The organism is Bradyrhizobium sp. Kon56 (assembly GCF_055807635.1).
The window spans coordinates 1-56561 of record NZ_JBVVOU010000020.1; the positions used below are offsets into that span (position 1 = coordinate 1).

The 56561-nt window shown below is 64.3% G+C and carries 55 protein-coding genes and 3 tRNA genes (1 of these 58 running past the window's edge); 22 read left to right on the plus strand and 36 right to left on the minus strand.

All coding sequences use genetic code 11. From position 1 onward, the window contains the following. From AC0L3B_RS26605 to AC0L3B_RS26670, 14 genes are all read right to left on the minus strand, one after another. Positions 1–588, minus strand: a 588-nt coding sequence (locus AC0L3B_RS26605) for an NADH-quinone oxidoreductase subunit J (protein WP_473381377.1), incomplete at its 3' end; no start/stop codon positions are given. 9 nt (positions 589–597) lie between these two features. Next, positions 598–1086: an NADH-quinone oxidoreductase subunit NuoI gene (gene nuoI, locus AC0L3B_RS26610; protein WP_026232873.1), complete on the minus strand. Its 489-nt coding sequence runs from the start codon at positions 1084–1086 to the stop codon at positions 598–600. A gap of 14 nt (positions 1087–1100) precedes the next feature. After that, the gene (gene nuoH, locus AC0L3B_RS26615; protein ID WP_018455085.1) at positions 1101–2168 is read right to left on the minus strand and encodes an NADH-quinone oxidoreductase subunit NuoH; all 1068 of its coding nucleotides are present in this window, start codon (positions 2166–2168) and stop codon (positions 1101–1103) included. Positions 2169–2172: 4 nt separating this feature from the next. Next, positions 2173–4248, minus strand: coding sequence for an NADH-quinone oxidoreductase subunit NuoG (gene nuoG, locus AC0L3B_RS26620; protein ID WP_473381378.1), 2076 nt, complete (start codon positions 4246–4248; stop codon positions 2173–2175). Positions 4249–4253: 5 nt separating this feature from the next. Then, positions 4254–5579 carry an NADH-quinone oxidoreductase subunit NuoF gene (gene nuoF / locus AC0L3B_RS26625; protein WP_247370261.1) on the minus strand — a complete coding sequence of 442 codons (1326 nt, stop codon included), beginning with the start codon at positions 5577–5579 and terminating at the stop codon, positions 4254–4256. A 15-nt stretch (positions 5580–5594) separates the two neighbouring features. Next, positions 5595–5798 (minus strand): hypothetical protein, encoded by a 204-nt coding sequence (locus AC0L3B_RS26630; protein WP_026232874.1) that lies wholly within the window; start codon positions 5796–5798, stop codon positions 5595–5597. Continuing rightward, positions 5798–6409 carry an NADH-quinone oxidoreductase subunit NuoE gene (gene nuoE / locus AC0L3B_RS26635; RefSeq protein WP_247370258.1) on the minus strand — a complete coding sequence of 204 codons (612 nt, stop codon included), beginning with the start codon at positions 6407–6409 and terminating at the stop codon, positions 5798–5800. The genes AC0L3B_RS26630 and nuoE overlap by 1 nt, the downstream gene beginning before the upstream one ends. 12 nt (positions 6410–6421) lie before the next feature. Then, on the minus strand, positions 6422–7384 hold the full coding sequence (locus AC0L3B_RS26640) for an FkbM family methyltransferase (RefSeq protein ID WP_162496315.1): 963 nt from the start codon (positions 7382–7384) through the stop codon (positions 6422–6424). Continuing rightward, positions 7384–8580: an NADH-quinone oxidoreductase subunit D gene (locus AC0L3B_RS26645; protein ID WP_007603549.1), complete on the minus strand. Its 1197-nt coding sequence runs from the start codon at positions 8578–8580 to the stop codon at positions 7384–7386. Before AC0L3B_RS26645 ends, AC0L3B_RS26640 begins: the two co-directional genes overlap by 1 nt. 2 nt (positions 8581–8582) lie before the next feature. After that, positions 8583–9197: an NADH-quinone oxidoreductase subunit C gene (locus AC0L3B_RS26650; protein WP_085384778.1), complete on the minus strand. Its 615-nt coding sequence runs from the start codon at positions 9195–9197 to the stop codon at positions 8583–8585. Positions 9198–9208: 11 nt separating this feature from the next. Next, entirely contained in the window at positions 9209–9790 is a 582-nt protein-coding gene (locus tag AC0L3B_RS26655; protein ID WP_026232875.1) for a NuoB/complex I 20 kDa subunit family protein, read from the minus strand. Beyond that, entirely contained in the window at positions 9787–10152 is a 366-nt protein-coding gene (locus tag AC0L3B_RS26660; protein WP_008136158.1) for an NADH-quinone oxidoreductase subunit A, read from the minus strand. The genes AC0L3B_RS26655 and AC0L3B_RS26660 overlap by 4 nt, the downstream gene beginning before the upstream one ends. A 572-nt stretch (positions 10153–10724) precedes the next feature. Further along, positions 10725–12974, minus strand: a complete 2250-nt coding sequence (locus tag AC0L3B_RS26665; protein WP_473381405.1) for a TonB-dependent siderophore receptor — start codon at positions 12972–12974, stop codon at positions 10725–10727. A gap of 187 nt (positions 12975–13161) precedes the next feature. Next, positions 13162–13677, minus strand: a complete 516-nt coding sequence (locus AC0L3B_RS26670; protein ID WP_018455095.1) for a MarR family winged helix-turn-helix transcriptional regulator — start codon at positions 13675–13677, stop codon at positions 13162–13164. Between the two features lie 179 nt (positions 13678–13856). Between AC0L3B_RS26670 and AC0L3B_RS26675 the strand changes: the two genes are divergently transcribed. The 6 genes from AC0L3B_RS26675 (at position 13857) to pepT (ending at position 18845) form a co-directional block, all read left to right on the plus strand. Beyond that, positions 13857–15047 (plus strand): aromatic ring-hydroxylating dioxygenase subunit alpha, encoded by a 1191-nt coding sequence (locus tag AC0L3B_RS26675; protein WP_247375171.1) that lies wholly within the window; start codon positions 13857–13859, stop codon positions 15045–15047. A gap of 60 nt (positions 15048–15107) precedes the next feature. After that, positions 15108–16403 (plus strand): spinster family MFS transporter, encoded by a 1296-nt coding sequence (locus AC0L3B_RS26680; RefSeq protein ID WP_473381379.1) that lies wholly within the window; start codon positions 15108–15110, stop codon positions 16401–16403. A 141-nt stretch (positions 16404–16544) separates the two neighbouring features. Continuing rightward, positions 16545–16748: a hypothetical protein gene (locus AC0L3B_RS26685; RefSeq protein ID WP_085384802.1), complete on the plus strand. Its 204-nt coding sequence runs from the start codon at positions 16545–16547 to the stop codon at positions 16746–16748. Between the two features lie 160 nt (positions 16749–16908). Further along, positions 16909–16985: transfer RNA gene (locus AC0L3B_RS26690), tRNA-Asp, on the plus strand. Positions 16986–17178: 193 nt separating this feature from the next. After that, entirely contained in the window at positions 17179–17493 is a 315-nt protein-coding gene (locus AC0L3B_RS26695; RefSeq protein ID WP_018455099.1) for an HU family DNA-binding protein, read from the plus strand. Positions 17494–17594: 101 nt separating this feature from the next. Continuing rightward, positions 17595–18845 (plus strand): peptidase T, encoded by a 1251-nt coding sequence (pepT, locus tag AC0L3B_RS26700; protein ID WP_473381380.1) that lies wholly within the window; start codon positions 17595–17597, stop codon positions 18843–18845. Between the two features lie 55 nt (positions 18846–18900). On the opposite strand, the gene AC0L3B_RS26705 is transcribed toward pepT, so the two are convergent. Beyond that, positions 18901–19794, minus strand: coding sequence for a hypothetical protein (locus tag AC0L3B_RS26705; RefSeq protein ID WP_473381381.1), 894 nt, complete (start codon positions 19792–19794; stop codon positions 18901–18903). 353 nt (positions 19795–20147) lie between these two features. On the opposite strand from AC0L3B_RS26705, the gene AC0L3B_RS26710 reads away from it, so the two are divergent. From AC0L3B_RS26710 to AC0L3B_RS26735, 6 genes are all read left to right on the plus strand, one after another. Continuing rightward, entirely contained in the window at positions 20148–20372 is a 225-nt protein-coding gene (locus tag AC0L3B_RS26710; RefSeq protein WP_018455102.1) for a protein-tyrosine phosphatase family protein, read from the plus strand. Between the two features lie 120 nt (positions 20373–20492). Further along, entirely contained in the window at positions 20493–20855 is a 363-nt protein-coding gene (locus AC0L3B_RS26715; protein WP_085353356.1) for a hypothetical protein, read from the plus strand. Between the two features lie 56 nt (positions 20856–20911). After that, complete coding sequence (gene ihpA / locus AC0L3B_RS26720; protein ID WP_473381382.1) at positions 20912–22186, plus strand: divalent metal ion exporter subunit IhpA; 1275 nt, start codon at positions 20912–20914, stop codon at positions 22184–22186. Further along, on the plus strand, positions 22183–23172 hold the full coding sequence (gene ihpB / locus AC0L3B_RS26725; protein WP_473381383.1) for a divalent metal ion exporter adaptor subunit IhpB: 990 nt from the start codon (positions 22183–22185) through the stop codon (positions 23170–23172). Before ihpA ends, ihpB begins: the two co-directional genes overlap by 4 nt. Further along, on the plus strand, positions 23165–26383 hold the full coding sequence (locus AC0L3B_RS26730) for an efflux RND transporter permease subunit (RefSeq protein WP_473381384.1): 3219 nt from the start codon (positions 23165–23167) through the stop codon (positions 26381–26383). The genes ihpB and AC0L3B_RS26730 overlap by 8 nt, the downstream gene beginning before the upstream one ends. 2 nt (positions 26384–26385) lie before the next feature. Beyond that, positions 26386–27348: a cation diffusion facilitator family transporter gene (locus AC0L3B_RS26735; RefSeq protein ID WP_162496492.1), complete on the plus strand. Its 963-nt coding sequence runs from the start codon at positions 26386–26388 to the stop codon at positions 27346–27348. Between the two features lie 127 nt (positions 27349–27475). On the opposite strand, the gene AC0L3B_RS26740 is transcribed toward AC0L3B_RS26735, so the two are convergent. The 8 genes from AC0L3B_RS26740 to AC0L3B_RS26775 all read right to left on the minus strand — a co-directional run bounded on the left by AC0L3B_RS26740 (position 27476) and on the right by AC0L3B_RS26775 (position 36142). Then, entirely contained in the window at positions 27476–28336 is an 861-nt protein-coding gene (locus tag AC0L3B_RS26740) for a class I SAM-dependent methyltransferase (RefSeq protein ID WP_473381385.1), read from the minus strand. A gap of 128 nt (positions 28337–28464) precedes the next feature. Continuing rightward, a tRNA-Val gene (locus AC0L3B_RS26745) sits at positions 28465–28541 on the minus strand. A 63-nt stretch (positions 28542–28604) separates the two neighbouring features. Continuing rightward, positions 28605–29009 carry a GFA family protein gene (locus tag AC0L3B_RS26750; protein ID WP_018455108.1) on the minus strand — a complete coding sequence of 135 codons (405 nt, stop codon included), beginning with the start codon at positions 29007–29009 and terminating at the stop codon, positions 28605–28607. A gap of 87 nt (positions 29010–29096) precedes the next feature. Beyond that, entirely contained in the window at positions 29097–31520 is a 2424-nt protein-coding gene (gene lon / locus AC0L3B_RS26755; RefSeq protein ID WP_018455109.1) for an endopeptidase La, read from the minus strand. A 322-nt stretch (positions 31521–31842) separates the two neighbouring features. After that, positions 31843–33114 (minus strand): ATP-dependent Clp protease ATP-binding subunit ClpX, encoded by a 1272-nt coding sequence (gene clpX / locus AC0L3B_RS26760; protein WP_007603503.1) that lies wholly within the window; start codon positions 33112–33114, stop codon positions 31843–31845. A gap of 441 nt (positions 33115–33555) precedes the next feature. Next, positions 33556–34191 carry an ATP-dependent Clp protease proteolytic subunit gene (locus AC0L3B_RS26765; protein ID WP_007611005.1) on the minus strand — a complete coding sequence of 212 codons (636 nt, stop codon included), beginning with the start codon at positions 34189–34191 and terminating at the stop codon, positions 33556–33558. A gap of 331 nt (positions 34192–34522) precedes the next feature. Further along, positions 34523–35884 carry a trigger factor gene (tig, locus tag AC0L3B_RS26770; protein WP_085362115.1) on the minus strand — a complete coding sequence of 454 codons (1362 nt, stop codon included), beginning with the start codon at positions 35882–35884 and terminating at the stop codon, positions 34523–34525. A 173-nt stretch (positions 35885–36057) separates the two neighbouring features. Continuing rightward, positions 36058–36142: transfer RNA gene (locus AC0L3B_RS26775), tRNA-Leu, on the minus strand. A 153-nt stretch (positions 36143–36295) separates the two neighbouring features. Between AC0L3B_RS26775 and AC0L3B_RS26780 the strand changes: the two genes are divergently transcribed. Continuing rightward, complete coding sequence (locus tag AC0L3B_RS26780) at positions 36296–37600, plus strand: multicopper oxidase family protein (RefSeq protein WP_247385792.1); 1305 nt, start codon at positions 36296–36298, stop codon at positions 37598–37600. Between the two features lies 1 nt (position 37601). On the opposite strand, the gene AC0L3B_RS26785 is transcribed toward AC0L3B_RS26780, so the two are convergent. Next, positions 37602–38042, minus strand: coding sequence for a GNAT family N-acetyltransferase (locus AC0L3B_RS26785; RefSeq protein ID WP_204511359.1), 441 nt, complete (start codon positions 38040–38042; stop codon positions 37602–37604). After that, complete coding sequence (locus tag AC0L3B_RS26790; protein WP_377830191.1) at positions 38042–39541, minus strand: NAD(P)H-hydrate dehydratase; 1500 nt, start codon at positions 39539–39541, stop codon at positions 38042–38044. Before AC0L3B_RS26790 ends, AC0L3B_RS26785 begins: the two co-directional genes overlap by 1 nt. Positions 39542–39921: 380 nt before the next feature. On the opposite strand from AC0L3B_RS26790, the gene AC0L3B_RS26795 reads away from it, so the two are divergent. Continuing rightward, a complete protein-coding gene (locus AC0L3B_RS26795) occupies positions 39922–40260 on the plus strand; it encodes a P-II family nitrogen regulator (RefSeq protein WP_007603495.1) in 339 nt (112 codons plus the stop codon). A gap of 149 nt (positions 40261–40409) precedes the next feature. Continuing rightward, the gene (glnA, locus tag AC0L3B_RS26800) at positions 40410–41819 is read left to right on the plus strand and encodes a type I glutamate--ammonia ligase (RefSeq protein ID WP_007603494.1); all 1410 of its coding nucleotides are present in this window, start codon (positions 40410–40412) and stop codon (positions 41817–41819) included. 318 nt (positions 41820–42137) lie between these two features. Here the strand turns inward: glnA and AC0L3B_RS26805 are convergent, their stop codons facing one another. Further along, a complete protein-coding gene (locus tag AC0L3B_RS26805) occupies positions 42138–42911 on the minus strand; it encodes a gamma-glutamyl-gamma-aminobutyrate hydrolase family protein (protein WP_018455114.1) in 774 nt (257 codons plus the stop codon). A gap of 90 nt (positions 42912–43001) precedes the next feature. Next, positions 43002–43706 carry a hypothetical protein gene (locus tag AC0L3B_RS26810; protein WP_085362111.1) on the minus strand — a complete coding sequence of 235 codons (705 nt, stop codon included), beginning with the start codon at positions 43704–43706 and terminating at the stop codon, positions 43002–43004. Positions 43707–43842: 136 nt separating this feature from the next. Here AC0L3B_RS26810 and AC0L3B_RS26815 point away from each other — a divergent pair, with 136 nt between their 5' ends. Then, entirely contained in the window at positions 43843–44979 is a 1137-nt protein-coding gene (locus AC0L3B_RS26815) for an AI-2E family transporter (RefSeq protein WP_039799329.1), read from the plus strand. A gap of 6 nt (positions 44980–44985) precedes the next feature. On the opposite strand, the gene AC0L3B_RS26820 is transcribed toward AC0L3B_RS26815, so the two are convergent. The 6 genes from AC0L3B_RS26820 to AC0L3B_RS26845 form a co-directional block, all read right to left on the minus strand. After that, a complete protein-coding gene (locus AC0L3B_RS26820) occupies positions 44986–45282 on the minus strand; it encodes an antibiotic biosynthesis monooxygenase family protein (RefSeq protein WP_473381386.1) in 297 nt (98 codons plus the stop codon). A 101-nt stretch (positions 45283–45383) separates the two neighbouring features. Continuing rightward, positions 45384–45620 carry a hypothetical protein gene (locus AC0L3B_RS26825; protein ID WP_446481791.1) on the minus strand — a complete coding sequence of 79 codons (237 nt, stop codon included), beginning with the start codon at positions 45618–45620 and terminating at the stop codon, positions 45384–45386. Positions 45621–45677: 57 nt separating this feature from the next. Next, a complete protein-coding gene (locus tag AC0L3B_RS26830; protein ID WP_247369868.1) occupies positions 45678–46910 on the minus strand; it encodes a GGDEF domain-containing protein in 1233 nt (410 codons plus the stop codon). 229 nt (positions 46911–47139) lie between these two features. Then, a complete protein-coding gene (gene rpsI / locus AC0L3B_RS26835; protein WP_007603485.1) occupies positions 47140–47619 on the minus strand; it encodes a 30S ribosomal protein S9 in 480 nt (159 codons plus the stop codon). A gap of 1 nt (position 47620) precedes the next feature. Next, positions 47621–48085, minus strand: coding sequence for a 50S ribosomal protein L13 (gene rplM, locus AC0L3B_RS26840; protein ID WP_018455120.1), 465 nt, complete (start codon positions 48083–48085; stop codon positions 47621–47623). 157 nt (positions 48086–48242) lie between these two features. Continuing rightward, on the minus strand, positions 48243–48671 hold the full coding sequence (locus AC0L3B_RS26845; protein ID WP_007603483.1) for a PaaI family thioesterase: 429 nt from the start codon (positions 48669–48671) through the stop codon (positions 48243–48245). Between the two features lie 86 nt (positions 48672–48757). Here AC0L3B_RS26845 and AC0L3B_RS26850 point away from each other — a divergent pair, with 86 nt between their 5' ends. The 4 genes from AC0L3B_RS26850 (at position 48758) to AC0L3B_RS26865 (ending at position 52169) form a co-directional block, all read left to right on the plus strand. Then, positions 48758–49582: an enoyl-CoA hydratase gene (locus tag AC0L3B_RS26850; RefSeq protein ID WP_204511362.1), complete on the plus strand. Its 825-nt coding sequence runs from the start codon at positions 48758–48760 to the stop codon at positions 49580–49582. A 117-nt stretch (positions 49583–49699) separates the two neighbouring features. Further along, positions 49700–50284 carry a CoA-binding protein gene (locus tag AC0L3B_RS26855; RefSeq protein ID WP_085384765.1) on the plus strand — a complete coding sequence of 195 codons (585 nt, stop codon included), beginning with the start codon at positions 49700–49702 and terminating at the stop codon, positions 50282–50284. 138 nt (positions 50285–50422) lie between these two features. Further along, positions 50423–51703 (plus strand): O-acetylhomoserine aminocarboxypropyltransferase, encoded by a 1281-nt coding sequence (locus AC0L3B_RS26860; protein WP_085353375.1) that lies wholly within the window; start codon positions 50423–50425, stop codon positions 51701–51703. Between the two features lie 121 nt (positions 51704–51824). Continuing rightward, positions 51825–52169 carry a hypothetical protein gene (locus AC0L3B_RS26865; protein ID WP_085353377.1) on the plus strand — a complete coding sequence of 115 codons (345 nt, stop codon included), beginning with the start codon at positions 51825–51827 and terminating at the stop codon, positions 52167–52169. 13 nt (positions 52170–52182) lie between these two features. Here the strand turns inward: AC0L3B_RS26865 and AC0L3B_RS26870 are convergent, their stop codons facing one another. Then, positions 52183–53265: a COX15/CtaA family protein gene (locus tag AC0L3B_RS26870; RefSeq protein ID WP_085353379.1), complete on the minus strand. Its 1083-nt coding sequence runs from the start codon at positions 53263–53265 to the stop codon at positions 52183–52185. A gap of 93 nt (positions 53266–53358) precedes the next feature. Here AC0L3B_RS26870 and AC0L3B_RS26875 point away from each other — a divergent pair, with 93 nt between their 5' ends. Further along, positions 53359–53580, plus strand: a complete 222-nt coding sequence (locus AC0L3B_RS26875; protein ID WP_007603477.1) for a DUF2842 domain-containing protein — start codon at positions 53359–53361, stop codon at positions 53578–53580. Between the two features lie 21 nt (positions 53581–53601). Here AC0L3B_RS26875 and AC0L3B_RS26880 read toward each other — a convergent pair whose 3' ends face one another. Continuing rightward, positions 53602–54645, minus strand: a complete 1044-nt coding sequence (locus tag AC0L3B_RS26880) for a polysaccharide deacetylase family protein (RefSeq protein ID WP_094183354.1) — start codon at positions 54643–54645, stop codon at positions 53602–53604. Positions 54646–54769: 124 nt separating this feature from the next. Between AC0L3B_RS26880 and AC0L3B_RS26885 the strand changes: the two genes are divergently transcribed. After that, positions 54770–55951 carry a GNAT family N-acetyltransferase gene (locus AC0L3B_RS26885; protein ID WP_473381387.1) on the plus strand — a complete coding sequence of 394 codons (1182 nt, stop codon included), beginning with the start codon at positions 54770–54772 and terminating at the stop codon, positions 55949–55951. A 183-nt stretch (positions 55952–56134) separates the two neighbouring features. Here the strand turns inward: AC0L3B_RS26885 and AC0L3B_RS26890 are convergent, their stop codons facing one another. Beyond that, positions 56135–56561 carry the final stretch of a GumC family protein gene (locus AC0L3B_RS26890; protein ID WP_247336899.1) on the minus strand. It continues 1850 nt past the right edge of the window, so the window shows 427 of its 2277 coding nt (coding positions 1851–2277); the start codon falls outside the window, past its right edge; its stop codon occupies positions 56135–56137.

Consider the following 56561-nt stretch of genomic DNA (forward strand, 5'->3'; position numbering starts at 1 on the left):
CACCTTGCGTATCGCCATCGCTATTTCGGGCGTGCGCGCGTTCTGAATGTTGATGTCCTGCCGCTTGACGCTCGCCTTGTGCCGCAGCGTCAGCACGATGGCGCCGATCATCGCGACCAGCAGCACCATGCCCGAGAGCTGGAAGTAGTGGATGTACTTGGTATAGAGCACCAGGCCGAGCGCCTCGGTATTGGAGACGTTGGTCGGGATCGCCGCCGTGATCGTCTTGGCGACGCCGGGGTTGATGACCCAGAAGCCGACCGTGAGCAGCAGCTCGAACAGGAAGATGCCGCCGATCACGAGGCCGACCGGCAGGTATTCGATGAAGCCCTCGCGCAGCTCGAGGAAGTCGACGTCGAGCATCATGATCACGAACAGGAACAGGACCGCGACCGCACCGACATAGACGACGATCAGGATCATCGCGAGGAATTCGGCGCCCATCAACACGAACAGACCGGAGGCGTTGACGAAGGCCAGGATCAGGTACAGCACCGAGTGCACGGGATTGCGCGAGACAATCACCATCACCGCCGAGGCGACACAGACGCCGGCGAACAGATAGAAGAACAGCGCGGGAAGGATCATGCTCTCATCTCACCGGTACGGCGCGTCGAGTTCGATCGCTTTCGCGATCTCGCGTTCCCAGCGGTCGCCATTGGCGAGCAGCTTGGCCTTGTCATAGAACAGTTCCTCGCGGGTCTCGGTCGCGAACTCGAAGTTCGGACCTTCGACGATGGCGTCGACCGGACAGGCTTCCTGGCAGAGGCCGCAATAGATGCACTTCACCATGTCGATGTCGTAGCGCACGGTGCGGCGGGTGCCGTCGTTGCGGCGCGGACCGGCCTCGATGGTGATGGCCTGGGCCGGGCAAACCGCTTCGCACAGCTTGCAGGCGATGCAGCGCTCTTCTCCGTTCGGATAGCGGCGCAGCGCATGCTCGCCGCGGAAGCGCGGGGAGATCGGGCCCTTCTCGAAGGGATAGTTCAGCGTCGGCTTCGGCTGGAAGAAATAGCGCATGGCGAGGAAGAACGCCGAGACGAATTCCGACAGCAGAAGCGAGCGTGCAGTGGCGTTGATGTTGATACCCATGACGGCCCTCACTTCGGCGCGATGTCGGCGAAGTGCAGCACACCGGCCACCACGATCACCATCGCCAGCGACAACGGCAGGAACACTTTCCAGCCGAGGCGCATCAGTTGATCGTAGCGGTAGCGCGGCACGATCGCCTTGGCCATCGCGAACAGGAAGAACATGAAGAACAGTTTCAGCGAGAACCAGATGATCCCCGGCACCCAGTTGAAGGGCGGCAGGTCCACCGGCGGCAGCCAGCCTCCGAGAAACAAGATCGTCGCCATCGCGCACATCGTGGCAATCGCGACATACTCGCCGAGCATGAACAGAAGATACGGCGTCGAGCCGTACTCGACCATGAAGCCGGCGACGAGCTCGGATTCTGCTTCGACGAGGTCGAACGGCGGGCGGTTGGTTTCAGCCAGCGCCGAGACGTAGAAGATCACGAACATCGGGAACAGCGGCCAGACGTACCAGTTCAGGATGGTGAGCTGCGGCAGCCCGATCAGGCTGGCGAGGCCGCGGACATGCTGCGCCTCGACCACGGCCGAGAGGTTCAGCGTGCCGGCGCAGAGCAGCACCGTGATGATGACGAAGCCGATCGAGACCTCGTAGGACACCATCTGCGCCGCCGAGCGCAGCGCCGCGAGGAACGGATATTTCGAGTTCGACGACCAGCCGGCCATGATGATGCCGTAGATCGACAGCGACGAGATCGCGAAGATGAAGAGAACGCCGACGTTGATGTCGGAGATCACCCAGCCGAGATTGGTAGGGATCACCGCCCAGGCCGCGAGCGCGAGCACGCACGAGACCAAGGGAGCAAGAAGAAACACGCCCTTGTTGGCGCCGGACGGGATGATCGGCTCCTTCAGCACGAACTTCAGGAGGTCGGCGAAGGATTGCAGCAGGCCCCAGGGACCAACCACGTTCGGGCCGCGGCGGATCTGCACCGCCGCCCAGATCTTGCGGTCGGCGAGCAGGATGTAGGCGATCGCCACCAGCAGAACGACCAGCACCAGGACGCTCTGCGCGATCATGATGATCAGCGGCCAGAGGAACCCGGTCCAGAATGCGCTTTCGAAGAATTCCATCGGCTCACTCCGCTGCGGTCAGCATCTGCCCGGAGGCAAGCCGCGAACATTCCGCCATCACGGCGGACGCACGCGCGATTGGGTTGGTCAAATAGAAGTCCTCGACAAGCGGCTTGAACGGGGCCTTCTCCGTCGTGCCGCCCTTCCCCGCGAGCTTCCTGATCTGGTCGGCCGAGCCGGGCTCGGTCTGGTCGAGACGGATCAGATGCGGCACCGCCTTGAAGATCGCCTGGCGCAGGGCCGAAAGCGAGTCATAGCCGAGCTTCTTGCCGAGCGCCTCCGACAGCGCGCGGATAATCGCCCAGTCCTCGCGGGCCTCGCCCGGCGGGAATGCGGCCCGTCCGGTCATTTGCACGCGGCCTTCGGTGTTGACGTAGATCGCGGACTTCTCGGTATAGGCGGCGGCCGGCAGGATCACGTCGGCGCGATGGGCGCCGCGGTCGCCGTGGGTGCCGATATAGACGACGAAGGTGCCGTCCGACGGCTTGATCTCGTCGGCGCCGAGCAGGAACAGCAGATCGAGCGTCCCGAACGTCGTCATCTGCGCCGCGTTCAGTCCGCCCTGACCGGCGACAAAGCCGATGTCGAGCGCCCCGACGCGCGAGGCGCTCTCATGCAGCACGCCAAAGCCGTTCCAGCCGTCCTTGAGCGCGCCGACATCGAGCGCGAGCTTAGCAGCGGCGGCGAGAATGGCGGCGCCGTCGTGGCGCGAGGCGGCGCCCGCACCGACCAGGATGATCGGGTTCTTGGCGTTCTTCAGCACATCCATGAAGGAGTGCTTGCCGGCCGCGAGCTCGCCCAGCGTGTCGGTGCCTGCGCCGAGATGGTCATAATCGTAGGTGAGGTCGGCCTTGGCGCCGATCACGCCGACCTTGAAGCCGCCGGCGCGCCAGCGCTTGCGGATGCGGGCGTTGAACACGGCCGCTTCTTTCCGCGGATTGGCGCCGATGATGAGCAGCGCATCGGCCTGCTCCACGCCGGCGAGCGTCGGATTGAAGATGTAGGAGCCGCGGCCGAGCGCGGGATCGAAGGCGTCGCCGCCCTGCACCGCCAGATTGGCCGAGCCGTATTTGGCCAGCAGATCCTTCAGCGCGAACATCTCTTCGACGCCGGCGAGGTCGCCCGCGATCGCGCCGATGCGCTTGCCGTCGGTGCGGGCCGCTTTCGCGGCGATCGCGGCAAAGGCCTCGGGCCAGTTCGCCGCGCGCAGCTTGCCGGCTTCGCGGATATAGGGCCGGTCGAGACGCTGGGTGCGCAGGCCGTCGACGACGTGACGGGTCTTGTCGGAGATCCACTCCTCGTTCACGGCCTCGTTGATGCGCGGCAGGATACGCATCACTTCGCGGCCGCGGGTGTCGACGCGGATCGCGGATCCCACGCCGTCCATCACGTCGATCGACTGGGTCTTGCGGAGCTCCCACGGGCGCGCGGCGAAAGCATAGGGCTTCGAGGTCAGCGCGCCGACCGGGCAGATGTCGACGAGATTGCCTTGCAATTCCGAGGTCAGCGCGTGCTCGAGATAGGTCGTGATCTCCATGTCCTCGCCGCGGCCGGTCGCACCCATTTCGGGGGCGCCGGCCACTTCCGCCGAGAAGCGGACGCAGCGGGTGCACTGGATGCAGCGGTTCATCGAGGTCTTGACCAGCGCGCCGAGATATTTGTCCTCGACCGCGCGCTTGTTCTCGGCGAAGCGGCTGGTGTCGACACCGTAGCCCATCGCCTGGTCCTGGAGGTCGCACTCGCCGCCCTGATCGCAGATCGGGCAATCCAGCGGATGGTTGATCAGAAGGAATTCCATCACGCCTTCGCGCGCCTTCTTCACCATCGGCGAACGGGTGGAGATCTCCGGCGGCTCGCCCTTGGGACCCGGACGGCAATCGCGCACGCCCCAGGCGCAGCTCGCGACCGGCTTCGGGCCGCCCTTCACCTCGACGAGGCACATCCGGCAATTGCCGGCGATCGACAGCCGCTCGTGATAGCAGAAGCGCGGAATCTCGGCGCCGGCCGCTTCGCACGCCTGGAGCAGCGTGTATTCGGCGGGGACATCGATCTCTTTACCGTCGATGATGAGCTTGGTCATTCTCTCTACTCCGCCGCGACCATGTTCATGGGATCGCGGACGCCGATATCGTCGATGTCGGACTTGTGCGAATATTGGTCGATGCGCGCTTCGATCTCATGACGGAAATGCGCGATCAGGCCCTGGATCGGCCACGCCGCCGCATCGCCGAGCGCGCAGATGGTGTGACCTTCGACCTGCTTGGTGACTTCCAGCAGCATGTCGATCTCGCGCTTGTGGGCGCGGCCTTCGGCCATGCGGGTCAAGACGCGCCACATCCAGCCGGTGCCTTCGCGGCACGGCGTGCACTGGCCGCAGCTCTCATGCTTGTAGAAATAGGAGATGCGGGCGATGGCGCGGATCAAATCGGTCGACTTGTCCATCACGATCACGGCCGCGGTGCCGAGACCCGAGCGCAGCTTGCTCAAGCTGTCGAAATCCATCGGCGTGTCGATGATCTGCTCGGCCGGCACCATGCGCACGGAGGAGCCGCCGGGGATCACGGCCTTGAGGTTGTCCCAACCACCGCGGATGCCGCCGCAATGCTTCTCGATCAGCTCACGGAACGGAATGCCCATGGCCTCTTCGACGTTGCAGGGCCGCTCGACATGGCCGGAGATGCAGAACAGCTTGGTGCCGACATTGTTCGGACGACCGATGCCGGCGAACCATGCCGCGCCACGGCGCAGGATGTCGGGCGCAACCGCGATCGACTCGACATTGTTGACGGTGGTCGGGCAGCCGTACAGGCCGACATTGGCCGGGAACGGCGGCTTCAGGCGCGGCTGGCCCTTCTTGCCTTCGAGGCTCTCGAGCAGCGCGGTTTCCTCGCCGCAGATATAGGCGCCGGCGCCGTGGGCGACGTAGATGTCGAAGGGCCAGCCGTTGACGTTGTCCTTGCCGACCAGCTTGGCCTCATAGGCCTGGTCGATCGCCGCCTGGAGATGCTCGCGCTCGCGGATGAACTCGCCGCGGACATAGATGTAGCAGGCATGCGCGTTCATCGCGCAGCTCGCGATCAGGCAGCCCTCGATCAGGAGATGCGGATCGTGCCGCATGATCTCGCGATCCTTGCAGGTGCCGGGCTCGGATTCGTCGGCATTGACGACGAGATAGCTCGGCCTTCCGTCGGTCGACTCCTTCGGCATAAACGACCATTTCAGGCCGGTCGGGAAGCCGGCGCCACCGCGGCCGCGCAGCCCCGACGCCTTCATCTCGTTGATGATCCAGTCACGGCCCTTGTCGATGATGTTCTTCGTACCATCCCAGGCGCCGCGGCGCCGCGCGCCCTCGAGGCCCCAATCGTGGAGGCCGTAGAGGTTCTTGAAGATGCGGTCCTTGTCCTCGAGCATGTCAGTGCTTTCCGATCAACGGTTGGCTTGCTTGTAGGCAAGCCCGGCGGCGCAGACGGCGAAGGTCAGCGCCCAGAGCAGACTGGATTCCAGCGACGCGTTCAGTGCGAAGCGCTGAAGCAGGAAAATGAATGTGGCCGCCACGGCGGAATGCATTGCGACGAAGCCCCACTTCTTCACAACACTGCTCCCTTCAACTGGCGGTGAGAGATCACGCATCAGGTGATTTCCTTCAGCGTGGTCGGCCCACCGGTCGGCGCCGAGAACTGGCGGCCGTTCTGCGGACCGGGCTTGGGCGGATTGCCCGAGGCAAAGCCATCGAGCACCTTGCCGAAGCTTTCCTTCGTCAGATCCTCATATGTGTCCTTGCCGATCAGCACCATCGGCGCATTCACGCAGGCACCGAGGCACTCCACCTCTTCCCAGCTGAAATTGCCGTCCTTGGAGAGATGGAAGGGCTCGTGATGAATGCGGTGCTCGCAGACGTGGATCAGATCCTCAGCGCCGCGCAGGCGACACGGCGTGGTGCCGCAGACCTGGACGTGGGCCTTCTTGCCGACCGGGGCGAGCTGGAACATCGTGTAGAAGGTCGCGACCTCGAGCACGCGGATATAGGGCATGTCGAGCATGTCGGCGATGACGCGGATCGCGGCTTCCGAGACCCAGCCGTCGTGCTGCTCCTGCGCCCGCCAGAGGATGGCGATGACGGCCGAAGCCTGGCGTCCGGCCGGATATTTCGCGATCTGCTGCTTGGCGAACGCGAGGTTCTCCTCCGTGAACGCAAAGCTCGCGGGCTGGACTTCCTTCGATGCTAATCGGCGAACGGACATCTCTTCAATCTCTCACTGCACGCGGCGCGCTGTTTTCGCATTCAGGGCATTGATCCTGTCCTGCCAGAATGCGCTTGCGGTGCCGAAAACATTGTAGCCGACGTGGGTGGAGACCTTGATGCGGTCGAGGATCGACAGCTCGGTCACCGTTTCCATACGTCGGGTGCTGGGATCGTAGACGATCAGCTTCAGCGGGGTGTGTTCGAGGATGTAGCGCGAAACCGCGTGCGAACGGTCGCTGCCGTGCTCCTCGCACATGACGACGCTGTCGGCCTGGAGCAGCCGGGCGCCGCCCTTGATCGCCTCGATCTCGACGCCCTCGACGTCGAGCTTGATCAGGTACTTGCCGGTGCCTGCGATCTTGCCGTCGTCGATCAGATTGTCGAGCGCAATGACCGGCACGTCCTCGCCGCCCGCCGACGCATCGCCGGCGATGCTGAAGGCCTCGTGCTTGGTGCCTGACAGACGCGCGGTGCCACGGGCCGCGCCGATCGCGCATTTCATGGTCTCGAAGCGGCTGGCGTTAATGCGGGCGTTGTTGTCAAGCTTCGGATAGTTCTGCCCCGACGGCTCGATCGCGATCGCCTTGTGCGAGCCGAACGGCTTGCTCGACACCAGCACCGACCAATAGCCGTAATTCGCGCCGCAATCGAGCAGCGTGTAGTCGACGTCGATGGAATCGGCGAACAACAGCTCCAGCTCGTCCTCGTAATTGTAGGAGCGGTTGAGCAGCTTGCTCCAATAGCCGTCGCCGTAGGGAAATTCGAACACGGCGTCGGGGTTGAGCTTGATCGCGATGTTGCGCTCGGGCAGCGTCTTGCGCAGCAGATTGGCGCAGGCGATGTAGCCCATATGCGAGAAGTGCGACGAGATCTTCGATCCCGTCACCAGCGCCAAGGCAGCCGTCCGCTCCCACAGGTTGGCCCCTTCAAGGGCCCCCGAGGCACGGTCAAACTGGATCGGCGCCTGCGCCATCACCGATCGACCTCTCCGAACACGATGTCGAGCGAGCCGAGGATCGCCGAGACGTCGGCGAGCAGATGACCGCGGCAGATGTGGTCCATCGCCTGCAGATGCGCAAAGCCGGGCGCGCGGATCTTGCACTTGTAGGGCTTGTTGGTGCCGTCCGAGATCAGAAAGACGCCGAACTCGCCCTTCGGCGCCTCGACCGCGGCGTAGACCTCGCCGGCGGGCACGTGGACGCCTTCGGTGTAGAGCTTGAAGTGGTGGATCAGCGCTTCCATCGAGCGCTTCATCTCGCCACGGCGCGGCGGCGCGACCTTGTTGTCCTCGACGACGACGGGACCCTTCCCGTCGGCCGCGTTCAGCTTCTGGATGCACTGCTTCATGATGCGCACGGACTGGCGCATCTCTTCCATGCGGATCAGATAGCGGTCATAGCAGTCGCCGTTCTTGCCGATCGGGATATCGAAATCCATCTCGGCGTAGCATTCATAGGGCTGCGACTTGCGCAGATCCCACGCCGCGCCCGAGCCGCGCACCATCACGCCCGAGAAGCCCCACTCCCAAGCTTCCTTCAGCGACACGACGCCGATGTCGACGTTGCGCTGCTTGAAGATGCGGTTGGCGGTGAGCAGCCGGTCGAGATCTTCGACCACTTTCAGGAACGGATCGCACCAGGCGTCGATGTCGTCGACCAGCTTCTGCGGCAGGTCCTGATGCACGCCGCCGACGCGGAAATAGGCTGCGTGCATGCGACTGCCGGAGGCGCGCTCGTAGAACACCATCAGCTTTTCGCGCTCTTCAAAGCCCCACAGCGGCGGGGTCAGCGCGCCGACGTCCATCGCCTGCGTGGTGACGTTGAGCAAATGCGACAGGATGCGGCCGATCTCGCAATAGAGCACGCGGATCAGCTGCGCGCGGCGCGGCACCTCGATGCCGAGCAGCTTTTCTGCAGCCATGCAGAAGGCGTGCTCCTGGTTCATCGGCGCGACGTAGTCGAGGCGGTCGAAATAAGGGATCGCCTGCAGATAGGTCTTCTGCTCGATCAGCTTTTCGGTGCCGCGATGCAGCAGACCGATATGCGGATCGACGCGGGCGACGACTTCGCCGTCAAGCTCCAGCACCAGGCGCAGCACGCCGTGCGCAGCCGGATGCTGCGGTCCGAAGTTGATCGTAAAGTTGCGAAGCTGTTCGGGTTGCTCGTTCATGATCAGACCTTCGGCCCCGCTTTTTCATCGCCCGGAAGGACCGGATAGTCGGCGCCCTCCCACGGGGACAAAAAGTCGAACTTGCGGAATTCCTGGTTGAGCCTGACCGGCTCGTACACCACCCGCTTCTCCTGGTCGTCGTAGCGGACCTCGAGGAAGCCGGTGGTCGGGAAATCCTTGCGCAGCGGATGACCCTCGAAGCCGTAATCGGTCAGGAGGCGGCGCATGTCGGGATGACCGACGAAGATCACGCCATAGAGGTCATAGGCCTCGCGCTCGAACCAGTCGGCGCCGGGAAACACCTCGATCAGCGACGGCACCTGCGTGGTCTCGTCCGCCTGGGCCTTGAGCCGGATCCGCGCGTTCAAGGTCGGTGACAGGAAGTGATAGATCACGTCGAAGCGTTTTTCGCGCGACGGATAATCCGCGGCCGTGATGTCGGTGAAGTTGATGAAGCGGCAGCTCGGGTCGTCGCGGAGGTACTTGACCACCTCGACGATTTTGCTGACCTCGACATCCACCGTGAGTTGGTTGAAGGCCACCGAATGACCGATGGCGGCGCCCGGAAGGGCGCTAACGATCGTCTGCCCCAGGGCGTCGAGCTTGGCGTCGTCCATGACGTAAAACCTTAGCGTTCGATTGTGCCGGTGCGGCGGATCTTCTTCTGCAGCAGCAGCACGCCGTAGAGCAGCGCTTCCGCCGTGGGCGGGCAGCCCGGCACATAGATGTCGATCGGCACGATGCGGTCGCAACCGCGCACGACCGAGTAGGAATAGTGATAATAGCCGCCGCCGTTGGCGCAGGAGCCCATCGAGATGACGTAGCGCGGCTCGGGCATCTGGTCGTAGACCTTGCGCAACGCAGGCGCCATCTTGTTGGTCAGGGTCCCCGCGACGATCATCACGTCCGACTGACGCGGTGAAGCGCGCGGCGCGAAGCCGAAGCGCTCGACGTCGTAGCGCGGCATCGAGACCTGCATCATCTCGACCGCGCAGCAGGCGAGACCGAAGGTCATCCACATCAGCGAGCCGGTGCGCGCCCAGGTGATGAGGTCGTCGGTCGCGGCCACGAAGAAGCCCTTGTCGGACAGTTCCGAATTGACCTCGAGGAAGAACGGATCATTGGCCCCGACCGGCTTGCCGGTCGACGGGTCCAGGATGCCCTTGGGGGCCGGCGCGAGAACCGGACCGGCGGACGACGTAGGGGTCAATCCCATTCCAGTGCGCCTTTCTTCCATTCATAGGCGAACCCGACCGTCAGCACGGCGAGGAACACCACCATGGACCAGAAGCCGGTCGCGCCAAGCTTGCCGAACGCCACCGCCCAGGGAAACAGGAACGCCACCTCGAGGTCGAAGATGATGAAGAGGATGGCGACGAGATAGAAGCGGACGTCGAACTTCATGCGGGCGTCGTCGAAGGCGTTGAAACCGCACTCATACGCCGACAGCTTTTCCGGGTCCGGCTGCTGGAACGCCACGATGAACGGCGCGATCAGCAGCACCAGGCCAATGAGGCCCGCTACCCCTATGAAGACGACGAGTGGAAGATAGTTCTGCAGAATGCCGCTCATTGACGAGCCCTTTTTCCCGCAGCCTCGGGACAGCCACGGATTCGTCCAGTTTGGAATTGTTCTGAGCCTTAGCGCAGTGCACCAATGGGCGCAAGACACGCTCTTTTTAGGCCCTTTGTCGCCCTCAGAACGGTGGAAATCCCGGAATCACCCCGCGGCTGGTATGGAGCAGATCGACAGCCCCAGCAAGGGCGCCCCGATCAGTCCACACGCGCTGGGCCGTGACGTCCGTGGTTGGGAAGGCTCACTTTATCTAGGCCGCGACGCTGCAAAGTCCAGATTATAACGAGGCCAAGCGCGCCCATTATCGGGCGAGCGACCCGGGAGCCATGCATCACGATCGGACCTGGGCTCGTCTGGCGAATGTGTCGGGCAGGAGGCGCCCACTTCGCCGCAGCGGAAAATGGGTGGCGAGCGCGGCGGCGACATGGCTGGGTCGTCGCGCGCCGCACTCGCATGAGCTTCGGGCCGGGGGGCATGGCCCGCGAGCTCATCGATCTCGTGGTGGAAGCCGGCGACGGGCCGGTCAGGCTCTCACGATGGCCTTCCCTCGCCTGTTCTCGTCATTTGCCTCACCATTTGTAGGAGACGCTGGCGGTGACGCGCCGGCGGTCGCCGTAGAAGCAGGATGACGCCGCCGCGCAGCTCGCGACGTAGATCTTGTCGGTCAGGTTGATCACGTTCAGCGCGGTGCGCCAGTTCTGCCATTCATAGTGGAACGCGAGATCGCCGAGCACGACCGCGGGAACCTCGAGGGTATTGGCGGTATCCGCCCACGACGAACCGATATAGCGGAGACCGCCGCCGAAGCCGAACCCCGCGAGTGGCCCGTCCTTGAAGGTGTAGTCCGCCCAGCCGGACACCAGGAGCTCAGGCGTGTTGGTCGGGGTCTTGCCGACCAAAGACGGGTCCAGATCCCTGCTGTTGAACAAATGGTAGGCCGTGAACGAGCCGATCAGCTTCAGCTCACGCGTGGCGTTCGCCACCGCTTCGAGCTCGATGCCGCGCGAGGTCACCTCGCCGGTCTGGTTCTGCAAGGTCGTGACGACAGGATCGGTCGTTGCCACATGCTGACGTTTCAAGTCGAACACCGAAGCGGTGAAGTAGCCGTCAAATCCCCGCGGCGCGACCTTCACGCCGATTTCCGTCTGTTGGCCGGTCTCCGGCAGGAACAGCTGGTTTTGCGCGTTGAGGCCGATGATCGGATTGTAGCTCGTGGCGTAGGACACATAGGGCGCGATGCCGTTGTCGAAATTGTAGATCAGCCCGGCGCGCCCGCTGAACCTGCTGTCGTCGCGGCTGGCAAGCGTGGCGCCGGTATCACGGGCAGCCTGCGTCGTCTCGACCCAATCGTTGCGGCCGCTCAGCACCAGCGTGAAGTTGCCGAGCTTCATCTGGTCCTGAAGATAGGTGCCGGCCTGCTTCTGCGTGATCTGGAAGTTGCGGAACGGTGCGCCCGTCAACGGAATGTCAAACCCGTAGGCGGGATTGAAGACGTTGATCGAAGGGACGGTGCCGAAGTTGAAAGCCTGATAATCGTCGATCTGGTAGCCCTTTAAATCGACCCCGAACAGCATCGTATGCCGCACCGCGCCGGTGTTGAAGCGGTACTCCAGCTGATTGTCGAGATTGGCCTGGTTGGCGGTGTTCTTCGCATACCAATTATAGCGACCGAGACTGGCCGTGTTGATGTCAGCCCAATTATTGCCGACATAGCCGCGATAGGTCACATCGACATGGGCAAAGCGCGCATTCTGCCGGAACGTCAAATCGTCGGTGAGATTGCGCTCGAACTGATAGCCAAGCATCTCCTGCTCGCGCGTGAACTTGTCGACGCTGGGATCGCCAGCGAAAAAGCTGGTCGGGATCTTGCCGAACCGAGCGTTGGTCACCGTGCCCTCATAGGGCAGGAAGTTGATGCCACGGGTTTCCTGCCGGGAAGCTGAAGCCAGTACCGTGAACCTCGTGTCGGCGTCCGGCTTCCAGGTCACCGACGGCGCGATGAAGTAGTTGTTGTCCGGCGTGAAATTGACCTGCGTGGGGCCGTTCTGGACCTGACCGACGACGCGGTAGAACAGCTTGCCGTTCTCGTGGCTCGTTGCGACCGGACCGGCAACATCGAAGCCGACATAGGCGTTGCCGAAATTGTTGACGCCGGTCTCGATGAAACGGACGGGCTCCGCCGGCGGCATCTTGCTGATGACGTTGACGATGCCGCTCGGGCTCGATCCGCCATAGAGCACGGCCGATGGACCGCGCAGCACCTCGACGCGCTCCATGTTGGGCGTCTGGAGCTTCCAGCTCGCATAGGAGGTGTAGAACAGCTGCATGCCGTCGAGAAACAGTCCGACGTCGTCGGACTTAAAGCCGCGGATCAGCCACCAGTCGTTGCGCGTGTCCGCGCCGAAGGTCCCGGCGCGGACTCCAGCAGTATAGCGCAGGACCTCGTCGAGCTTGTTCGCCTTCTGGTCGCGAATCTGCTCCGCGCCGATCACCGACACCGCCTGCGGCGTCTCCATGATCGGCGTGTTGGTCTTGGTGCCGGACGAGCTGCGGCCGGCGACGTAGCCGTGCACCGGGCCGAGCGGGGTCTCGACGAAACCGACATTGCGCGGCGGCTGCGGCCTGTTTCGGTTGGCGGTCTGCTGGGACGATCGCGGCGCACGGCGCTGCACGGAGATGGCTCGTCGGCGCGCTTCCGGCGCGGTGACGGTCACCGACGGAATGTTCTGCGCGCCAATCTGCGCAGGAGATTGTGCAAGCGATGCCTGCGGCAGCAAAACCCAAGCGGATGCGGTCGCCAACATGGCCGACCGCAGCATTCCAAGACTGTTCACGCGCAACCCCAAAACTGCGTGTTCTGATGGCACATGCTGTCGGCCCATGACGGCATGCGCTTGCGGTGACGCTTAGGGCAGCGCGCGCGAATTCCCTAATTGAAAGCCTCTTAGAAGGAGTCTTAAAAACGGTCTTGGAAGCGATCCAACATGTTCCCGGATTGCCGAAACGTCAGCGCGAAATCTTCTCGCTCTCAAGCATCTCGGCGGCGATTGCCGTCAATTGATCGACCTGCTGCAGCAGCGTCTCGAACTCGGCTTCGCTCAGATGTTCGCGCAAACGCCGATTGCGCTCCTGCGCACCGGCGACGATCGCATCGTGCGCCGCGAGGCCCGTTGCGGTCAGCGAGACCAGCACCTCGCGGCTATCCTTCGGGTTCGCCGATTTCGCGATCAGCTTGCGCGACACGAGTTCCGCAAGCGCGCGGCTGATCTGCCCCTTGTCCTGGCCGACGGCTTCCGCGAGCCGCGCCACGCTCATCGGCGGCCGCCGGCCAAGCGAGGCGACCAGGCCGAACTCGACCGATGACAATCCGGCGAGACGCTTGTAGCGCAGGATGGCGCCGCGCTTGAGCAAATTGGCCAGCACCATCAGCCGCGACGACAGCATGACGGTGATCGGCGCCAGCGACTGACTTTCGTCCGCATCGGACGATGTGCGCCCGTCCCTGCCTGATGTCTGGCTCATGGTCCACCTCTGCCAAGAAAGCCGCGGCGTGCCAAGTCTTGGTAGCGCGACCTCCCCAGCCTGATCCGAATGCGATAAGAGGCATTTGGAAATCGTTGACATTGTCATCGATCTAATCTTCACTTGGTACAAGGCATCAAAAAAGCCCGGCCGGTACGGCCGATTGCGGGAGGACCAGCATGACCATCACGCAGCGGGATCGCGATCTCGGAACGGCCTATGCGATGAAGCCGGCGCACACCCGCACCGAGCTCACCTCGGTCATGCGCGGCACGCCGATGGGCGAACTGCTCCGCCGCTACTGGCATCCGGTCGGGCTCATCAGAGACGCAACCGACACTCCGAAGAAGGTCCGCGCGCTCGGCGAGGATCTGGTGCTGTTCCGCGACAAGCACGGCCGCGCCGGCCTGCTGCACGCCCGCTGCTGCCACCGCGGCACCACGCTCTATTATGGCAAGGTCGAGGAGGACGGCATCCGCTGCTGTTATCACGGCTGGAAGTTCGACACCGAGGGCCATTGCCTGGAGCAGCCCTGCGAGCCCGATGGCGGCCAGTTCAAGGACAAGGTGCGCCAGCCCTGGTATCCGGTCGAGGAGCGCTACGGGCTCATCTTCGCCTATCTGGGCCCCGCCGAGAAACGCCCGGTGCTGCCGGCCTATGAGTGCCTGGAGACCATGGACGACGGCGAGTTCGTCGACGCCGACGATTCCTCGATCGGCGGCGGTGGTCCCGCGATCATCCCCTGCAACTGGCTCCAGCATTTCGAGAACGTGGTCGATCCCTACCACGTGCCGGTGCTGCACGGCTCGTTCTCGGGTCCGCAATTCACCAACATGATGGCATCGATGCCGGAGGTGACGTTCGACAAGACGCCGCGCGGGATCGCCGTGCGCTCGATCCGCAAGCAGGATGACGGCAAGGTGTTTTACCGCGTCACCGAGGCGGCGCTCCCCACCTTGCGCGTTGTGCCAAACCCGCGCGTGGCGCAATTCGCCCGCGTCGAGTCGATCGGCTGGACGCTGCCGATCGACGACACCTCGTTCCGCATCTACGTCGCCGGCCGCGTCAAGAACGCCGGCGACATCGGTCGCATGCGCTCGAAATTCAACGGCAAATTCTGGTGGGACATGACCGAGGAAGAACATCAGCGATTTCCGGGCGATTACGAAGCCCAGGTCGGCCAGGGACCGCAGACCATCCATTCCGAGGAGCATTTCGGCCAGAGCGACCGCGGCATCCTCATGATCCGACGCATGCTGAGCGACCAGCTCGAGGCGATGGAAGCAGGCCGCGATCCGATCGGAATCTCGTTCGATGCAAGCGCGCCTCCCGTCGAATTCGAAGCGGGGAATTACATCCGCGAAGGCTGACCTGCCAGCCCCAATCAGGGCTGGACCGACAACGATAACAAAGACTAATTGGGGGAAGCGATGGTCGATGTGACGTCACAAATGTCGGTGCAAACGGCCGCGACGGCAAAGCCCTCGGCGCGGCGCTATTACGTGCTAGGCCTGCTCACGATCATCTACGCGCTGAACTTCCTCGACCGCACGATCTTCAACGTGCTGATCGAGCCGATCAAGAAGGAGTTTCAGCTCAGCGATACCATGATGGGCCTGCTCGCGGGCTTCGGATTCGCGCTGTTCTACTCCCTGCTCGGCATCCCCATCGCGCGCGTCGCCGACCGGCTCAACCGGCGCAACATCGTCGCCGCCGCCTTCGCGTTCTGGAGCGCGATGACGGCGTTGTGCGGCGCCGCTTCGAGCGTCACCTCGTTGGCGCTGGCGAGGATCGGCGTCGGCATCGGCGAATCCGCAGGCTCGCCCGCCTCGCAATCGATCGTGGCCGACCTCTTCGCCAAGAACGAGCGTCCGCGCGCGCTCGGCATCTACGCCGTCGGCACCTATCTCGGCGTATTCCTCGGCTATTTCGTGGGCGGGTACGTCAACCAGCACTATGGCTGGCGGATGGCGTTCTACGTTGCGGGCCTGCCCGGCATCCTGCTTGCTATTGTCCTGTGGCTGACGATCTCCGAGCCGAAGCGCGGCGCCATGCAGGAGAATTTCGTGCCCGAGCCGCTCGGGCCGACGCTGCGCTTCCTGGCCTCGCAGCGAAGCTTCATCATCGTGCTGATCGGCTTCTGTCTCACCACTTACACGAACTATGCGACCGCGGCGTGGATCCCGCCGTTCCTGGCGCGTGTGCACCATCTGTCGAGCGCGGAGATCGGCACCTATGCCGGCACCTTCAAGGGTCTCGCCGGCATGGCCGGCACCCTGCTCGGCGGCTTCGTGGTGGCGCAGATCAGGCGCCGCGACGACCGCTGGAAGCTGTGGGCGCCCGCCATCACCTCGGGCCTTGCCGGCCCGGTGTTCGCGCTGTGCATGCTGACGCAGGACTTTGCGCTGATGGTGGCCACGCTGGCGCTGACCTCGTTCCTGGTCGGCTTCCATCTCGGACCGATCTTCGCGATCGCGCAGACGGTCGCCAAGCCGAGCATGCGGGCGCTGGCCTCCGCCCTGATCGCGCTCACTGCCACCTGCTTCGGCCAGGGCCTCGGCCCGCTCGCCGTGGGCGTGGTCAACGATGCCCTGAAGGGCGCTTACGGCGCCGACGCGGTGCGCTATTCCCTGCTCTCGGCGGCGGTCACGACCACGCTGGGGGCACTCCTGTTCGTCTGGGCGGCGCGCTCGATCCGGGACGATATCGGCCGGGCGGCCGCCTGACGCCGGTACAGGCCGCAAGCCCAGCGAAACCAACCGAGCGCATTAATGAAACCATTTTGCGGAACCCGCGAAACCATCCGGAAACAGACGGTCTTTACAAGACGAGCCATAGACGGCGGCAAAGCCCGTCGGGAGGCTCAGATGAACCACTCTATCCACTCTGCTGATCGTGCGACCCACCTGAAGATCGTGGTGGTGGCGCTGGTGGCCGGAATTGCAGTGGCCGGCTTCGGGATCGCAGCCCGCACCAATGCCGATTACAGCCAGACCGCCCAGTCCGCCCATGTGATCAAGGCCGGCAAGCCGGTCGTGGTAACCAGCGCCGGGACGTCGGAGATCCGCTGACACCGCCCCGCTCCGGGCTGACAGAGGCCGCCGCATGGCGGCCTTTTTCGTTTTCCAGAGCAATGCTTAGCCGGGATGTGCCGACGAAGCGCAACATCCTTGACTTCACCCAGCCCCGCCTTTAAGTCCCCCCTCGTTCCGCGCGCTGTCAGCGAACCACGCGGGAGTAGCTCAGTTGGTTAGAGCGCCGGCCTGTCACGCCGGAGGTCGCGGGTTCGAGCCCCGTCTCTCGCGCCATTTTGGCAATTCCTTCATAGCCTTAGAACAAACTTCTACACGCCTTTCGCTGCCGTGACGGCGATCGCCGGCATCCGTCGAGAACTTGCGCCATAGTCAGCCGAAGCCCGAATCGTCTAGGCCTTGCAGGACTTGGAGGGATCCCCACCCTTTACCGCCTTTTCCGGGGCCCCTGTGATTGAGGAGGCCAGATATGGCTAAGAAGGATTCCACGAAGAAGCCTGCCGCGCCCGCCACCATCACGCTCAAGCACCTCGCCGCCGACATTGCGGAGAGCCAGGACCTGTCGAAGAAGCGCGCCGAGGCCGTTCTGACCGACATGGTCGAACTCATCACCAAGCACCTGAAGAAGGGCGACCGCGTCCGCATCGTCGGCCTTGGCATCCTCCAGGTCCGCAAGCGCGCCGCCCGCACCGGCCGCAATCCCGCCACGGGCGAGCCGATCCACATCAAAGCCACCAAGAAGGTCGCCTTCCGCCCCGTCAAGGAACTAAAAGAGGCGATCTGACCACTCACGTTTCGTTAGCCTGATCAGCCTCCTCCGGCCTCACCGCACCCTGCTTTTCTGGTATACCGCCTCTCTCCCCTGACCCGGCGGTTTGACCAGAAATGTCCTCCCTCACCTTTTCGCATACCGTGACCGAGCGCTTCCTGCGCTACGTCACCATCGACACCCAATCCGATCCGGAATCCCCGGCCTCGCCATCGACCGAGAAACAGAAAGATCTCGGCCGTGTGCTCGCCGCCGAGCTCAGGGAGATGGGCGTCGAGGACGCTCATCTCGATGATTACGGCTACGTCTATGGAACGATCCCGGCGAACACGACCAAGAAGGTGCCCGTGATCTGCTTCTGCTCGCACATGGACACTTCGCCCGACGTCACCGGCAACGACATCAAGCCGCAGATGGTGAAGAACTATCGCGGCGGCGACATCACGCTGCCGGGCGATACCAGCCAGGTGATCCGCTTCGCCGAGCATCCGGCGCTGAAGAACCAGATCGGCAACGACATCATCACCACCGACGGCACCACGCTGCTCGGTGCCGACAACAAGGCCGGCGTGGCTGAGATCATGGATGCCGCGCATTTCTTCATCAACAACCCGCAAGTGAAGCGCGGCACCATCAAGATCCTGTTCACGCCGGACGAGGAGATCGGCCGCGGCGTCGACAATGTCGACATCAAGAAGCTCGGCGCTGATTTCGGCTACACCATGGACGGCGAGAGCGCGGGTAGCGTCGAGGACGAGACCTTCTCGGCGGACGGCGCCACCATCACCATCAACGGCGTCAGCGCCCATCCCGGCTATGCCAAGGGCAAGATGGAGCACGCCATCAAGATCGCCGCCGCCATCGTCGAGCGTCTGCCCCGGGAAGGCTGCTCGCCCGAGACGACATCAGGCAAGCAGGGTTTTCTGCATCCGATCGGGATCGAGGGTGCGCTGGAGCAGGCTACGCTCTCCTTCATTGTGCGCGACTTCACCGAGGAAGGGCTGAAGGAGAAGGAGATCCTGCTCGAGAACATCGTCAAGGACGTGATGAAGGATTTTCCGCGCTCGACTTACACATTCGAGGTGCGGGAGCAGTACCGCAACATGAAGCAGGTGATCGATCGCCACCCGCACATTCTTGAATACGCCATCGAAGCGATCCGCCGCGCCGGCCTGCGCCCGATGCGCACCGCGATCCGCGGCGGCACCGACGGCTCCCGCCTGTCCTTCATGGGACTGCCCTGCCCCAACATCTTCGCCGGCGAGCACGCATTTCACTCCCGGCTCGAATGGGTCAGCCGGCAGGACATGGAGAAGGCGGTGCAGACGATCGTCCATCTCGCCATGATCTGGGAGGAGAAGGCTTAGGCCTCTCGTCAAAAGGCAATATGGCCGGGATCGCTCCCGGCCATCGTCCTGCACGTTACGGCACCCGCATCGCACGCGGAGAGCGATGGAAGCGGTTGGAGCTCGCCATCCAGTTCGGGAGCGGCGCGCCGTCGCGATGCCGGCCACCGGCAACAGCCGCAGCCCAGGCCACCGCAGCGCCGATCAGGGTTGCTGCCGCAACGGAGAAGGCGACGATGATGGAGTTACGTCGCGCCCGATTGATGGCCGTCCGCGAGTCTGCGATCAGCGCATCGACCCGTCGTTCCGAGTCGGGTGCCGCAAGTCCCGTCAACGCGGCCACCTGCTGCACGAGGTAGGCCCGGTCATCGGTGCTGACGCCGCTGTGGCTCGACGACGTCATCAGGATGCGTCCCGCTTCGGCACGAGGTTCCCTGAGGTCGGTGTTGGGGGGCCGCCGCGCTGCGCGAAACAGCTTATCCAGCTCGTAGCTCAACAGAGGCTCGGCGGCGGAGGTACTGCTCGCCGAACTGCGCATCGGCGAGCGGTCAATCGCAGCTGCGCCGAGCATCGCGAGCAGAGCGGCACCAAGCAGCACGGCGAGCGCCCAGGACATCAGGCCATGCAGCCCGTCCCGCCGTTCGCCCTCGTCTTCGATCGTTGTGACCGCCGGGGCTGGTCGCGTCGTCCGGCCGGCGATATAGCCGCCGAAGCCGAAGCTGATAATCGCCTGGATGATCAGATACAGCCCCGACAGCAAAGCCAGCGCCGCCGATGCATCGCGCCATGTCGGCGAGGCTGAACTGACGCCCAGGCCGACGGCGACTCCAAAGCCGACCAGGATGAACGACATTGCGCCGGCAGCCAAAGCGCCTGCGATCACCGAGCTCCACTGGATGATGCGCCTTTCATCGGCAGCGACGCCGCCGCCTTCCACGATGTCTTCCCGTATGAGAGTTTCCATGGTCATCGCCGCTCTCTCAGCGCAAGCCGAAGAACGACAAGATCGCCATGACCACCACGATCAAGCCGATGAGATAAATCAATCCGTCCATGGTCCGTCCTCCTCAATTTCTCCTCGTCGCTAATCACAATGAACAAGGAACGTTCCAAATTGGACCGAGCCCGCGGGAACGAACCCGCGCGATGCGGATTATCTGTCCAAGTCCCAAGGATGAAGTTTGTGAGCACGAAAGCCTCAGCCGGTAAGTCCCGGCTGGGGCTTTCTTTTTGTGCGCCGGTTCCTGTCCTATGTTAACGACGCCGGCTCTCGGATCATCAAGGATGCGCTCGGGGCGGGAACCTCCGGATCGGGAGAGCCGCGTGGATCGCAGAACCGCGTGCCTTCATCAGGCAGATGCATTCCGGGAAAAGGCGATCGCCGATCCCGAGCACCACGACCAGTGGATCGATGAAGCCATCAAATGGCTGGAACGGGCCATGGAAGCGGGCTGCCGCGCCGTCGTCACGGTCGAAGGCGGCGATATGCCGAACGTGGCACGCGGAGCGGCAGCCGATGCTCGGCTGAGCTTGATCACACGCCAATGAGAAGAGCTGCCGTCTTCGCGAGCGCTGCGGCAATTGTTCCCGGAACGTAACAATGTTGCGGGTCGACACTGTTCCCAACGCCATGCTAGGCCGGGCGCAGACCGCAACCAGAGTGACGTCGTGCTCGCGAACCGCCAGCCCTCAGGATCATGCCGGCCGCGCAACTGGCGCGGGCTGCTGTCTGTGCTGATCGCGGTCGTCTACCTGCTCGCGGGAGCGCTGCATGGCCTGCACGACATCGACGTCACCACGCCCGGTGGCGGCTCGGAGATCAGCGCGGTGCTTGACGGCTCGGCGGATCACAACGACCACAAGGCCATCGGCGGGCATCATTGCCATGGCTGCTTCTCGGTGACGGTGGCGCAGCCGACGCCACCGGCCGGATCGATCGGGCTCGTGTCCGCATCGCGCCCGCAACGCGCACCCCGGCTCGCCGGCATTGTTCCCGACACCGACTCCCCGCCTCCCAAACATATGGCCTGAACGGATTGGTCGGGCGCCACGAGCGTCCATTCGGTTCATCCTCACAGGTCGGTTTCATGTTTTTCAGGGGAATGGCCGTGCGCCTGGCGTGCGCGGCAGCGTGTCTGATTGCCGGATCGGCGCTTGCGCCATCTCACGCCCAGACTCTGACGATGCGGAGCGCGCTTTCGCGCGCGCTGGCCGCGAGCCCGCGGCTGACCGCGGCGGAGCGCGATGTCGGCATCGCCACGGGCCAGCGCATCCAGGCAGGTGCGCTTCTCAATCCGGAACTGACCTACGAACAGGACAATTCGTTCGGGTCCGGCATCTATCGCGGCACACGATCGGCCGAGACCACGTTCCAGATCAGCCAGGCCTTCGAGCTGTTCGGCAAGCGCGACGCGCGGATTGCAGCTGGCGTCGCCGGCATCGAGGTCGCCGCGATCCAGCGCAAAGCCGTCAGGCTGGAGGTGCTGTCGGAGACCGCGATCGCCTTCCTCAGCGTGCTCGGCGCACAGCGGCGCATCCAGATCCTCGACGAGCAGATCACCGCCATCGACCGGCTGACGCCGCTTTTGCGCCGACGCGTCGAGGCCGGCGCCTCCTCGCCGGCCGAGACCGGCCGTGCGGAGGTGGCGTCCGCACTGGTGAAGGCCGACCGCGAGCGCTTCAAGGCGACGCTGGCCAGCGCCCGGCGCGAGCTTGCGGTCTTGATGGGCGACGCGGCACCGAAATTCGGCGAGGTCTCCGGACGGCTCGACACCATGGGCCGGCCGCCGACGTTCCAGTCGGTCGTCGCCGCGATCGATGCCAATCCGCAGCTGGTGCGCTGGACCGCGATCTATGCCCAGCGCAACGCCGAGCTGTTGCTGGCGCGGCTACGGCCCTATCCCGACGTGCGGATCGCCGCCGGCTGGCGCCATTTCAACGAGACCAATGACGACGCGGCGCGCCTCACCGTCTCGGTGCCGATCCCCGTGTTCGACCAGAACCAGGGCAATATCCTTTCGGCCCAGGAAAGCCTCGCCAAGACCAAGGCCGAGCGCGAGGCCAACCGCAACACGCTGATCGTGGTCGCCGGCCGCGCCTACGATTCGCTCCAGGGCTCGCTGCGCGAGCTCGCGGTGCTGCGCGAGAGCGCCATTCCCAAGGCCACCGAAGCCTCTGACGCCATCGCGCAAGGTTATGGCCAGGGCCGCTTCAGCCTGCTCGAAGTGCTCGATGCCCAGGCCAGCGTCACCCAGGCGCTGCTGCGCGAGCAGGAGGCGCTGCAGAATTTCCACGCGGGGGTGGCGACCATCGAAGGCCTCGTCGGTAATCCCTTCACGCTGGCGCGGGAGAGCGCACGATGAAGACGTCCTCCAACATCCTCGTCGCATTCGTTGCCGCCGCGCTTGGCGTCGCATTTGGCGCTTACGGCTATTCCCTGCTCGGCCCGGCCAGGGTCGAGCATGCCGAACACGCCGCGGACAAGAAGCCGGAGAAGCCGAACGACCATGTCGAGCAGGACGAGCACGGTGCCGATCGGATCCGCATCTCCGACGTCAAGCTTGCCGCCGCCGGCGTGACGTTGGCGGAAGCCGGGAGCGTCACGCTGACCGACACGCTCGCCTTCAACGGCATCCTGCGCGCCAACCAGGAAGCCGTGGTGCAGGTGACGCCGCGCTTTCCCGGCGTTGCCAAATCGATCCAGAAGCGCATCGGCGACAAGGTCGGCAAGGACGATCTGCTCGCCGCGATCGAGAGCAACCAGAGCCTCACCGTCTACGAGCTCAAGGCGCCGCTTGCCGGCACCGTCATCGAGCGGCAGATCTCGCTCGGCGAATACGCCTCCGAGCAGAAGCCGGCCTTCGTCGTCGCCGACCTCTCCACTATCTGGGTCGATCTGTCGATCTATCGCCAGGATCTGCGGCGCGTCCGCCTCAACGACGAGGTGCTGATCGATCCCGACGACGGCCGCGGCGAGATCAAGGGCACCATCTCCTACATGGCCCCGATCGGCTCGAGCGAGACCCAGACCGCGCTGGCGCGCGTGGTGCTGCCAAATCCGGACGGACGCTTGCGTCCCGGCCTGTTCGTCACGGCACGGCTGATCCTCGCCGCGCGCGACGTCGCGGTCGCCGTGCGCAAAAGCGCGATCCAGACGCTGGAGAACAGGACCATCGTGTTCGTCCGCGAGGATGGCGACAAGATCGAGGCGCGTCCCGTTGAGCTCGGCGATTCCGATCCGCGCCATGTCGAGATCAGGGCCGGCCTTTCCGCCGGCGAGCATTACGTCGCGGAAAACAGCTTCGTCGTAAAGGCGGAGATGGGCAAAGGCGAGGCCGAACATGATTGAGCGCCTCATCGCGGTCTCGCTGCAGCAGCGCTGGCTGGTCCTGCTGCTCGCGCTCGGCGCCGTCGCTTTCGGAGCGTGGAATTTCCAACGCCTTCCGATCGACGCCGTGCCTGACATCACCAACGTCCAGGTCCAGATCAACACCCGCGCCCCCGGCTATTCGCCGCTGGAAACCGAGCAGCGCATCACCTTCCCGGTCGAGACCGCGATGGGCGGGCTGCCCAAGCTCGACTACACGCGCTCGCTGTCGCGCTACGGCCTGAGTCAGGTGACCGTCGTCTTCAAGGACGGCACCGACATCTACTTTGCCCGCCAGCTCGTCGGCGAACGGATCCAGCAGGTGAAGGACCAGCTTCCGGCCGGCGTCGAGGTCGCGATGGGACCGGTCTCGACCGGGCTCGGCGAAATCTTCATGTACACCGTCGAGGCCAAGGCGGGCGCGAAGACGCAAGGCGGCCACGACTATTCGCTGACCGACTTGCGCACCGTGCAGGACTGGATCATCAAGCCGCAGCTTCGCAACGTGCCGGGGGTGATCGAGGTCAACACCATCGGCGGCTTCGAGCGGCAATTCCATGTGCTCCCCGATCCCGGCAAGCTGATGGCCTACCGGCTCGGCTTTCGCGACGTCATGACGGCGCTCGCCGCCAACAATGCCAATGTCGGCGCCGGCTATATCGAGCGCAACGGCGAGCAATATCTGGTTCGCTCGCCGGGCCAGGTCGGCAATGTCGGCGAAATCAGGGACATCGTCATCGGCTCGCGCGGCGGCAATCCCGTCAGGATCAGGGATATCGCGACCGTCACCGAAGGCCGCGATTTGCGCACGGGAGCCGCAACGCGCGATGGCGAGGAAACCGTGCTCGGCACCGCCATGCTTTTGATCGGCGAGAACAGCCGCACCGTGGCGCGCCGTGTCGCGGCCCGGCTGAAGGATATCGCCAAATCGCTGCCCGACGGCGTCGTGACGCGGACCGTCTACGACCGCACCGATCTGGTCGAAGCCACCATCCGCACCGTCGAGAGCAATCTGCTGGAAGGCGCGGCCCTGGTCGTGGCCGTGCTGTTCCTGATCCTCGGCAACATCCGCGCCGCGCTGGTGGTGGCTTGCGTCATTCCGCTGTCCATGGCCATGACGGTCACCGGCATGGTCGAGACCAAGGTAAGCGCGAACCTGATGAGCCTGGGTGCAATCGATTTCGGCATCATCGTCGACGGCGCCGTGATCATCGTCGAGAACTGCCTGCGCATGCTGGCCGAGGTCCAGCGCGAGAAAGGCGGCCTGCTCACGATCTCCGAACGGCTGCGCGCGATCCGGAGTGGGTCGAGCGAGGTGATCAAGCCGAGCCTGTTCGGAACGCTCATCATCGCAGTGGTCTACCTGCCGGTGCTGACGCTGACCGGCGTCGAGGGCAAGATGTTCACGCCGATGGCCCTGACGGTGCTGATGGCGCTGGGTGCCGCGGTGCTGTTCTCCATCACCTTCGTGCCGGCGGCGGTTGCCATCTTCGTCACCGGCAAGGTGTCCGAACACGAAAACCTGTTCATGCGGCTGGCGAAGCGCGCCTATCTCCCCGTGCTCCGGCTGGCGATCGACCATCGCCTCGGCGTCGCAATCATGGCCGCCATCACCGTGGTCGCAAGCTGCGTTGCCGCCGCGCGCATGGGCGGCGAGTTCATCCCGAGCCTGGACGAAGGCGACGTCGCGCTGGCCTCGATCCGGATTCCCGGCACCAGCCTGACCCAGTCGCTGGACCTGCAAAAGGCGCTGGAAAAGCGCGTCAAGCAGATTCCGGAGGTGAAGGAGTTCTTCACCCGCATCGGCACCGCCGAGATCGCAACCGACCCGATGTCGCCGGCACAGACCGACGGCTACATCATGCTGAAGCCGCGCGCCGGATGGCCCGACCCTGGCAGCTCCAAGGCCGAGGTGATCGAGGCCATCGCCCGTGCCGCTGACGACATCCCCGGCAGCGCCTATGAAATCTCCCAGCCGATCCAGTTCCGCGTCAACGAGTTGATCTCCGGCGTGCGAAGCGACGTCGGCGTCAAGATCTTCGGCGACGACCTCGAGATCCTGCAAGGCGCGGCAAAACAGGTCGAAGCCGCGATCCGCGGCATCCGCGGCGCCAGCGACGTCAAGATCGAGCAGGTCTCGGGCCTGCCGATCCTCACCGTCCGCCTCGACCGCCAGGCGCTCGCCCGGTATGGGCTCAGCATCAGCGAGGTGCAGGGCATCGTCGAGATCGCGGTCGGCGGCAAGTCGGCCGGCAAGCTGTTCGAGGGCGACCGCCGCTTCGACATCGTCGTGCGCCTGCCGGAACATCTGCGCGGCGATCTCGAGGTCATCCGGGCGATCCCGATCCCGCTGCCGCCGGGTGAGGAAGCAGCAATCGGCGCGCCAATCCGGACCGCATTGCCCGTCCCTCCCCTTGCCCAGATGCGCTATGTGCCGCTGTCGTCGGTCGCAACCGTCGAAGCGACGCCTGGCCCGAACCAGATCAGCCGCGAGAACGGCAAGCGGCGCATTGTGGTCACCGCCAATGTCCGCGCGCGCGATCTCGGCTCCTTCGTCACCGAGGCCGAGGCAGCCGTCGCGGAGAAGGTCAAGCTGCCGCCGGGCTACTGGATCGGCTGGGGCGGACAGTTCGAGCAGCTGGTCTCCGCCACCAAGCGGCTGACGCTCGTGGTGCCGGTGGCGTTGCTGCTGGTCTTCCTGCTGCTGTTCATGGGCATGGGATCGGCGGCTGATGCGGCGCTCGTGTTCTCCGGCGTGCCGCTGGCACTGACCGGCGGCGTCATGGCGCTGCTGCTGCGTGGTATTCCGCTGTCGATCAGCGCCGGCGTCGGCTTCATCGCACTGTCGGGCGTCGCCGTCCTCAACGGGCTCGTCATCATCGCCTTCATCGAGCGGCTGCGCAGCGAGGGCCACCCCGTTGCCGACGCGGTGCGCGAGGGCGCGCTGACACGCCTGCGTCCGGTGCTGATGACGGCCCTCGTCGCGTCCCTCGGCTTCGTGCCGATGGCCCTTGCCACCGGGGCCGGTGCCGAGGTGCAGCGGCCGCTTGCGACCGTGGTGATCGGCGGTATCATCTCCTCGACCGTGCTGACGCTGCTGGTGCTGCCGGCGCTCTACGTGCTGTTCCGCCGTGACGGGGCTGCCGAAACGCCTACAATAGCGCCTGATTTGGCAGCGTCCAGGGAGCGATAGAGGTGGGCAGCCACGACCATCACGGCCATCATCACGATGATCATAGCCACGGCCATGATCACGATCATGGTGGCCACGCCCATGCCCATGCGCCCGCCAGTTTCGGCAAGGCGTTCGCAATCGGCATCTCACTCAACACCGCGCTGGTCGCGGCGGAGGCCGTCTACGGCTATATCGGCAACTCCACGGCTCTGCTTGCGGATGCCGGCCATAATCTTAGCGACGTGCTCGGCCTGGTCGTGGCCTGGTGCGCGTCGATCGCGGCGCGGCGCGCGCCCAGCGGCCGCTTCACCTATGGCCTGCGCGCCTCCACCATCCTGGCGGCGCTGGCGAACGCGGTGTTCCTGCTGGTCGCAACCGGCGCGATCGGCTGGGAAGCGATTTTGCGCCTGCGGGAGCCGGAGCCGGTCGCCGGCATCACCGTGATGGTGGTCGCCGGCATCGGCATCCTCATCAACGGTTTTACCGCCATGTTGTTCGCGCGCGGTCGCAAGGACGACATCAACATCGAAGGCGCCTATCTGCACATGGCGGCCGACGCCGCGGTCTCGCTCGGCGTCGTCATCTCGGCGGCGCTGATCATCTGGACCGGCTGGCTCTGGCTCGATCCCGTCACCAGCCTCGTCATCTGCGCCACCATCCTCTGGAGCACCACCAGCCTGCTCCGTGGCTCCATCGACATGTCGATGGCGGCGGCGCCCAGGGGCACCGACATTGCCGCGATCAAGATCCTTCTGCTGGAGCGGCCCGGTGTCACTGCGATCCACGATCTCCACGTCTGGCCGATCTCGACCACCGAGACGGCGCTGACCTGCCACCTTGTCATGCCCACCGGCGCCGGCGATGCCTTCCTGATGGAGACGGCGCAGATGCTGAAGCGCTCCCACCGCATCGGCCACACCACGCTTCAGATCGAGACGCATCCGGACAATGGCTGCGCGCTGGCGCCGGATGACGTGGTGTGAGGTAGTTGCGTTGCTGCGTCCCCATCGTCATTGCGAGGAGCGAAGCGACGAAGCAATCCAGACTGCCTCCGCGGAGAACGGTCTGGATTGCTTCGCTGCGCTCGCAATGATGAGGACAGAGCGACGCCTACGCCGCCTTCGCCGTCACGATCCAGATCGCGCCCTGGAGCGCCACGCTCTGACCCTTCAGGAACGGCGCGAGCGTCTCGCGGATCGAGGCTTTTGCCGCGGCATAGGTCTCCGGCGGATGCCCTTGCAGCGCGCGGCTCGCCGGGCCGATCTGGAGCGAGCCTTCGACCGCGGCATCGAGCCCGCCGCCAATCGCGACGTCCATCGCGAGATTGTGCGGCTCCATCGCGACGTCGACGAAGCCCGCGCCTTTCAGGATGCGCGTCACGCGCTCTTCGGAGGCGAAGGCGAACGGGCCCGGCTCCTCCGGCCCGACCGGCGGCATCTTGGGAACGTGCTTGTAGACCGCCATAAGCGGCGCCATAATCCACGGATTTTCCTTCGGCTCGCGCCAGCAGGCAAACGCCAACCGTCCCGTCGGCTTCAGCGCGCGGCGGAGATTGGTGAAAGACGCGATGGGATCGGCGAAGAACATCACGCCGAACCGCGAGGCCAGCAGGTCAAAGCTCGCCGGCTCGAACGGATGCACCGTCGCATCGGCCAGCACGAAATCGAGCGGCAGGCCTTTTGGCGCAAACGCGCGCGCCTGCGACAGCATCGGCTCGGAGACGTCGAGCCCGAGCGCAAAGCCATCAGGCGCGACAGCCTTCGCGAACGCGAACGTCGTCGCACCGGAGCCACAGCCGATGTCGAGGACGCGCTCGCCCGGCTTCGGCCTGGCGCGGGCGATCAGCACGTCGGCAATGGGTCCCAGCAGGCTCTCCTGCGCCGCATGGCGATCGGCCCAGCGCTGCCCGCTGGGGCCATTCCAGTAGGCGATCTGATCGGCGTTCTGCTCGTGTCCGCTTGGTTGTTGCATCAGGGCCTCTGTGGCTCGGTATCGCCCGCCTGCGCCTATCGGCTTCGGCGCGGCAGCCTTCGTTCGCTTCGCGCCAATAACGTGTGAGGCTGGCTCGCCGAGCCGAAGCTCGCGAAGCGAGCAAAGGCTGGTGGGCGGTGAGAGATTCGAACTCCCGACCCTCTCGGTGTAAACGAGATGCTCTAACCAGCTGAGCTAACCGCCCCTCGCCGCTTCTTTATCCCTACCGGCCCCGAACGGGCAAGCGCGGAACGCCAATTCCAGGGCCTCAATCCTGTGGCCGGCCCGGCAGCAGCGGCACCGCGTCGATCCACACCGCCGCCGACTGGCACCAGATCTGCCTGACGGGCCGCAATTTGTCGCGCTGGCGGATGCTGCCCCAGCGGATGCCCCAATCGTCCTCCTGGTCGCCGTCGCCGCTCGTGAACAGCGGGGAACCGCAGTCGGCGCAAAAGTGCTGGAAGCGCATCCGGCCGTTGTCGCCGCGCTTGCCGTAGATCCTGGGCGTGCCGGCAGTCAGGCGGACTTCGGCGCCCGAACAGACGGCCGTCACCCGGAAGGGCGAGCCGGTCAGTGTCTGGCAATCGGTGCAGTGGCAGACCGACACCGTCTCCGGGTCGATCTCGGCTTCAAAGGTAATCTCGCCGCAATGGCATTGCCCGTCGATGTGCATTGTCGTCATCCGCTGCCCAAAACAAAATGCCCCACAAAAAAACGGCGCCCGAAGGCGCCGTTTTATCATCTTTTTCGAGCTGCGATCTCAGTGAGCGGTCAGGCCGCCGGCGGCTTCGTCGCCGTCCGGCTTCACCGTCACCTTGGTGTCCTCTTCCCAGACGATCGGCACTGGCTTCTTGACCAGCGCCTTGGCGACGACGTCGTCGAGGCGCGAGACCGGGATGATCTCCATGCCGCCCTTGATCGCATCGGAAATCTCCGTGAGATCCTTGGCGTTGTCCTCAGGAATCAGCACCGTCTTGATGCCGCCGCGGGCAGCAGCCAGCAGCTTCTCCTTCAGGCCGCCGATCGGCAGCACGCGGCCGCGCAGCGTGATTTCGCCGGTCATCGCGACATCGTGGCGGACCGGGATGCCGGTCATGACCGAGATGATCGCGGTGGCCATCGCCACGCCCGCCGACGGACCGTCCTTCGGCGTCGCGCCTTCCGGCACGTGCACGTGGATGTCGCGCCGGTCGAACAGCGGCGGCTCGATGCCGTAGACGATCGCGCGCGAGCGGACATAGGACGCCGCCGCCGAGATCGATTCCTTCATCACGTCACGCAGATTGCCCGTGACCGTCATCTTGCCCTTGCCGGGCATCATGACGCCTTCGATCGTCAGCAACTCGCCGCCGACATCGGTCCAGGCAAGGCCGGTGACGATGCCGACCTGCGGCTCGCTCTCGATCTCACCGTAGCGGTACTTCGGCACGCCCAGAAGCTCTTCGAGAGTCTTCTCGGTGATCTTGACCGACTTCTTCTTGGAGATCATCAGCTCCTTCACCGCCTTGCGGGCGAGTGTGGAGAGCTCACGCTCCAAATTGCGCACGCCCGCTTCGCGGGTGTAGCGGCGGATCAGAAGCAGCAGCGCGTCGTCGTCGATCGAGAACTCCTTGGAGTCCAGGCCGTGCTTGGACACCGCGGTCGGGATCAAGTGCTTGCGCGCGATCTCGACCTTCTCGTTCTCGGTGTAGCCCGCGATCCGGATGATCTCCATGCGGTCCATCAGTGGTCCCGGAATATTGAGCGTATTCGCGGTCGTGATGAACATCACGTTGGACAGATCGTAGTCGACCTCGAGATAGTGGTCGTTGAAGGTCGCGTTCTGCTCGGGGTCGAGGACCTCGAGCAGCGCCGAGGACGGATCGCCGCGGAAATCGGCGCCCATCTTGTCGATCTCGTCCAGCAGGAACAGCGGATTGGACGACTTCGCCTTCCGCATCGACTGGATGATCTTGCCGGGCATCGAGCCGATATAGGTGCGGCGGTGCCCGCGGATCTCGGCCTCGTCGCGCACGCCACCGAGCGAGACGCGCACGAATTCGCGCCCCGTCGCCTTCGCGATCGACTTGCCGAGCGAGGTCTTGCCGACGCCGGGAGGGCCGACGAGGCACAGGATCGGGCCCGTCAGCTTGTTGGCGCGCGACTGTACGGCGAGATACTCGACGATGCGGTCCTTGACCTTCTCCAGCCCGTAGTGATCCGCATCCAGAACCGCCTGCGCGGCTTCCAGATCCTTCTTCACCTTGGACTTCTTGTTCCACGGAATCGACAGCAGCCAATCCAGATAGTTGCGCACGACGGTCGCTTCCGCGGACATCGGCGACATCTGGCGCAGCTTCTTCAATTCATGCTGCGCCTTCTCGCGCGCTTCCTTGGAGAGCTTGGTCTTGGAGATCTTCTCTTCGAGATCGGCGAGCTCGTCGCGACCGTCGTCGTCGCCGAGCTCCTTCTGGATCGCCTTCATCTGCTCGTTGAGATAGTACTCGCGCTGGGTCTTCTCCATCTGGCGCTTGACGCGCGAGCGGATGCGCTTCTCGACCTGGAGCACCGAGATCTCGCTCTCCATCAGGCCCAGCACCTTCTCCAGGCGCTGCGTGACCGACAGCGTCTCCAGGATGCCCTGGCGATCCGCGATCTTGACGGCGAGATGCGAGGCGACGGTGTCGGCGAGCTTGGCAAAATCGGTGATCGCCTGCACGACGCCGACGACCTCGGCCGAGATCTTCTTGTTGAGCTTCACGTAGCTCTCGAAGTCGGACACGACGGAGCGCGCCATGGCCTCCGCCTCGACCGACTTCGCATCGGTATCGGCGAGCGCAATCGCGGTCGCTTCGTAATAGTCGGCGCGATCGGTGTACTTCTGCACGCGCGCCCGCTCGAGCCCTTCGACCAGCACCTTCACAGTGCCGTCGGGAAGCTTCAAGAGCTGGAGCACGCTGGCAAGCGTACCGGTCTCGTAAATGGAATCGGGTGCCGGATCATCGTCGGACGCGTTCTTCTGGGTCGCGAGCATGATCAGCGCGTCGTTCTTCATCACCTCTTCGAGCGCGCGGATCGACTTCTCGCGGCCGACGAAGAGCGGAACGATCATGTGCGGGAAGACGACGATGTCGCGCAGGGGCAGCACGGGATAGGCGTGCGTTTCGCCATGGACGATGGTTGGCCTGGGTTTTGGATTGGTCATGGCCTTTTCCTTTTGCTTTGCCCCCTTGCACGCAGCCCGCCATGCTCATGCGCAACCGCCACAAGGTGCCGAGGTGACCCGCAATACCGATCGGTCCTTTTGAGGTTGGACCGGCTTGCCGAATCGGAACTGAGGCGAATCTTGAAGAGAATTTTTACTCGCCGCCGACATTAGGTGGCTATCGACCCGGGGGGTGTCAAGTCATTGAAAGACGCGCGCCATCAGGCGCTTACGCACGCAAATAAGCGACGCAACACCGGCTGCGGAGATACTTTCCGCAGCCCCTGCTTGAGGAGACGATTGGAGCGTTCCAGCGCCGAAATCAGGCGCTGGCGTTCTCGACGGCGCGATCGGACCGATCGGCGTAGATGTAGAGCGGACGCGCCGTTCCTTCCACGACTTCGCGGGAAATCACGACTTCTTCCACACCTTCGAGGCCCGGCAGGTCGAACATGGTCTCGAGCAGGATCGCCTCGAGGATTGAACGCAGCCCCCGCGCACCGGTCTTGCGCTCGATCGCCCTGCGGGCAACCGCGCCAAGCGCCTCGTCGGCGAAGGTCAGCTCGATGTTCTCCATCTCGAACAGCCGCTGGTACTGCTTCACCAGCGCGTTCTTCGGCTCGACCAGGATCTTCTTGAGCGAAGCCTCGTCCAGATCCTCCAGCGTCGCCACGACGGGCAGACGGCCGACGAATTCCGGGATCAGGCCGTACTTCAGGAGATCCTCAGGCTCGACATGACGGAAGATTTCGCCGGTGCGGCGGTCTTCCGGTGCGAGCACCTGAGCGGCGAAACCGATCGAGGTCGAACGTCCGCGTGCCGAGATGATCTTTTCGAGGCCCGAGAACGCACCACCGCAGATGAACAGGATATTGGTGGTGTCCACCTGCAGGAACTCCTGCTGCGGATGCTTGCGGCCGCCCTGCGGCGGGACCGAAGCCACCGTGCCTTCCATGATCTTGAGCAGCGCCTGCTGCACGCCCTCACCCGACACGTCGCGCGTGATCGAAGGATTGTCGGACTTGCGGCTGATCTTGTCGATTTCGTCGATGTAGACGATGCCGCGCTGGGCACGCTCGACATTGTAGTCGGCGGCCTGGAGCAGCTTCAGGATGATGTTCTCGACGTCCTCGCCGACATAGCCGGCTTCGGTCAGCGTCGTCGCATCCGCCATCGTGAACGGCACGTCCAGGATGCGGGCGAGCGTCTGCGCGAGCAGGGTCTTGCCCGAGCCGGTCGGACCGATCAGCAGGATGTTCGACTTCGCAAGCTCGACGTCGTTGTGCTTGGTCTGGTGGTTGAGGCGCTTGTAGTGATTGTGCACCGCGACCGAGAGGACCTTCTTCGCATGGTTCTGGCCGATCACGTAATCGTCCAGCACCTTGCAGATTTCCTTCGGCGTCGGAATCCCGTCGCGCGACTTCACCAGCGAGGATTTGTTCTCCTCGCGAATGATGTCCATGCAGAGCTCAACGCACTCGTCGCAAATGAAGACCGTGGGACCCGCGATCAGTTTGCGCACTTCGTGCTGGCTCTTGCCGCAGAACGAGCAATACAGCGTGTTCTTGGAGTCGCTCGTGCCGACCTTACTCATTCATGTCTCCGTCCGCGGTTCGATCCCGTCCGCTCGATCGCCCTATTCCGGCACGACAGCCGGTACAGTCCTTCAAATAGAGCAAATTCCGTACCAAAAAAGACCCTACGCGTTACATGCCGTGCGAATCGCGGTCATTCGATTCCCCGCGATCATAGCCGATCAGTCATAGCGAACCATGCTGGCACCCGACTATCAAGAATTCGCTAATCGGGGGTCGCCGGCTACCCGTGACAATACCGTGATTTCCGGTCTTGGCACGGGCGAAGTGATCGAAATCACCCCGGCGTTGCTGGATTGCCACGAAAAACAAGCACGAAAGCGGAACTTTCTGCCTGTCGCAGGGCGCAAAAGTGCGTTTTGCGACGCGCGCACGTGTCCTTAACGTGAACGCTCCCTGATGGTGCCCGCGGTCCCAGAGGGATTGCCGGCACAGTAGTGCTACGGGGTCTTCGGCGACGCGGTTTCCTCGGCGCGCTTGTCGATCACCCTGTCGACCAGGCCGAACTCCTTGGCGTCGCTCGCGGTCAGGAACTTGTCGCGTTCCAGCGCGTCCTCGATCGCCTTGTAGGTCTGGCCGGTGTGCTTCACGTAGATCTCGTTGAGCCGCTTCTTCAGGTTCAGGATTTCCTGGGCGTGCAGCATGATGTCGGTGGCCTGGCCCTGGAAGCCGCCGGAGGGCTGATGCACCATGATGCGCGCGTTCGGCAGCGAGAAGCGCATGTCCTTCTCGCCGGCGCAGAGCAGCAGCGAGCCCATCGAGGCGGCCTGGCCGGTGCACAGCGTCGAGACCGGCGGACGAATGAACTGCATGGTGTCGTAGATCGCGAGGCCCGACGTCACCACGCCGCCCGGCGAGTTGATGTACATCGAGATTTCCTTCTTCGGATTTTCCGCCTCAAGGAACAACAGCTGCGCGACGATCAGCGTCGACATGCCGTCCTCGACCGGCCCGGTCAGGAAGATGATGCGCTCTTTCAGAAGGCGCGAGAAAATGTCGTAGGCGCGCTCGCCACGGTTGGTCTGCTCGACCACCATGGGCACGAGGTTCATGTAGGTTTCAACCGGATCGCGCATGAGTCACCTAGGGTTTTGAAGAGGCGGACATCGCCAGGCCCGGCTGCCAGTCGGGGCTGGATCTGCCGGAAGGCCGATGGACGTCCCGTGATGCAGGAACTTGGCAGAAGAACTTGGTAGAGGCACTTGGCAGAAGCAGAGGGCGTAGCGACAGATATAGCCCAATTCGCGCCTGACAAGTGCGGAGCGAATTAAGGCTTAATCCGTGAGGCAGTTGAAGCTGATTCGTACAAAGAGGCCCAGCCGGCCACCTGGCTAGCTCGACCTCTTCGCTGATCATCCTTAATGCAAGGCTATCCTGGAGGCTCTCCTAAAGGCTCTTCTGGAGCCCTCAGGCCGCGGTCTTTTCCGCCTCGTCGTCCTTGTAGAGATCGTCGCGCGAGACCTTCTTCTCGGTCACCTTGGCAAGCTCGAGGATGAAGTCGACGACCTTGTCCTCATAGATCGGTGCACGAAGCTGGGCCAACGCTTGGGCGTTGCTGCGGTAATAGTCCCAGACCTCCTTCTCGCGGCCCGGCATCGAGCGCGCCCGCTCGATCACGGCGCGGCCGACCTCGTCATCGGTCACGGAGATCTTGTTCTTCTCGCCGATCTCCGAGAGCACGAGGCCGAGCCGCACGCGACGATCGGCGATCTTGCGGTACTCTTCCTTGGCGGCGTCTTCAGTGGTGTCTTCGTCGGCGAAGGTCTTGCCGGCGGAGTCCATCTCGGCCTTCACCGAGTTCCACATCAGATTGAACTCCTCGTCGACCAGCGAGGGCGGAGCCTCGAAGCGATGGGCCTCGTCGAGGCGGTCGAGCAGCGCGCGCTTGACGCGCTGGCGGGTCGCGGTCGCGAACTCGGCCACCAGCCGCTCGCGCGCCGCTTCCTTCAGCTTGTCCAGCGATTCCAGGCCGAGCGTCTTCGCGAACTCGTCGTCGATCGCGAGATCCTGCGGCGCCTCGATCAGCGTCGCGGTGGTCTCGAACTCGGCCGGCTGGCCGGCAAGCTTGTCGTTCATGTAGTTCTTGGGGAACGCCACCTTCAGCGTGCGGGTCTCGTTGGCGGCGATGCCGATGAGCTGCTCTTCGAAGCCGGGGATGAAGGTGTTGGATCCGATCACCACCTGGATGCCCTCGCCGGCGCCGCCTTCGAAGGCTTCGCCGTTGATGGTGCCCTTAAAGGCGACGGTGACGCGATCACCCGATTCGGCCTTGGCGCCCTCGCCCTTCGCGGCATAGCCACGGTTCGAATCGGCGATGCGCTTGATCGCCTCGTCGACGTCGGCGTCGGTGACTTCGGCCACGGGCTTTTCGACCTCGAAGGTCTTGAAGTCGGCGAGCGCAATCGACGGCACCACCTCGATCGCAACCGTGTAGGTCAGATCGGTTTTGCCGTTGAGCAGCTCCTCGACCTCGGCCTGCTCGGTCGGCATGGTGATCTTCGGTTCGGTCGCCAGGCGGAAGCCGCGCTCGGAGAACAGCTGAGTGTTGGTGTCGCGGATGGTCTGGTCGATGGTCTCGGCCATCACCGAGCGGCCATAGACCTTCTTGAGGTGCGTGACCGGCACCTTGCCGGGACGGAAGCCGTTGATGCGAACCTTGTCCTTGAGGTCGACGAGCTTGGCACCGGCCTTGGCGTCGAGATCAGACGCGGGAACGCTGATCTTAAACTCGCGCTTCAAACCTTCCGAGAGGGTTTCTGTGACCTGCATGGTGTCCAATCTTCTTCTCGTTCGGTCCCGGCGCGCATGCGTCGGGACGCTGTCATTAATCGATCCGGCGCGAGGCGAACGCCTCAACGCCGGTGGTTCATCGGACCGACTTCCGGCGGACAAACATCCGCGCGGGAGCAGATCGCGTAATCCGTGCAAACGCTGAAAGCGCTTGGTGCGGGCGGAGGGACTCGAACCCCCACAACTTTCGTCACTGGAACCTAAATCCAGCGCGTCTACCAGTTCCGCCACGCCCGCGTAAATTTGCATCAAGACCGGCCGCGATGCCGCGGGCGGCGGGCTTATAGCATGTGCCCGCCTGTTCGCAGCAAAAAAATGGCCCGATAGAGGCAGGCTTCACCTAGGCACGACGGCTGGACTTATCCAGCACGGCGTGGTCCGGATCGGCCCATGAAAACGCGGATCTTCGACCTGACGAGGCGCGAGGTTTTGGCCGGATTTGGCGCCTCTGCGGCCGGGCTGACGGCGGGCGGCGCAGTCCCGGCCGTGACCGCCCAACTCGCGCTTCAGGCAAGGCCGGCAACGCTGGCTCTGAGGTCGGGGCAGCCGGCTACACCCATCTGGGAGCTGGCCGCCGTCAGCCATCTCGGGGATGTCCGCCTCAAACGTGGCGACCGCTGCGAGGTGGTCTTCCGCAACGACCTGCCTGTGCCGCTTGCACCAGTTTGGTACGGCCTCAATGGCCCGGCCGCGGCCGACCCGCTTCGGGGTCGCGCACCGACGGCCCCGGACGCGACGGAAACATCAATCATTTCAGTGCCAACCGCGGGAACCCTGTTGGCCGACTTCCGGCTGTTCGAGGACGGCCTGAAGCAGCCCGCGCGCCCCCTTCCGATCATCGCCACCGAGACCAACACGGTCGCCGCCGATCGCGACGTGGTCCTCTTGATCGAGGAGTGGCGGCTGCGGCCGGATGGGACCGCACTTGCCCCGGGCCGGGAGCCGAAGGACACATCCCCGCTCTATACAATCAACGGAACGACTTCATTCGAACTCTCAGCTTCAGCAAATGAGCGGCTGCGGCTGCGCTTTATCAACGGCTCGCAACGTTCTGTTCTGGCGATCAAATTGGAAAGTCACGAGGTCCACGTGGTGGCCTTGGACGGACAGCCGGCTGAGCCGTTCCCGGCTCGCAACGGCGCGCTGGTGCTGGCTCCCGGCGCACGCGCCGACGCCTTCGTGGATGCGGCCACATCGGCCCCATTCCTGCTGCATGACGGCAAGGAGGCGCGCCAGGTCGGCCGCCTGATGGTCTCCGGCAAGCTTGAGCGGCGTGCGCCGCCGTTGCCGCTCTTGCCACTCCCTCCGAATGACCTGCCCGACCGGCTCGATCTGAGGGGCGCCCTGCGATTCGATGTCGCTCTCGGGGCAGCCGACGCCGGGTGGGTACGGGCCGCAAATTTCTCGACGTCCTCCGCCCCCGCCTTTCGCACCAAGGCCGGCCGCACCGTCGTGTTGGCCCTCAAGAACCCCGCCTCCGTCGCAACCGTCTTCCATCTCCACGGCCACCATTTCCGCCTGCTCGACAAGCTCGACGACGGCTGGAAGCCCTATTGGCTCGACACGCTCGCGATCGAACCCGGCCAGACCCAGCGCATCGCATTCGCTGCGGCCTCTCCCGGGCGGTGGCTGATCGAATCCGTCGTCACCGACTGGGCCGCGCCGCGGCTGGTGCGCTGGTACGGGGTGGAGTGAGCTATCGGCCACGCGTCCAAAGATAGCGAGCGTCCGGTTCTTTCTCCTCGTTTCGGGTCCCGTTGGTCTGCTCGATCAGCGTGAACCCGCGCGCTTCATAGAAGCGGCGCGCCAACGCGTTGCGCTGGAAGGTCCAGAGCTCCAGCTGTTCGCTGGCCTGCTTGGCGATATCGAGGAGTTCGGTGCCGACGCCGCGCCCTTGAACAGCAGGAAGCACGTAAAGCTGCTCGACCCAGCCGTCACGGACAGCGATGATTCCGCTCAGTACATCGGCATCGAAGCGTCCCCACACGCGGCACGTCGCCAAGACATGCTCGCGGTAGAACCAGCGGTCCTCATCCGGCGTATGCAGCCCAGCAAGCCAGGGCATCGCATGGTCGAATGCAGCCCGGTGAACCTGCGCCGCCGCGCCCATATCGGTGAGCGCGAGCGGCCTGAGCATTAGTACTCGATCCCCAGCGCATGATAGATCCGTCGGTGCACGGCGGGCAGCGTCTCGGTGAGATCCTCCGCGATCAGGCCCGGCCCCGCCTCGCTCGCCGCTTCGCCATGCATCCACACCGCGATGCTGGCGGCTTCGAACGCCGGGACGCCCTGCGCAAGGAGGCCTGCGATGATGCCGGCGAGGACGTCGCCGGCACCCGCGGTGGCGAGCCAGGGCGGAGCGTTGGCGGCGATAGTGGCGCGGCCGTCGGGCGCGGCAATCGTGGTGTCGGCGCCCTTCAGCAGCACGACCGCGCCGGAGCGCTCGGCGGCGGCGCGCACGCGCTCGATCTTCGAGCGCCCCGGATGTTTATTGCTGAGGTCGGAGAACAGCCGCGGGAACTCGCCCTCGTGCGGCGTCAGCACCACCGCCTTGTCCTGCGACGTCTTGATCGATTCGAACAGGCGCTCGGGATTGGCGGCAAAGCTCGTCAGCGCATCCGCGTCGAGCACCAGGCGCCGCTGGGCGTTAAGCGCCGTGTGGACGAGATCGCAGGTGCGCTCGCCGACGCCCGCGCCAGGGCCGATGATGCAGGTGTTGTAACGCTTGTCGCCGAGCAGCTCGCCGAACTCGATGGCGGTATCGACGGGGTGAACCATCACCGCGGTGAGCGCAGCCGCATTGATCGCCAGCGCATCACGCGGCGTGGCCAGAGTCACCAGGCCCGCGCCGGCGCGCAGCGCCCCGCGCGCGGCGAGCCGCGCCGCACCGGTCGCCGCCGCATCGCCCGAGACCGCCAGCACATGACCTCGCGCGTATTTATGGCCGTCGATGCGCGGCACCGGAAAGGCCGAGCCCCAGAAGTCCGGATCGTTCTCAAAAATCCGCGGCGCGATCTCGTCCAGCACCTGCGCCTCGATGCCGATGTCGGCGACGCGGACGTGACCGCAATGCATGCGCCCCGGCAGCAGCAGATGCGCCGGCTTCTTGCGGAAGAAGGTGATGGTCTCGGCGGCGTTCACGGCCACGCCCAGCACGGCCGCGCTGGTGCCGTTGATGCCGCTCGGCAGGTCGACCGCGAGCACCGGCGCACCATTGGCGTTGATCGCCTCGATCATCTCACGCGCCTCGCCCTCGACGGGACGGCTGAGGCCCGCGCCGAACAGCGCATCGATGATCAGCGCCGGTCGCCCGATCGCCTGCGGGTTGAACGGGAGCACCGGGTGTTTCCAACCACGCGCGGCCGAGGCCGCGTCGCCCTGGAGCTGGTCCCGCTCGCACATCAGGATCACCGAGACCTCGCGGCCTTGCGCGGCGAGCTCGGCGGCTGCGACAAAACCGTCCCCGCCGTTGTTGCCCGGGCCGGCCACGATCAGGATTGGCCCCTCCTCCACCAGCGCGTGGGCGGCCTCGGCGACCGCCTGACCGGCGCTGAGCATCAGCTTGAAGCCGGGGGTGCCTGCCGCAATGCTGAGCTGGTCGGCGCGCTGCATTTCGGCGTTGGTCAGAACTTCCATGCCACTTCCCTGTCCAAAAGCCTTTTCAACAGGCACGTTCCGCACCGGGCTATCCGGCGGAACAACGATCTGCACAAGTATTGAACCGTTTGCCTATTTCGTAGTCTGCGGTATTTTGTGCGGGTCGGCGCCACCTATCAGAGCTGCACGTTAAAAGGCTGATAACGCTCCAATAATCAGGGCATTTGCAACTTGGCATAGACCCTGCTTTCGCGGAAGTCGCTTCGGTTCGTCGTGCTCACTGGCATTTATCAGGGTGTGGCCGGCCGTTGTTGCCGGACTGGTCAGGGATCCCGGCATAGCGAAGACAAGATCGTGCGTTAAGAAAGCGCATCCTGACGAAGACGTTGCTATTTGTTCGAAAGGCCGGGAGGCGCGCAGTGAAGAAAATCGAAGCCATCATCAAGCCATTCAAGCTCGACGAGGTGAAGGAAGCGCTTCAGGAAGTCGGCCTTCAGGGCATCACCGTCACCGAAGCCAAGGGCTTCGGCCGGCAGAAGGGTCACGCCGAGCTGTACCGCGGCGCAGAATACATCGTCGACTTCCTGCCCAAGGTGAAGATCGAGATCGTGATCGGCGACGATCTGGTCGAGCGCGCCATCGACGCAATCCGCCGCGCCGCGCAAACCGGGCGCATCGGCGACGGCAAGATTTTCGTCTCCAACATCGAAGAGGCGATCCGCATCCGAACCGGCGAATCCGGGCTGGACGCTATCTGAGCCGGGTGCTATCCCGCATTTTGCGACATTCTGACAAGAAATAGGCTGCTTCGGCGGCCTCGTTTTGTTTGTGCCTCGCGCGCCTCAAGAAGCGTGAACACGGTCGCTCGAAGTTTGGAAACCGACCCGCAGAGCCAAAAGGGGTATGCATGAAGACCGCCAAAGACGTCCTGAAATCGATCAAGGACAACGACGTCAAATACGTCGACCTGCGCTTCACCGATCCGCGCGGCAAGTGGCAGCACGTCACCTTCGACATCAGCATGATCGATGAGGACATTTTCGCCGAAGGCACGATGTTCGACGGCTCATCGATCGCCGGCTGGAAGGCGATCAACGAGTCCGACATGTGCCTGATGCCCGATCCGGTGACCGCGACGATCGATCCGTTCTTCGCCGAGACCACCATGGTCATCACCTGCGACGTGCTCGAGCCGACCACCGGCGAGCCCTACAACCGCGATCCCCGCGGCATCGCCAAGAAGGCCGAGGCGATGGTGAAGTCGATGGGCGTTGGCGACACCGTCTTCGTCGGCCCCGAAGCCGAATTCTTCGTGTTCGACGACGTGCGCTTCTCCGCCAATCCCTACAGCACCGGCTTCCGCCTCGACTCCTCGGAGCTGCCGACCAACTCCGACACCGAATATGAAGGCGGCAATCTCGGCCATCGTGTCCGCACCAAGGGCGGCTACTTCCCGGTGCCGCCGCAGGATTCCGTGCAGGACATGCGCTCGGAGATGCTCGGCGCCATGGCCAAGATGGGTGTGAAGGTCGAGAAGCACCATCACGAAGTCGCCTCCGCCCAGCACGAGCTCGGCATGAAGTTCGACACGCTGACGCTGATGGCCGACCACATGCAGATCTACAAATACTGCATCCACCAGGTCGCGCACATCTACGGCAAGACCGCCACCTTCATGCCGAAGCCGGTCTTCGGCGACAACGGCTCGGGCATGCACGTGCACCAGTCGATCTGGAAGGACGGCAAGCCGGTGTTCGCCGGCAACAAATACGCCGACCTGTCGGAGACCTGCCTCCACTACATCGGCGGCATCATCAAGCACGCCAAGGCGATCAACGCCTTCACCAATCCGTCGACCAACTCCTACAAGCGTCTGGTCCCGGGCTATGAGGCTCCCGTGCTGCTCGCCTATTCCGCGCGCAACCGCTCGGCCTCCTGCCGGATCCCCTACACTGCTTCGCCGAAGGCCAAGCGTGTCGAGGTGCGCTTCCCCGATCCGCTCGCCAATCCCTATCTCGGTTTCGCCGCGATGCTGATGGCTGGCCTCGACGGCATCAAGAACAAGATCGATCCGGGTCCGGCGATGGACAAGGACCTCTACGATCTGCCGAAGGAAGAGCTGAAGCAGATCCCGACGGTGTGCGGCAGCTTGCGCGAGGCGCTCGAAAACCTCGACAAGGACCGCGGCTTCCTGAAGAACGGCGGCGTGTTCGACGACGATTTCATCGACGCCTATATCGAGCTGAAGATGACCGAAGTCGCCCGCTTCGAAATGACCCCGCACCCGGTCGAGTTCGAGATGTACTATTCGGGCTAGGTGGCCCGAACGACCACGACGCACGAAAGGCGCCCCTCGGGGCGCCTTTTTTGTGGTCATCGAGTTTCGTTCTGCGTCTGACTCCATTTCGTTCTCAAAGAACGAATCGGAATCGAGAAAACTGGCGCGCATCAATTCTTGATATCTGGTTTATTGCGCCCGAGAGATCGCGAGCGCTGTTGGTAATTCGCAGGATGCATTCAGCGCCGCGAAATCCACCCTGGAGACTAGTTCTCGTGCCTGTTTGCGAAAATCGCCAATCCTCCGCCGCCGGTCGCAACGATCGATAGCCTTATAGGCCTCGGCGCAGCCCCGCAGCTACGCCGCCGCGCGCTGCTTCGCCACCATGGCCTGACCGAACGCCTCGAACAGTTTTCGGTTGATCGGATTGTGCTGCGGGTCGTATTCGGCGTGCCATTGCACGCCGAGCGCAAAGGTCTTGGCTTCCGCGATGCGGATCGCCTCGATGGTGCCGTCCTCGGCAATGCCCTCGATCAGCACGCGCTTGCCGGGATCGAGGATGCCCTGGCCGTGCAGCGAATTGACCCTGATCTTGTCACAGCCGAGCAATTCCGCGAACGCGCCGCCCGGTGTCAGATCGACGTCGTGACGATCGGCGAACACCACTGTCGGGTCGGGATGGATCTCACCGTTCTCAAGCCTTGGCATGCGATGGTTCATGCGGCCCGGGATTTCGCGGATCTCGGGATGCAGCGAGCCGCCGAAGGCGACGTTCATCTCCTGGAGGCCCCTGCAGATGCCGAACAGCGGGATACCGCGGGCAACGCAGGCGACCGAGAGCGCCAGCGCCACCTCGTCGCGGTGGATGTCGTAGGGCTCGTGCGCCTCACACGGATCGACGTTGAAACGGGTCGGATGGACGTTGGCGCGGGCGCCGGTGAGCACGATTCCGTCGACGGTATCGAGCAGCGCGCCGATATCGGTGATGTCGGGCGAGCCCGCGAACATCACCGGCAGACCGCCGGAAACCTCGGCCACGGCGCGCAGATTACGCTCGCCGACCATCTGGACCTGAAATCGATTCTCAACGCGATGGGCGTTCCCGATCACGCCGACGACCGGCTTTCTCATCTCCCGTTCAGACCTCTCGCCGAAGACGATTCTCCAAACATGCCCCTGGGGTGGAACAAATTCAACAGAAGGGTACGCGGGACGGCAATGCTATTTTCGCGCAAATGCCTCCCGGGCCACGATCGCGCCGCCAAGGGGCAGGCCGGCGATCTTCAGCGCGGTCGCCGCCGGGTCGCCCGGCGCAGCCAACCAGGGCAGTTTCGTCTCGATTCCGCGCGTCACGGGCTCCCCGAGCGCGCCACCGAAATCGATCGGCCAAAGCCCGTTGGGCACTATTTCGGCGGTAAGGCCACGGAGTGCGTAACCGTCGCCCAGCACCGCCTCCACATGGTCGCCGGCGACAAGGCGCGCGGTCGTAGGGTCCAGGGGATCGCCAAAGCTCACCAGCACGGGCATTAGGTCGCCCTGCACCGCGACGACGCCGGTCTGCCGGTTGAGCTCGTTGAACGAGACGCGGTTGCCTCGCGCAGCGCCATAAGCGCGGAGCGCGACATAGTTGATGTCGTCGAGATCGAGCTTCGCGCCCTGCTGATGCGCGAGCAATGCCACCACATTCTTTCCCCGGCCGAGGTCGACGAACACGGCCTCGCCGCGCATCGTGGTGCGGCCGCCCCGGCTATAGCCGCGATCGGGCACGACGGACAGAATGCCCGACCCGGTCTTGATCCCGTCAGGCGTCGTCACCTCGACCGCGAGGCGATATTTGTGACCGGGCCGATTGATCCGGATCTGGTCGCCAATCACGAGCACGGCCAGAAGCCCGAGCAGACCCACCCATTTGCTGATGAAACTCAAGCGCGCCCCACCTGTTCTCTCCTCGTCGGTCTGCACCGTTCATACGGCAGCGTCAAACCAGCGCGTTGACGCGGTCTTGATCAAAAGCGTGTTTGTCGAAAGAGTGCCCCCCGGTCCACCTAAAGGACATTGCGTGATCACATTCCCGAATGAACGACCCCCGACCCGTTTTGATCTGGCTTGGGGCATTTCGGTCGGCGGCATCGGTGTGGTGCTGTTCGCCGTGCTGCTCGCGTTCTCCTGGTACTTCGCGACCACCCTGCTCCTGATCTTCGCCGGGGTGCTGCTGGGCCTTGGGCTCAACGCGCTGACCAACGCGCTTGGCCGGCACGCGCGTCTTCCGCATACGCTGCGGCTCGCGATCGTCTGCTTGGCCCTCGCGCTGATGCTCGCGGGCATCGCATATCTCGGCGGCGCCACCATCGCCGATCAGGCGGCGGGACTCAGCAAAACCATCAAATCCCAGATCGGCAACGTCAAATCATTCCTGGACAATCACGGCATCGACACCAGCTTCTTCGATTTCGGGAGCTCCGGACCCGGTTCGTCTCCCGACGCGCAACCGGAGCCGACGCCGTCGGCCGGCACGGCGTCGCGCGGGGCAATACCCGGCGCAGGCGCCCTTGCCTCCAGCGGCGGGGCGATCGTGAGCCAGACGTTCAAGCTGCTGCTTGGCACCATCCACGGCGTGGGAAACATCTTCATCGTGCTGTTTCTGGGAGTCGCCTTCGCCGCCCAACCCAGCGTCTATCGCGAGGGATTGCTGTTCATCGCGCCTGCAAAACATCGCGCGCGCACGGCCGTCATCATCGACCGCGTCAGCGAGACACTTGAACGATGGCTGATCGCACAGATGATCGTCATGCTCGCGGTCGGCGCGGTAACCTGGATCGGGCTTCTCATCATCGGCATCCCGGGCTCCTTCATTCTCGGGATTCAGGCGGGACTGCTCGGCTTCATTCCGACCGTCGGCGCCATCATAGCCGGCGTCGTGGTCGTGCTGGCGAGCCTCGCCTCAGGATGGATTCCGGCGCTGTCGGCGTTTCTCCTCTTCATGGGCGTCCACGCCATGGAGAGCTACGTGCTGACGCCCCTGCTGCAGCGGCAGGCACTGGACATTCCGCCGGCCACGCTGTTCGCGTTCCAGATCCTGCTCGGCGTCGTGTTCGGGATCTGGGGCCTGGCGCTGGCGCTGCCACTGGTCGCCATCGCCAAAGTCGTGATCGACCATTTCAAGACGTATGAAGCGCCGCCTCTGGCGGAGGCGGCCTGAGCCGCCTCAGGTGATGAGCACGGTTTCGGTGTGCTCCACCTCAGGCGGTGCCGCAAAATACTGGCCGACGAGGCCGCGCCATTCGGTGAAATTCTCGGAGCCGCGAAAATCGACGGTGTGGTTCTCGAGCGTCTCCCACTTCACCATCAGACGATAGCGCTGCGGCTTCTCGATCGACTTGTGCAGCTCGAAACCGTGAAAACCCTTGGAGCGGCCGAAAGCGGCCTTCGCCTTGGCAACGGCGGCCTCAAAATCGTTCTCGCTGCCCGGCTTGACGTCGATTTGCGCGATCTCGGTGATCATCTGTTTCCACCCATTTTGTTCGATGGGCGTGTCTACCGCAGCCCGCGACAAAGAAAAAGGCGCCGAAACGGCGCCCTGCCCGGTCCAAGAATGCAGATCACTCAGGCGAGCAGCAGAACGGTGCCCACCACCATCAGCGCACAACCGGCGAACAGCGCGAGCGGCCAGTAATTGCGGCCTTGCGTGTAGCGCCCCTGGGCGCGGCGCTCGGTGATCAGCGCGCTCTCGTATTCGTCCGCGGTCGAGAACAGGCACGCGAAGCCGCCGCGTGCCGAAGTCGCCGCGGCTTCGAGCGACATCAAGGCGGTCTGCGGGTTCCGTCGACGGATCGATTCCATGACCGCAATGGTAGGGATCGAATGGTAAACAGGGGATTACCGCGAGGCCTCCTTTGCCTAGGCGGTCGCCGGCTGCGCTTTGGACTGCGTGTTGGGCACGCCGATCCGCGCGGCGCTCTGGCGGCGCCAGTTCTCCAGCGACAGTGGCAGCTCCTCCGCCGACTCGACGCGGTTTCGGCCGCCGCGCTTGGCCTGGTAGAGCGCGGTGTCGGCCGAGGCCAGCAGCACTTCGAGCTCGGTGCCGGCCGGACCGCCGGCGACGCCGATGCTGACGGTGGTGTCGACCGGGCCCTCGTCGACGACGACGCCGGAGGTCTCGAAGGCCTCGCGCACGCGCTCAGCGACCAGCACGCCCTCCTCGAGCGAACACGGCAGGAGGGCGGCGAACTCCTCGCCGCCGATGCGACCCGACATGTCGCTGATGCGCAGATTGCTGACGACGACGGTCGAGAACAGTTTCAGCATCTCGTCGCCGGCGGGATGGCCGAACCGGTCGTTGATCGACTTGAAATGATCGATATCGAAGATCATCACGGTCACGGGACGTCCGGCCTTTGCCTCGCGCTCGATCACGCGCCCGCAGGCTTCCGAGAAGCCGCGGCGGTTGAGCATGCCGGTCAGCGGATCGGTGGAGGCGGCGGTCCGGTGCGCGGTGACGGTGCGCTCGGACACCAGCATGAAGATCACGAACACGGTGCCGACGGCATAAAGCACGAGCTCGACCGCGAACACGGTGACCCAGATGCTGCTGGCGAAACCCGCATCGTGCGGACGCAGGAAGCTGCCGAGCACGATCGGCAGCATCAAGACGCAGCCGTGCATCACCGGCACCACGAAGGCCGGCCAGCGCCGTTGCAGGCTCTTGCGTCGCTCGACCCAGAGCTCGCTGGCGGTCAACGCCGCATAGACCGACACGATGCCGGCGCCGACGATCATGCGCAGCATGGACGCGGGGGGATCGAGCAGCGTGGCGGCAGCGACCCAGGCGAGCGCGCCGACCAGGAGACCCGGCCAATTCGGCTTGCGGCCGTGGAAGACGCGCGCCGCATTCCACACCATGCCGCACGCGACGAAGCCGACCGCGTTCAGCGCAAGGTAAAGATGCGGCCCCAATCTGTCGCCCGCCGCCGTCCAGAGCGCGACCGATGCGGCGCCGAGGAGATAGGCGGTGCCCCACCATTTCAGCGCAGCGCTATTCTCCTGCCTTCCGAAAAACACCATCATGGCGCCGAGCAGTGCGGCGACCATGGTGGCGACCAAATAGAGCGTGATGCTATCGAGCGACATCATGTCGGCCCCCTTCTAGACATAGCAGTTACGCGATCGGATCAACCGATTTGCGCGCCCTTCCAAAAGCGACGCTATGTCCCGCGGGTTCCATTCAGGTTTTCATGCGAGCCCAAGTTTTCAGGAAACACGCCATCAATTTGCATACAAACGAACAGCAAAAAGGGCGCTGAAATCAGCGCCCTTTTGCATCTCATTGAAGCCGCTTTCGCGACGAATGCGACCGATGCGATTAACGCTTCGAGAACTGGAAGGACCGGCGGGCCTTGGCCTTGCCGTACTTCTTGCGCTCGACCACGCGGGAGTCGCGGGTGAGGAAGCCGCCCTTTTTGAGCACGGTGCGCAGCTCCGGCTCGAAATAGGTCAGTGCCTTGGAGATGCCGTGACGGACGGCACCGGCCTGGCCGGACAGACCACCGCCGGCGACGGTGCAGATCACGTCATACTGGCCGGACCGCGCGGCCACGGAGAACGGCTGCTCGATCATCATGCGCAGCACGGGACGGGCGAAATAGACCTCGACCTCGCGCGCGTTGACCGTGACCTTGCCGGCGCCTGGCTTGATCCAGACGCGGGCGACCGCGTCCTTGCGCTTGCCGGTGGCATAGGCGCGGTTGAACTTGTCGACTTTCTTCTCGTGCTTGGGCGCGTCGGGCGCGGCCGCCGTCTTGAGCTGCGAGAGCTGGTCGAGCGACTGGATGGATTCGGCCATGTTATGCGGCCCTCGTGTTCTTGCGGTTCAACTTGGCGATGTCGATCTTCTCGGGCGTCTGGGCCTCGTGCGGATGATCGGCGCCGCCATAGACGCGCAGGTTGCCCATCTGGACGCGACCGAGCGGGCCACGCGGGATCATGCGCTCGACGGCCTTCTCCAGCACGCGCTCGGGATGCTTGCCCTCGAGGATCTGGCGCGCGGTGCGCTCCTTGACGTGGCCGACATAGCCGGTGTGCTTGTAATAGGTCTTCTGCTCGCGCTTGCGGCCGGTGAGAACCGCATGCTGCGCGTTGATGATGATGATGTTGTCGCCGCAATCAACGTGCGGGGTGTAGGTCGGGAGGTGCTTGCCGCGCAGGCGCATGGCGACGATGGTGGCGAGACGGCCGACGACCAGACCCTTGGCGTCGATCAGTACCCACTTCTTCGTCACCTCAGCCGGCTTTGCCGAAAAGGTTTTCATGTCAGAGTTTCCGTGAACGGGGAGCATCGGCGCGAACACCGCACCGGACTGGCCGTTTTTTAGAGAACAGAGGCGCCGCGGTCAATGCCCAAAGGCGGAATTTACTTGTTCAATATCAACGACTTAGAAATATGGTATTAAGATACCCGTAAAAAGTTCAAACGTTTGGAATGGAATAGGTCGAGGTGACATGCGCAATCGGATCGGGCGAGGTGCCGGACAATAGCTTCACCTCACCGACTGCGAGGCGCTTGCCGAGCTTGAGCAGCCGCGCCTCCGCCAGCACGTCCTGCCCGGGCTGGCCCTTGCGCAGGAAGTTAATGTTGAGATTGGTGGTCACCGCGAGCCCGATCGGCCCGATCGCGGACAACAGCACCACGTACATCGCGAAATCGGCGAGCGCCATCAGGGTCGGGCCGGACACGGTTCCACCCGGCCGCAGCATCTTTTCGCTATAGCGCTGACGCAAAAGGCAGGCCTGACCGTCCGCGCTCTCGATCGTGATGTCGTCGCCGCTGAAGGCCTGGGGAAACTCATTGCGGAGGAACTGCTCGAGCTCCGCCACGCTCATTTTCGCTAACGCCATGCTGCCCCTCACCCTCGCTTCACGTCCCCTGTTACATTAAGTTATCTGCGTCATCCAATCGCAATAATCCAACCGGAAACGCTTTGATGTCCGTCCAGGCCGCCCGCGCCCCCTCCCCGCAACTGCCGATCCTGCTGCGCGAGACCGTCGGCCCTATCGCGGTCCTGACCCTGAACCGCCCGGCCGCCCGCAACAGCCTGTCGGCGGCGATGATCGCAAGCCTGCATGCCGAGCTCAACGAGATCCGCGACGACAAGTCCGTCCGCGGCGTCGTGATCGCGGCCAACGGTCCCGCCTTCTCCGCCGGCCACGACATGAAGGAGCTGACCGCGCGTCGCGGCGACCCGGATCGCGGCCGTGCCTTCTTCGCCGAGATGATGACCGCCTGCAGCGCGATGATGCAGGCGATCGTGCACCTGCCCAAGCCCGTGGTCGCATCCGTTCAGGGCATCGCCACTGCCGCCGGCTGCCAGCTCGTGGCCAGCTGCGATCTCGCGATCGCCTCGGAAGCAGCACACTTCGCCACTCCGGGCGTCGACATCGGCCTGTTCTGCTCGACGCCAATGGTGGCGCTGTCGCGCAATGTGCCGCGCAAGCAGGCGATGGAGATGTTGCTGACAGGCGAGCCGATCCCGGCCGCACGCGCTCGCGAGATCGGGCTCGTCAATCGTGTCGTCGCCGCCGGCAGCGAGCGCCATGCCGCCATTGCGCTCGCCGAACAGGTCGCGCTGAAATCCGCCTATACCGTCAAGCTCGGCAAGGAGGCGTTCTACCGCCAGGCCGAGATGAACCTTGCAGATGCCTATCGCTATGCGGCAGAGGTGATGACCGAGAACATGATGGCGCGCGACGCCGAGGAAGGCATTGGCGCCTTCATCGAGAAGCGCACGCCGACATGGCGGGATGAGTAATTCGTCATTGCGAGCGAAGCGAAGCAATCCAGAATCCCTCCTCGGAGACAGACTGGATTGCTTCGTCGCTTCGCTCCTCGCAATGACGGCGAAAGATGAGCCCGAAAAGATGAGCCAATGAACCACGACGCCTATCCCGACAATTACATCCGGGGCATCCTCAACAACGTGAAATCGATCGCGATGGTCGGCGCCTCGCCGGCCAACGTGCGGCCGAGCTATTTCGCGTTCAAATATCTGGCCCAGCGTGGCTACGACATGATCCCGGTCAATCCCGGCCATGTCGGCAAGGAGCTGCTCGGAAAACCCTTCGTCGCCTCGCTGTCCGACATCGGCCGTCCCGTCGACATGATCGACATTTTCCGCAACTCCAGCCACATCATGCCCGTGGTCGAGGAAGCCCTCACGCTCGATCCGCTGCCGATGGTGATCTGGATGCAGTTGGGGGCACGCGACGACGCGGCGGCGCTGAAGGCGGAATCGGTCGGTATCAAGGTGGTGATGAACCGCTGCCCCAAGATCGAATATGGCCGCCTGTCGTCGGAGATCTCGTGGATGGGCGTCAATTCACGCACGCTGAGCTCGAAACGCGCTCCGGTGCCGACGCAGGGCATGCGGCTATCCCTCAATCGGATGAGTGTCGGCGGCGGCGAAACCGCGGCATCGGACCGCGCCGCCAAAAACAAGACCGAGCAAAGCTGACGCAGTTGCGAAGGTTTCATTTCGCGAACGCGACAATGCGTAGCACGATCGTTCCGATGTGAAGCCGCGCCTTGACGGCAGCCGCGGCGCCAATCAGCATGCCGCGCGATTTCAGACCACGACAACAGGACGCCCTCAATGAGCGATCGCCTTCCGGGATTTTCGACCCTCGCCGTGCATGCCGGTGCACAGCCCGATCCCACCACTGGTGCGCGCGCGACTCCGATCTATCAAACGACGTCGTTCGTCTTCAACGACGCCGACCACGCCGCCTCTCTGTTCGGCCTGCAGGCCTTCGGCAACATCTATACCCGCATCGGCAATCCCACCAACGCGGTGCTGGAAGAGCGCGTCGCAGCACTCGAAGGCGGCACGGCCGCGCTGGCGGTGGCCTCGGGCCATGCCGCGCAGGTCGTGGTGTTGCAGCAATTGCTCCAGCCCGGCGACGAGTTCATCGCCGCGCGAAAGCTCTATGGCGGCTCCATCAACCAGTTCACCCACGCGTTCAAGAGCTTCGGCTGGAACGTGGTGTGGGCCGATCCCGACGACATCGCGAGCTTCGAACGCGCGGTCACGCCGCGCACGAAAGCGATCTTCATCGAGTCCATCGCCAATCCCGCCGGCAGCATCACCGACATCGAGGCGATCTCGACGGTGGCGCGCAAGGCGGGCGTACCGCTCATCGTCGACAATACGCTGGCCTCACCCTATCTGATCCGTCCCATCGACCACGGTGCCGACATCGTCGTGCACTCGCTGACGAAGTTTCTCGGCGGCCACGGCAATTCGATCGGCGGCATCATCGTCGATGCCGGCACTTTCGACTGGTCGACCGGCGGCAAATATCCGATGCTATCGGAGCCGCGGCCCGAATATCACGGCATCCGGCTGCAGGAGACGTTTGGCAATTTCGCCTTTGCGATCGCCTGCCGCGTGCTCGGCCTGCGCGACCTCGGACCCGCGCTGTCGCCATTCAACGCCTTCATGATCCTCACCGGCATCGAGACATTGCCGCTGCGTATGCAGAAGCACTGCGACAACGCGAAAGCGGTCGCCGAATTCCTCGCCGGCCATCCGGCGGTGGCCGCGGTGAACTATGCGGGCCTTGCAAGCGACAAGTACAACCAGCTCGCGCGCAAATACGCGCCGAAGGGTGCCGGCGCCGTGTTCACCTTCAGCCTGAAGGGCGGCTACGATGCCGGCGTCAGCCTGGTGTCGAAGTTGCAGCTGTTCTCGCATCTGGCCAATGTCGGCGACACCCGCTCGCTGGTCATCCATCCGGCCTCGACCACGCACAGCCAGCTCGACGACGCCGCCAAGGTCAAGTCCGGCGCCGGCCCCGACGTGGTGCGGCTCTCGATCGGCATCGAGGACAAGGAAGATTTGATCGCCGATCTGGAACAGGCACTGGGCACGTAGCTGTCCTGGACATTCCGGGGCGCTTTGATGTGCCCCGGGAGTCCGGCTCCAGTTAACAGTCATTAACCATATCTGCCGCATACATCGTCACTGGATCGCCCCCTTTGATTCGGAGCCGACGATGCTGCGCTGGATGGTGCCTGCCCTGGCGGCGATGTTGACAGTCTCAGCTGCGTTCGCCGCCGATCTGCCGGCCACGCCAAAGCGGCGGGCGGCCGCTCCGCCGCAGGAGCCGCCGCAGGTCTATGTCGAGACCGATCCGGATGCGCTGATCTCGCCGGCCTACGGCATCGGCAGCTACATCCGCAATTTGCCGGGTACGCCACTGCTCCCGGGCTCCCACACGCTGCCGGGCTATTACGGCCGCCCCTGGGACTACGATTACCAGGGCGCGTATTACGGCGGGAAGCAGGTCGATTATTTCTGGCGCCTGCCCTACTCGTGCGGCATCTACGGCTATTGCTGAAGAGCAGATCCGATCAGCCGGCCTGACCGACGGGAACGGCGCGCGGCTGCGCTTCGGTTGCGCCACGCGTCGCGAGCCGCTCTGTCTGCATCACCGCAAGCGTCAGCACCACGATGGCGACTGCCTGATGCGCGAGCGCGAGATCGATCGGCACCTGGTTGAGCAGCGTGAGGATGCCGAGCAATGCTTGCAGGCTGACCGCGCCCAGCAGCAAAAGCGCGCCGCTTGCCGCCGAACCCGCGCGTGAACGCACGGCGTCGAACGCGTGCAACGCCGCCAGCGCGAACAGCGCATAGGCCGTCATCCGGTGCTCGAACTGCACCGTCAGCACATTGTCGAACATGTTGCGCCACCACGGCGTCTCGAACCACAGCCGCTCCCCTGAGGGAATGAACGCGCCGTCGATCTGCGGCCAGGTGTTGTAGGCGCGGCCGGCGCGCAGGCCCGCAACCAGAGCACCAAAATAGATCTGGATAAAGGTCACCGCGAGGAGCAAGGCGCTGGTAAAGCGCAGCCGCGACGATGCTGCGATCTGCGGACGCCCGGCGAGCCGCCGCACCGTCCAGACGATGCCGGCGAAGATCACGAGCGCGAGCATAAGATGTGTCGCCAGCCGATATTGCGACACCTCGACGCGTTCGGACAGCCCCGAGGCCACCATCCACCAGCCGACCGCGCCCTGGAGGCCGCCGAGCGCGAACAACAGCCACAGCCGCCGCTTCAACTCACCGGACAGGCCGCCGCGCCAGAGGAAGAACAGGAACGGCAACAGATAGGCGACGCCGATGAAACGGCCGAGCAGCCGGTGGCTCCATTCCCACCAGAAGATCTGCTTGAACTCGGACAGGCTCATGCCGGCGTTGAGCTCGCGATATTGCGGGATCGTCTTGTAGGCCTCGAAGGCCGCCGTCCACTGCGCTTCCGAAAGTGGTGGCACGCTGCCCGTGACCGGCTTCCACTCGACGATCGAGAGCCCGGATTCCGTCAGCCGCGTTGCGCCTCCGACCAGTACCATCAGCGCGATCAGCGCAGCCACTGAGATCAGCCACCAGCGCACGGCGCGATACGGCTCGGACGGGGCGGAATTCGTCGTCATTCGAGGCAAAACCAGAGCTTGAACCGGACTGCGTGCCCCTTATAGTCCCCCGCTCCCGCAGCGCAAGTTACGCGAAAGCCGCGATATTCCGTCATGACGATCCGCACTCGCAAGTTCCTCGGCACCATCCTGCTCCTGGTGCTCGCCACCGTCTGGGCACTGCTCGGCATGGCGCTGGCGCAGATGCCGTGGATCGCCGAGTCCGGCTGGCGCCAGGCCATCTATTATGTGGTGGTCGGCATGGGCTGGGTGCTGCCGGCCATGCCGATCGTGAGCTGGATGCAGCGGCCCGATCGGGCCAAGTCGAGTTCGTAGCGCTTCCAGTTCGTAGCGCTTCTAGGTCGCAGCAGTCCCGGTCGGCTTCACCGGCGCAAAAGCGACCCCCGACACCAGCACCCGCATCATGCGCAGCGAGCGCACCCGGCCATCCCAGGAAATGCGCGGCAGCGCGCGCAGATTGGTGCGTCCCTCCGCGTCCACCACGCCCGGGATCGTCGTCACCGCGCTGGCAAAACCGGCCTCCTCCGCCATGATGACATGGCTGCGCCGGAACGAGGCGCGATCACCGAACGGAAAGGCGAGATGCCGGATGTCGCGATCGAAGGCCGCTTCCGCGACTGCCTTGCCCATCGTCATCTCGCGCAGCGCGGCCGCATCCTTCATGTTGGCGAGAACGGGATAGTTCACGGTCGCACTGCCGATTGTCACCAGCGGATCGGCCGAAAGCCTTGCCAGATCCTCCCAATTCATCGATGCCTCGCGTGAGAGCGCGGCAAGGTCGACCCGGTAGCGCGTGCAGAGGTCTGCGATCGCAGCCGACACATCCGCCGGCGGCAGCGAGCGCAGCCAGGCCTCGAGGAACGAAAACAGCGCCTGCTTCTCCGCGTTGCCAGTCACAGTGAAGCGCTGCTCCTTCTCGCCCATCAAGAGACTGACACGGCTCTCGCGCGCGATCACCTGTTCAAGTCCGAGCCACCAGGCCTCGCCGACGCCGTCGGGAAACGCCGTGGGCACATAGATCGTGAAGGGCACGGCGTGGCGCGCCAGCACCGGATAGGCAAAGTCGATCAGATCCTTGCCGGCGCCGTCGAAGGTGAGTGCCACGAAGCGCCGCTGTTCCGACAGCGTCACCGCGCGCCGGCAGACCTCGTCCATGCCGACGAAATCATAGTTCCACCGCTTCAGCGCGCGAATGGCGCGATCGAGGAAATGCGGCGTGATCTCGTTCTCGCGCAGCGGCTGAAACCCGCCGCGCCGGCGCGACCGCACATGCGCAAAGCGCAGGATGGCGCCGGCACCACGACTGCGCAGCGCAGCCTGGCCCGTGAACCAGGTCAGCTCAAGTCGCAGCCGTTCCAGCCATCTGTCGTCGGATGCCAATGTCCCACCTCGCGCCCGTCGGCGGCCGGTCCCCTCTTAGTCATTACCCTTTGTTGACATTTCTTTGCAAAGGTCGGCCACAGGCCGAATTACGCATATTTTTGATTTCTCGACAGGTTCGCGAATGACCATGGCTGCGGCGATGCAAAGCCGGACGGCAGAATTGCCAGCGCAGTCGAAAGCGGGCCGCATCGCGCATGTCGATATCGTGACCGATCTCCGCGCGGCCGAGGCCGTCTGGCGCGCCTTCGAGCAGCCCGGTCATCTCTTCACGCCCTATCAGCGATTTGATCTGCTCAGTCCCTGGCAGCGTCTGGTCGGCGAGCAGGAACGCGCCCGCCCCTTTATCGTCATTGCCCGCGACTCCGAGCATCGGCCGCTGCTGCTGCTGCCGCTCTCGCTGCGCCAAAGCCACGGCGTGCGCACCGCCTGCTTCATGGGCGGCAAGCATACGACCTTCAACATGGGCTTGTGGAACGCCGAATTTGCAGCGCAGGTCGCCAGCGGTGATCTCGACGCGCTGCTTGCGCCGCTCAACGAACATGCCGACGTGCTCGCACTGACGCAGCAGCCGCTGCACTGGAACGACCAGCAGAACCCGTTCGCGCATTTGCCACGCCAAAGCGCGATCAACGGCTGCCCGCTGCTCACGATGGAACCGGGCGGTCCGCCGGCATCGCGGATCAGCAACTCCTTCCGCCGCCGCCTCAAGAGCAAGGAGAAGAAGCTCCAGGCGCTCGCCGGCTATCGCTATCATTTGGCGACCACCGATGCGGACATCACCCGCCTGCTCGACTGGTTCTTCCGTATCAAGCCGGCTCGGATGGCCGAACAGAAGCTGCCCAACGTCTTCGCAGAGCCCGGCGTCGAGCAATTCGTCCGCAGCGCCTGCCTTGCACCACGCGGCGACGGCCGCGTCATCGACATCCACGCGCTCGAATGCGACGACGAGGTGATCGCAATCTTCGCTGGCGTCGCCGACGGCAAGCGCTTCTCGATGATGTTCAACACCTACACAATGTCCGAGCACGCCCGCTACAGCCCCGGGCTGATCCTGATGCGCTACATCATCGACCGCTGCGCCGAGCGCGGCTACCGCTCGCTCGACCTCGGCATCGGCTCGGACGAGTACAAGCGGATGTTCTGCAAGGACGACCAGGACATCTTCGACAGTTTTGTTCCGCTGACGCCACGCGGAAAGCTCGCGGCGATGGCGATGTCCTCGCTGAGCCACGGCAAGCGGCTGGTGAAACAGAACCAGATGTTGTTCGACCTGGCGCAGCGGCTGCGGCGAGCGTTCGGGTAGCTCTCGCCATTGCACGACTGCCCACCTTCTCCCCTTGTGGGAGAAGGTGGCGCGAAGCGCCGGATGAGGGGTTGTATCAGCAAGTCAAAATGCGAGAGGCACGCGCGGAGAGAGACCCCTCACCCGTCTCGCCGCTATCGCGGCGAGCCACCCTCTCCCACAGGGGGAGAGGGTAAGAAACGCCTACGCCGCCACGACGCGCGGCGCGTCCCTCGCATCCGACGGCTGCACCGGTCTGTTCAGCATCGTCACTTCATTGAATCCGACGGCGCTGAGCTGCTCGCACATCAGTGCGCGCGCATCCGGCGCCATCGACGCGTCGGGCACGACGACGGCGCGGGCATTCGCCGTCAGGAGCTCCGCAGGAAGGTCGGAGGCACTGCCGGCATCGAGCAGCACGTGGTCGTAGGCGCGCAGCAGCGCGTCGATCGCGAGCGTCACGCGGGGCGACTGCAACAGGCTGCGATCGAAGCCGGGGCGGCCTGCCATGACCAGATGCAGCCGCGAGAGCTTGTCCCGGGTGATGATCTGCGCGAACGACGCCTCGCCCTGCATCAGTTCGGCGAGGCCGGGTGCCGAGGCATCGACGGACACGGCGGCCATGGTCGGC

Excerpts from the sequence above, each read along its gene's own strand:
- nuoH (WP_018455085.1), bottom strand. The coding sequence starts at position 2,168 with ATGGAATTCTTCGAAAGCGCATTCTGGACCGGGTTCCTCTGGCCGCTG.
- nuoG (WP_473381378.1), bottom strand. The coding sequence starts at position 4,248 with ATGACCAAGCTCATCATCGACGGTAAAGAGATCGATGTCCCCGCCGAA.
- nuoF (WP_247370261.1), bottom strand. The coding sequence starts at position 5,579 with ATGCTCGAGGACAAGGACCGCATCTTCAAGAACCTCTACGGCCTCCAC.
- AC0L3B_RS26630 (WP_026232874.1), bottom strand. The coding sequence starts at position 5,798 with ATGCGTGATCTCTCACCGCCAGTTGAAGGGAGCAGTGTTGTGAAGAAG.
- nuoE (WP_247370258.1), bottom strand. The coding sequence starts at position 6,409 with ATGTCCGTTCGCCGATTAGCATCGAAGGAAGTCCAGCCCGCGAGCTTT.
- AC0L3B_RS26640 (WP_162496315.1), bottom strand. The coding sequence starts at position 7,384 with ATGGCGCAGGCGCCGATCCAGTTTGACCGTGCCTCGGGGGCCCTTGAA.
- AC0L3B_RS26645 (WP_007603549.1), bottom strand. The coding sequence starts at position 8,580 with ATGAACGAGCAACCCGAACAGCTTCGCAACTTTACGATCAACTTCGGA.
- AC0L3B_RS26650 (WP_085384778.1), bottom strand. The coding sequence starts at position 9,197 with ATGGACGACGCCAAGCTCGACGCCCTGGGGCAGACGATCGTTAGCGCC.
- AC0L3B_RS26660 (WP_008136158.1), bottom strand. The coding sequence starts at position 10,152 with ATGAGCGGCATTCTGCAGAACTATCTTCCACTCGTCGTCTTCATAGGG.
- AC0L3B_RS26665 (WP_473381405.1), bottom strand. The coding sequence starts at position 12,974 with ATGCTGCGGTCGGCCATGTTGGCGACCGCATCCGCTTGGGTTTTGCTG.
- AC0L3B_RS26670 (WP_018455095.1), bottom strand. The coding sequence starts at position 13,677 with ATGAGCCAGACATCAGGCAGGGACGGGCGCACATCGTCCGATGCGGAC.
- AC0L3B_RS26675 (WP_247375171.1), top strand. The coding sequence starts at position 13,857 with ATGACCATCACGCAGCGGGATCGCGATCTCGGAACGGCCTATGCGATG.
- AC0L3B_RS26680 (WP_473381379.1), top strand. The coding sequence starts at position 15,108 with ATGGTCGATGTGACGTCACAAATGTCGGTGCAAACGGCCGCGACGGCA.
- AC0L3B_RS26685 (WP_085384802.1), top strand. The coding sequence starts at position 16,545 with ATGAACCACTCTATCCACTCTGCTGATCGTGCGACCCACCTGAAGATC.
- AC0L3B_RS26695 (WP_018455099.1), top strand. The coding sequence starts at position 17,179 with ATGGCTAAGAAGGATTCCACGAAGAAGCCTGCCGCGCCCGCCACCATC.
- pepT (WP_473381380.1), top strand. The coding sequence starts at position 17,595 with ATGTCCTCCCTCACCTTTTCGCATACCGTGACCGAGCGCTTCCTGCGC.
- AC0L3B_RS26705 (WP_473381381.1), bottom strand. The coding sequence starts at position 19,794 with ATGACCATGGAAACTCTCATACGGGAAGACATCGTGGAAGGCGGCGGC.
- ihpA (WP_473381382.1), top strand. The coding sequence starts at position 20,912 with ATGTTTTTCAGGGGAATGGCCGTGCGCCTGGCGTGCGCGGCAGCGTGT.
- ihpB (WP_473381383.1), top strand. The coding sequence starts at position 22,183 with ATGAAGACGTCCTCCAACATCCTCGTCGCATTCGTTGCCGCCGCGCTT.
- AC0L3B_RS26730 (WP_473381384.1), top strand. The coding sequence starts at position 23,165 with ATGATTGAGCGCCTCATCGCGGTCTCGCTGCAGCAGCGCTGGCTGGTC.
- AC0L3B_RS26740 (WP_473381385.1), bottom strand. The coding sequence starts at position 28,336 with ATGCAACAACCAAGCGGACACGAGCAGAACGCCGATCAGATCGCCTAC.
- AC0L3B_RS26750 (WP_018455108.1), bottom strand. The coding sequence starts at position 29,009 with ATGCACATCGACGGGCAATGCCATTGCGGCGAGATTACCTTTGAAGCC.
- lon (WP_018455109.1), bottom strand. The coding sequence starts at position 31,520 with ATGACCAATCCAAAACCCAGGCCAACCATCGTCCATGGCGAAACGCAC.
- clpX (WP_007603503.1), bottom strand. The coding sequence starts at position 33,114 with ATGAGTAAGGTCGGCACGAGCGACTCCAAGAACACGCTGTATTGCTCG.
- AC0L3B_RS26765 (WP_007611005.1), bottom strand. The coding sequence starts at position 34,191 with ATGCGCGATCCGGTTGAAACCTACATGAACCTCGTGCCCATGGTGGTC.
- tig (WP_085362115.1), bottom strand. The coding sequence starts at position 35,884 with ATGCAGGTCACAGAAACCCTCTCGGAAGGTTTGAAGCGCGAGTTTAAG.
- AC0L3B_RS26780 (WP_247385792.1), top strand. The coding sequence starts at position 36,296 with ATGAAAACGCGGATCTTCGACCTGACGAGGCGCGAGGTTTTGGCCGGA.
- AC0L3B_RS26785 (WP_204511359.1), bottom strand. The coding sequence starts at position 38,042 with ATGCTCAGGCCGCTCGCGCTCACCGATATGGGCGCGGCGGCGCAGGTT.
- AC0L3B_RS26790 (WP_377830191.1), bottom strand. The coding sequence starts at position 39,541 with ATGGAAGTTCTGACCAACGCCGAAATGCAGCGCGCCGACCAGCTCAGC.
- glnA (WP_007603494.1), top strand. The coding sequence starts at position 40,410 with ATGAAGACCGCCAAAGACGTCCTGAAATCGATCAAGGACAACGACGTC.
- AC0L3B_RS26805 (WP_018455114.1), bottom strand. The coding sequence starts at position 42,911 with ATGAGAAAGCCGGTCGTCGGCGTGATCGGGAACGCCCATCGCGTTGAG.
- AC0L3B_RS26820 (WP_473381386.1), bottom strand. The coding sequence starts at position 45,282 with ATGATCACCGAGATCGCGCAAATCGACGTCAAGCCGGGCAGCGAGAAC.
- AC0L3B_RS26825 (WP_446481791.1), bottom strand. The coding sequence starts at position 45,620 with ATGGAATCGATCCGTCGACGGAACCCGCAGACCGCCTTGATGTCGCTC.
- AC0L3B_RS26830 (WP_247369868.1), bottom strand. The coding sequence starts at position 46,910 with ATGATGTCGCTCGATAGCATCACGCTCTATTTGGTCGCCACCATGGTC.
- rpsI (WP_007603485.1), bottom strand. The coding sequence starts at position 47,619 with ATGGCCGAATCCATCCAGTCGCTCGACCAGCTCTCGCAGCTCAAGACG.
- rplM (WP_018455120.1), bottom strand. The coding sequence starts at position 48,085 with ATGAAAACCTTTTCGGCAAAGCCGGCTGAGGTGACGAAGAAGTGGGTA.
- AC0L3B_RS26845 (WP_007603483.1), bottom strand. The coding sequence starts at position 48,671 with ATGGCGTTAGCGAAAATGAGCGTGGCGGAGCTCGAGCAGTTCCTCCGC.
- AC0L3B_RS26850 (WP_204511362.1), top strand. The coding sequence starts at position 48,758 with ATGTCCGTCCAGGCCGCCCGCGCCCCCTCCCCGCAACTGCCGATCCTG.
- AC0L3B_RS26855 (WP_085384765.1), top strand. The coding sequence starts at position 49,700 with ATGAACCACGACGCCTATCCCGACAATTACATCCGGGGCATCCTCAAC.
- AC0L3B_RS26860 (WP_085353375.1), top strand. The coding sequence starts at position 50,423 with ATGAGCGATCGCCTTCCGGGATTTTCGACCCTCGCCGTGCATGCCGGT.
- AC0L3B_RS26865 (WP_085353377.1), top strand. The coding sequence starts at position 51,825 with ATGCTGCGCTGGATGGTGCCTGCCCTGGCGGCGATGTTGACAGTCTCA.
- AC0L3B_RS26870 (WP_085353379.1), bottom strand. The coding sequence starts at position 53,265 with ATGACGACGAATTCCGCCCCGTCCGAGCCGTATCGCGCCGTGCGCTGG.
- AC0L3B_RS26875 (WP_007603477.1), top strand. The coding sequence starts at position 53,359 with ATGACGATCCGCACTCGCAAGTTCCTCGGCACCATCCTGCTCCTGGTG.
- AC0L3B_RS26885 (WP_473381387.1), top strand. The coding sequence starts at position 54,770 with ATGACCATGGCTGCGGCGATGCAAAGCCGGACGGCAGAATTGCCAGCG.